The following is a 57,671-nucleotide window of genomic DNA, read 5'->3' on the forward strand; positions in this document are numbered from 1 at the left end:
AGTCAAAAAACAACAATTGATTTATGCACCTTTAGCCGAATTCATTAATGACAATCGTATCCACGCATTATCTATCAAAACCTATACACCAACTGAATGGCAGCGTGAACGCAAATTAATGGGATTATAAACTATTCCTTAACACAAAATACTTGACTTGCGTTTTTTTACCCGCACATAATGTTCACTCATTAGATAAAATCTTTGTAGAAAGGTATCGAAACATGACCAACCCATTATTAACCAATGCTCCATTACCGCTATTTTCTCAAATCAAGCCTGAGCATGTTCTACCTGCTGTAAAGCAAGCTTTAAACAATTGTCGCAACACAATTGAAACAGTGCTAAAACAAAATAGTGAATATACTTGGGACAACTTAATTCAACCTATTGATGAAATGGATGAAAAATTTGGGCGAGTTTGGTCACCGGTCAGCCACCTTAATTCTGTAAAAAATAGCCCTGAATTACGTAAAGCTTATGAAGCATGTTTACCATTATTATCAGAATACAGCACATGGGTTGGACAACATAAGCCTCTCTATCAAGCTTACAAACAACTTAAACAAAGCGACAATTACAATAAGCTTTGCAAAGCACAAAAAAAAGTAATTGATAACGCGTTACGTGATTTTGAATTGTCAGGAATAGGCTTGCCTGATGATAAACAAAAACGTTATGGTGAAATTGTTGCCAAATTATCAGAATTATCATCACAATATAGCAACAATGTATTGGATGCAACGATGGGCTGGACAAAACTGATAACAGATGAAAAACAGTTGTCAGGTATGCCTGAAAGTGCGCTTGCTGCAGCAAAAGAACAAGCCAAATCAAAAGGACAAGAAGGCTGGCTAATTACTTTAGATATTCCAAGTTACCAACCTGTTATGACTTATTGTGATAACCGTGAGTTACGTTTTGAGCTCTATCAAGCTTATAATACCCGGGCTTCGGATCAAGGTCCGAACGCGGGTAAATGGGATAATACACAAATCATCGAGCAGATTTTAACGTTAAGAGATGAACTCGCTAAATTACTTGGCTTTGATACTTATGCTGACAAATCTTTAGCCACTAAAATGGCGCAATCAGTCCATCAAGTTACTGAGTTCTTGACTGATTTAGCTAATAAAGCCAAACCACAAGGTGAAAAAGAATTAGCGGAGTTGAAACGCTATGCCTATGAATTTTTTGGTGCCAGCGATATCAAACCGTGGGATATTGCCTATTACAGTGAAAAACAAAAACAATACCTTTATACCATTAATAACGAAGAACTCCGACCTTATTTTCCTGAACAACGAGTGATAAATGGCTTATTTGAAGTTGTCCATCGTATTTTTGGTATTACCGCTAAAGAACGACAAGGTGTTGAAGTTTGGCACCCTGATGTCAAATTTTATGATTTATATAATACTAGTGGCGAGCTAAAAGGCAGTTTTTATCTTGATTTGTATGCTCGTGAACATAAACGTGGTGGTGCATGGATGGATGATTGTATCGGCCGCATGCGTTTTGCCGATGGTCACATACAAAAACCCGTTGCTTATTTAACTTGTAACTTTAATCGACCAATTGGTGATAAACCCGCGTTATTTACGCATGACGAAGTAACCACCCTATTCCATGAGTTTGGTCATGGCTTGCATCATATGTTAACCGAAATTGATGTATCATCAGTTGCAGGTATTAATGGCGTAGCTTGGGATGCGGTTGAATTACCGAGTCAATTTTTAGAAAACTGGTGCTGGCAACCTGAAGCATTAGCCTTCATTTCAGGACACTATCAAACCGGTGAGCCTTTACCACCAGAAATGCTAGAAAAAATGCTCGATGCGAAAAACTATCAAGCCGCTCTATTTATTTTACGTCAATTAGAGTTTGGCTTATTTGATTTTAAACTTCATAGCCAGAAAAACCCTGATATCTTAACCACTCTGGCAGAGGTTAGAAAACAAGTTGCTGTCGTACCAACAGTTGAATGGGGACGATTCCCTCACGCTTTTAGTCATATTTTTGCAGGCGGATATGCCGCTGGTTATTACAGTTATTTATGGGCCGAAGTGTTATCAGCCGATGCCTTTTCACGCTTCGAAGAAGAAGGCATTTTCAATGCTAAAACGGGTAATGCCTTTTTGGATAATATTTTGTCGCAAGGTGGCAGTGATGAACCCATGACATTATTTAAAAATTTCCGTGGACGTGAACCCCAACTTGAGGCTCTGCTTCGTCACTATGGTATCCACTAACGCCAACCTAGCTCAGCTAAAATTATTAGCTGAGCAGTGGTTAACCTTAAACCCAACTATTCCCTTTGCATTAGTAACAGATAACCATCAACTCGTATTACAAAAAACTGATGAGCCAAAACTTGGTGCGATAAAAGTCGATTTTGTATCAGGGGCAATGGCGCATCGCCGCCAATTTGGCGGTGGGCGTGGTGAAGCCATTGCCAAAGCAGTAGGTGTAAAAGGTGAGTATTTACCAACAGTTGTGGACGCAACAGCTGGACTCGGTCGTGATGCATTCGTATTAGCAGCAATCGGTTGTCATGTCACAATGTTTGAAAGGCATCCCGTTGTGGCTGCATTATTAGCTGATGGTTTACAGCGAGGTTACCAAGATCCAATAATAGGCAATTGGTTACCGCAACGGTTAAACATGTTTTATAATTCAAGCCAAACAGGTCTATTGTCATTGCACGAAAAACCCGATGTGGTGTATCTCGATCCAATGTTTCCACATCGACAAAAAAGTGCACTAGTCAAAAAAGAGATGCGCATTTTTCAACAGTTAGTGGGTAGTGACTTAGATTCAGATAACTTGCTTGAACCGGCACGACAATTAGCTAAAAAACGCGTAGTCGTTAAACGACCTGATTATGCGCCATTTTTAGCCGAGCAAAAACCAACAGCCGAAATTAAAACTAAAAATCACCGTTTTGATATTTATACACCTTTTTAAAACAGAGGAAGATTACTCAGATTATGCGATTAGATAAATTTCTAGCTCATCACTTAGGTATAAGCAGAACAATCGTGAATAAAGAACTTAGAGCACAAAAAGTGACTGTTGATGGCGAAATAATAAAATCAGGCGCCCACCAAATATCACCTGCACAAGTTGTTGAGTACGATGGCGTCGAAATTGTGCCAGTCACCGAACATCGTTATTTTATGCTTAATAAACCACAAGGTTATGTTTGCTCAACCGATGATCCCGATCATCCAACTATTCTATATTTTATCGACGAACCAATGGCTGAAAAGTTGCACGCAGCCGGCAGATTAGATCTTGATACAACAGGTTTAGTACTATTAACAGACGATGGTAAGTGGTCACATCGTATTACTTCACCTAAACATCATTGTGAAAAAGTCTATCAAGTCACAGTTGAACATCCCCTAAGCATCGAACTCATCGAGATATTTGCCAAAGGCATTCAACTAAAAAGTGAGAAGTCACTCACAAAGCCGGCTAAACTAAATATTATTGACCCATATCACGCAGAGCTAACCATAAGTGAAGGTCGATATCATCAAGTTAAACGTATGTTTGCCGCAGTCAACAATCATGTTGTTCAGTTACATCGAAAACAAATTGGCACCATTATGCTAGATATTCCTGAGGGCGAATACCGTCCACTTACTGAAGAAGAAATCAACTCTTTTAGTTAGCTTCAAATTTTATCGTAACAATAAAAGTGAATAAATGATTGTCTCTTAAAGTCAATAAATACCGTTAAGTCATAATTAACGGTATTATCGATTATGTTGCCACATCATCATGCACTTTTAGTTGAAGAACTTTATAGGAACCCAAACGTGCAAAACTCAAATACTCAAGTAGAATTTAAAATTTCTAAAAAAGCACTGATCTTTATCCTTGGATTGCTATCTATGTTAATGCCTTTATCCATTGATATGTATTTACCGAGTATGCCAACAATTGCTCACGACTTTAATGTAGCTGATGCAACCGTTCAACTTACAATTAGCTGTTATTTATTAGGGTTTTCCTTTGGCCAACTCTTATTTGGACCACTTACAGACAGTTATGGCCGGCGAAATATTCTTATTATTGGTCTGATTATTTTTGTTTTTGCCGCCTTTGGTTGTGCTATTGCTGGCAATATTAATCAATTGATAACTGCACGTTTTTTCCATGGGATTGCAGCTGCTGCAACCACAATAGTGATTAATGCTTTAATGAAAGATATTTATCGTGACCGTGATGAGTTTTCAAAAATGATGTCCTTTGTGATGTTAATCTCTAACGTAGCACCATTATTAGCGCCGATCATAGGTGGTTTTATTTTGTATTGGTTTAATTGGCAAGCAAACTTTTATACCATTTGCCTAATGGCAATCATTTGCTTTGGTTTGGTTTGGTGGTAAGTTATATTCCAGAAACACTTGCCAAAGCTAAACGTGATAAATTTAGTATCATTCGAATATTAAGTAATTTCATTACACTATTTCGACATCGCCAAGCCTTAACTTATATGCTAATAGGCGCATTTGCTGGTGCTGGATTATTTTCATTTTTAAGTTTAGGACCTTTTGTTTACATGAACTTACATGGCGTTGCATCCACCAATTTTGGTTACTATTTTGCACTTAATATTGTGGTAATGGTAATGATGAATACCTTAAATAGCCGCTTTGTTAAACTTGTTGGTTCTATCAAAATGATGCAATTAGGGCTGTTAATCCAATTTATCATGGCGATAGGACTTTTGATTGGAACATTATTTAATTTTGGATTTATCTATTTGGTCGTGTGTATTTCAGGTTACATTGGATGCATGTCAACAGTTGGTGGTAATAGTATGGCTGTGGTATTAGACTTCTATCCGCATATTGCCGGTACAGCATCGTCACTTGCTGGTACCATTCGATTCGCCATAGCAGGAGCAATTGGTATATCATTATCAATGCTAGTCTCGATTCATAAAACGGTAACACCAATTAATGATAATACCACAGAGTGGTTAATGGTTGGTTCTATGGTGTTGTGCAATTTTCTTGCGGTTGGCTTATTTTTGAGTGTCAAAAATATTAAAAGGAAATAACCATGATTTATCAATTAGATGATTTATGCCCACAAATTCACCCAGATTGTTTTATTGCCAAATCGGCTGATATTATTGGTAATGTGACGCTTGAGCAAGGGGTATCCATCTGGTTTAACGCGGTATTACGAGGTGATATTGCAAGTATTCATATTGGCAAAAACAGCAACATTCAAGATAATTGTACTGTGCATATCGAGACTAACATACCGTGTATTGTTGGTGAAAATGTTACAATTGGCCATAATGTGATTCTTCATAGCTGCACAATTGAAGATAATGTCTTAATCGGAATGGGAAGTACGATTTTAAATCATGCCAAAATTGCTAAAAACTGTCTGGTTGGTGCTAATTCTTTAGTTACTCATAGTTTACCTTATCAAGAAGGCTGCTTAATTATGGGATCACCAGCGAAAATAATTCGGCAACTTACCGAAGCCGAAATTGCAGCAAATATTAAAAATGCCCAAAATTATGTCAAAAATGGACAAAGGTTTAATAAAAATCTAATGGCAATTAATCGCTCACAGTCACAATAAATTACGTTTTATATTTTATTCACTCTGTGAGCAAAAGTAATTTATGATAAAATGCCACCAATTTTAATTGCAATCGTTTTTAGGTACGTACTTGAAAAAGCCAAAAACAACCAGAAGACAGATATTTAGCCAATTCATTTTATTAATAATAATAGCGTTATCTGCCTGCTTATTTTTATCACTATTTTCTTACAATGCATCAGATCCCGGCTGGTCACGTACTGCTTGGCATACCCCTATCAGCAATTATTGCGGCTATATTGGTGCATATGCATCGGATATACTATTCCAATTTTTAGGCTTTATTGCTTACAGTGTTCCTTTTTTTGCACTATTTTTTAGTTTGCAATTAGTGAGCTATTTTTATCGTCATGCTAATGCGCCTATTAACTATTTTAGTATATCATTCAGAATCATTGGTATTTTAGCGTTTATCTTTAGCAGTACTGGTTTTTTTACCTTAAATATTCGTGATGCAGAACAATTTCAAGCTGGGGGATACCTAGGTTCAATTGTTATCGAAAGCCTATTACCTATAATGAATGGCTTTACCGCATCGATTATATTACTCATTGTTAGCCTTGCCTGTATAACCCTATTAACGGGATTATCATGGTTACTACTGATGGAAAAACTTGGGGCGTTAGTCATGCTGCTTTTAACGCCGATTACCTGGTTATTTTCATCACATAAAACCAGTGCAAGCACTCACACTGTTACCAAACAGCGGGATAAAGACATTGCACTAACAACGCAAACAAAAGAGCAGCCTGTTGTTATTCCATTAGAGAGCAATAAAGTCAATTTAGATACAGAGCAACCTTTATCTATAACAGCCAATGAAGAAAAAGTGATTAATCATGTAGATGCCACTAATCAGCTTGAACAAAACAATCCTATAACACTCAATAAGGATGATGAAGCATTAATCCAAACCGCAGAGCAATTGTTACAGTCACTTGAGCAAACGACTAACAATCAACCTGATTTATCTAGCACACCAGTTAATGATGAGCCTAAAAAAGATCTGGATCCAAACGATATTTTAGCGCGTATGGAAGTGATTATAAAAAATATGAATGAACGAAAGTTAGCGCTCTCACAAGATCAAACTAATGCTACGTTGCCACAATCAAATTTAGCCAATGATCCACAAGCAACAGCAAATCAAACAACAAAAGACTCAGAAAAAGTGCAGCCTTTTGATGAAAATAAATACACCATTTCAGATGCGCCTAGCAAACCGTTATTTACGTTAAATAATAACGAATCTACCTTAGCGAACAATACAATCGATTCAAACCAATTTATATTGAACGAGCCAGAATCATCGACTCAAGACGTTGAGCAAGTAACACATCAAGAACCCGAAACTCAGATTGAACATCCTACACCCGAGATTGAAAGGCACATCCCCGAAGATGTCGATCTTGAATCGTTAAAAAATGAAAATCCTGTCATAGATGACATCTATCTAGACGATACAGAGGTTGAACAAAGTCACAATACCCCAATTACCATTGATGATGAAAACGATAGCTTAATTCACCCATTATTAAGACGTGATGATAAACCACTACCAAAACCAACAACGCCACTACCGTCATTGGATTTATTAACTGCACCGCCGACAACGCGAATTGAAGTCGATCATGCTGCATTAAATGCAATGTCTGAACTGATTGAAAAAAGTTTAGCCGACTATCGTGTTAAAGCCAAAGTTGTTGATTATATGCCAGGACCTGTGATCACCCGCTTTGAAATTGAACTAGCTCCCGGTATTAAAGCTGCGCGAATTTCAACACTCGATCGCGATCTTGCTCGTTCACTATCAATGCCTTCAGTGCGAGTTGTTGAAGTTATTCCGGGTAAACCTTATGTCGGTATCGAGTTACCTAATAAAAACCGGCAGACCGTCTACTTTAGAGAAGTATTAGACAGCCCACAATTTCGCAATGCACAATCACCATTGACTATCGTATTAGGAAAAGATATTTCAGGGCAATCGGTTGTTGCAGATTTAGCTAAGATGCCACATTTATTAGTCGCAGGCACCACAGGTTCTGGTAAATCTGTGGGGGTTAATGCGATGATTTTAAGCATCTTATACAAATCACAACCTGAAGATGTCAGGTTTATTATGATCGACCCTAAAATGCTTGAACTCTCTATCTATGAAGGTATACCGCACTTATTAACGCAAGTGGTTACCGACATGAAAGATGCGGCGAACGCACTTAATTGGTGTGTAAACGAAATGGAAAGACGTTACCGATTAATGTCAGCTTTAGGTGTCCGCAACATTGCCGGCTATAATGAAAAAATAAAACAAGCACAAGAGATGGGTAGACCTATTCCTGATCCACTGTGGAAACCTACCGATAGCATGGATCTTAACATGCCAACATTGGAAAAATTGCCTTACATTGTGGTTATGGTCGATGAATTTGCCGATTTAATTATGGCTGTTGGTAAAAAAGTTGAAGAATTAATTGCGCGCCTAGCTCAAAAAGCGAGAGCTGCGGGCATTCACCTTGTGTTAGCCACCCAGCGCCCATCGGTTGATGTTATCACAGGATTGATTAAAGCCAATATTCCAACCCGTATTGCTTTTACTGTATCAAGTAAAATTGATTCACGTACTATTTTAGATCAAATGGGCGCCGAATCACTACTTGGCATGGGGGACATGCTGTATTTAGCGCCGAATAGTTCGATTCCTATTCGTGTACATGGCGCTTTTGTACGTGATGAAGAAGTTCATGCAGTTGTGCAAGACTGGAAAGCTCGCGGCAAACCAAAATATATTGAAAATGTGACGGTATCAACCGATGATAATGATAGCAGTCATGCTGACAACATTGATGAAGATCTCGATCCGCTATTTGATCAAGTTGTAGAGTTTGTGGTTGAAACGCGTAGGGCTTCTATCTCTAGTGTACAACGAAAATTTAGAATTGGTTATAACCGAGCAGCGCGGATAGTTGAACAAATGGAGATTGAAGGTATTATTAGTGCACCAAGTCATAATGGTACTCGAGAAGTGATTGTGCCACATTCACATGGTGATTTTTAGTCGTGATAATAAATCCATCTAGTTGCTAAATAATTAGGTGGATGAAATAGGAGTGCAATCCGCCGATTTGAGTATAAATGGTTAACACCTATTACAGAGCTTTAGATAATAGACTTAAAATACATTAAACGAGATCAACTTAGCACACCCTAAGCATCTCGTTAATACAACCAAAATACAGTAACCGTATGATAGGTATTAGACAATAATGAGTAAATATTCACAGCAAGTGACATTATTAGAATCGCAACTCATCAACCCTAACAACTTTAGTTTACCTGCGCAACTAGCTATTAAGGCATTAATTAAGGAAATTTGCTTATCGCCTAAGCCTGGGCTAGTTGATATGAACAATAATGGCGCACACCGTGATATGGATTTTCAAACATTTATCCAAAGCATTTCAGCTATTTCAACTTGGTTTGAACAGTTTTATCAATATGGTAAACAATCGGCTCATCAAGACCCCACTGTTTTTTTAGACGGTATTAGACCCTTAGGCATGCAATGTGAACAAGCCATGTTTAATGCAACTAATCAAATCAATACCCATAAAGGTGGTATATTTGCTTTCGGTTTATTACTTGGCGCTATAGGCAAACTGGAACAACTCGGCTTAGCATGTCAAATGCAAACAATTTGCGAGCAAGTATCAATAATATGCCAAGGTATCGTCAATAAGGAATTAAAACAACATAATCGATCTCATTCAATTGGCGAAAAGCTGTATAAACTGCATAATCTTCCTGGGGCACGGGGTGAAGCGGAGTCAGGTTACGCAACAGTTAAAAACATTTCATTACCTATTTTAAAAAATATGCAGCAAAGTGGTTACGATGAGGAAACTTGCTTATTACAAACCTTATTATATCTGCTCGCCTTTAACCAAGATACCAATTTGGTTGCAAGAGGGGGACTTGATGGATTAGCCTTTGTCCAACAACAAGCTAAAAAACTGATTTTACACGGTGGTGTGATTCATACTCATGGCCAACAAAAATTAAATCAGCTTGATAATGAGTTGATAAAACGTAATTTAAGTCCCGGTGGCTCAGCTGATCTTATCGCCATTACTTGGTTCTTATCACAGTACTAATTCATCTGTACAACAATAATCAGATGGATTCATCACATCAATACCATTGATGGGCTTTGGTTAACTCAACCCTATGCAAGCAGGTGTTATATTACTTTAACTGATAACATTCACCTCTTTTGTTTAAATTCATATATATCAAGGCTGTAACAAAAAACATCAATCCTGTTTTTTATTTATTTTTAAATGATAAATCCCATACACAACAGCCCCCAAGATAGCCATAATCGCTAAAATTAAATAAGCGATACGCATTGAATATCGTAAACTCACGTATCCAACAATAACAGGAAACAATGTCATACCTAATGCGTAAATCGCTTGAAATAATCCCATCGCTGCCGATCGCGCATAAGCTGGAATAGTAGATGTTGCTTCAAACGTTAAAAAAGAAAATAATATTCCTGTACCCATCCCAGGAATAATTTGTAGTAATAAAATGGCATAAGGTGATGAAACCTGCGGTATCAAAATGCAATATAACGCCAGCAACATAAAAGACAGAATAATCCAAGTAGATATACTTAATTTATTAACCAAGTTACTTGCCCCCACTTTACCAAACAGGACTGATGCCAACATATAAATTATTGAAGATAAACCAATTAAGCTTGAACTTGCACCTAATCCACTTAATATCTGATTAGTAAATGACATGGTTGTCGACATTTGTATCCCCTGCTGAATCAAAGCCAACAAAGAAAAAAACAGTAATTTGCGATCAAAAAACACGTTAAGCAAATTATGATATTCAAAATTGTGATGAATTCTTTCAGGGTATTTCAGTCTGAAAGCTAAGATAAAAGCAATAAATCCGCTTAAACAACTAAGTAAACAGATAAATTGCATCCCGAAATATTCAAATAGCAAGGTACTTGATAAAAATGCTAAAAAAATACCAAGATTATTTACCATAATAATTAAACTAGTGGCATAACTTTTTTTCGATTTAGGATAAAACCCCATAAACAACACCATAAATGATATCCACATGGCGCTGGCAAATCCTGAAATAATATTACCAATCAAAAATCCCCAACCTGTAGGCTGTATAAGACGAATAATTGAAGCAAATCCAGCTAAAAATGATCCTAATACAATAAATATCTTATGCTTTTCTTTAACATTGGCTAATAACCCAACCGGTATGCGTAAAAATAACTGTGAAACACCATAGGCGCTAACCACCATACCAATAAAATTGGTCGTCATATGGATTGCAGCTAAATAAGGGGTTTGATAAGGAATATAAATATATTGTGCATACCAGAAAAAAAACACAATACACAACAACAAATACGATCTTTTTTTTGCCACTTTCATTTGAACAACATTTTATTTCTTATAATTACTTTATGTAAAAATATATCTAAATTAGATATTTAGCAACAAACAAATCCATCTTGTCTAAATTTTTAAACTATGTTAGCTTGAAGTAAGTCAAACAACGATAAAAATAATTTTACAAATTAGCAGAAAATATCTTCTATAAATTTTTATAACCGATATTCCCTATACCTTATTTGGCAGGTTTTAGTTTTTATCAGTGTGTAACCATTCGGTAATGTAATGGAGAAAATAATGGATTATCAAACAATTGCACAACAAATTTTACAATTAGTCGGCGGTAAAGCTAATGTTGTTAGCTTAACGCATTGCTTTACTCGTTTAAGATTTCAATTAGTTGATAGCAACAAAGCGAATCGTGAAAAATTATTACAAACAGAAGGCGTTATTTCGGTTGTAGAAAGCAGTGGACAATATCAAGTGGTACTAGGAAATAAAGTCACCAAAATTTATCAAGAAATCATACCATTACTCGGAAAATTAGAGACCAGCGAACAAACGCCACCTAAAGTATCAATTGGCGTAAAAATTCTTAACGCTTTTGCTGCTATTTTTACGCCCGTGATTCCGGCAATTGCCGCATCTGGTATGTTAAAAGGAATTTTAGCGATTGCTGTTATGATTGGTAATTATTACTATCAAACAGATATCAAAACTTACAACACCTATACGATTTTACATGCTGCATCAGATGCAGTTTTCTACTTCATGCCAATAATACTAGGCTATACCGCTGCAAAAGTATTTAAAGCCCACGAATTTATATCGATGATCATAGGGGCAACGCTGTGCTATCCATCAATTGTCACGTTAATGGCAAGTAAAACAGAAGTCACTCTGTTTACTATTGAATTAACCAAAGCAAGTTACACCTCTAGCGTTATTCCAATTATTTTAGCCATATTCATTTTAAGTTACGTACAAAGATTTTTAGAATTTATCATCCCTGAAGTATTGAAAATTATCATGGTACCAACCTTTTCATTACTGATTATGATACCAGCTACATTACTAATTTTCGGTCCTATTGGCATCTACATTGGCGAATTTATAAACTGGATCTATTACTACATTATGGGTGTTAGCCCTATTTTATTAGGGGCATTTATTGGTGGTATCTGGTGTATATTAGTCATCTTTGGTGCACATCGGGCAATTGTGCCAATCGGCATTAATGACGTAGCGCAAACTGGTCGCCAGAACTTACTTGCTTTCGCTGGAGCGGCAAACTTTTCACAAGCTGGCGCGGCATTAGGTGTATTTTTCAAAACCAAAAATAAAAATTTAAAAACAGTTGCGGCATCGGCAACCATTACCGCTTTATTTGGGATTACTGAACCCGCAATTTATGGTGCAAATTTAAGATTAAAAAAACCGATGATTTGTGCGGTTATTTGTGGCGCTATCGCTGGCGGGCTAATGGGCTGGGGAGGATCGTACGGTACTGCTTTTGCCAATCAAGGGGTATTAACCATTCCTGTTTACGCTGAAGCCGGTACAACTGCATTTTTATGCTATTTAATTGGCATATCTTTTGCTTTTTTCGGTTCATGCATTTTAACGATGATTGTTGGATTTCAAGATCTACCAAGCGAGGAAATGTCTACATCAAACCAAACGCATAGCCCAGATTTATTACTTTCCGATCAGACTATTACCTCGCCTATCAAAGGGCATGTTATTGCACTTAGTGAAGTTAAAGATGAAGTGTTTGCATCTGGCGCGATGGGTAAAGGTGTCGCTATATATCCAGAAATCGGTGAAGTCATTGCGCCAGCAGATTGCACAGTTACAGTACTTTATCCCACTTTACATGCCATAGGTTTAAAATTAGATAATGGATTAGAGTTACTAATCCATATTGGTATCGATACGGTAAACCTGCAAGGCAACTATTTTCAATCTTATGTTGAAGTGGGGCAACACATTAAACAAGGGACTAAAATTGTATCCTTTGACATCGATAAGATTAAACAACAACAATATGATTTAACAACATCAATAATTGTCGTTAATTCAGAACAATATAAAAATGTCGATTACACCAAAGATATCGACGTTAGTTATCAAGACCAATTATTATTTATTCAAGTTTAGAGGTAAAAATATGAAAACATTTGCTAAGGATTTTTGGTGGGGTGCATCCTCTTCTGCATTTCAAATTGAAGGTGGATGGGATGCCGATGGCAAGGGAATGACAGTTGCTGATTATAATTCATTTCAGCGCTCAGCAGTACAAGCCGATAGCAAAGTTGCCAGTGATTTTTATCACCATGTAGAGAGTGATATTGCGTTGTTTAAAGAGTTGGGCTTAAAAACTTATCGTTTTTCGATATCTTGGGCACGTATTATTCCTGATGGCGATGGTGAAATAAATCAAGCTGGGATCGATTTTTATAATCGAGTAATAAACGAATTAATCAAAAACGGTATCATTCCATTTATCACCCTTTATCATTTTGATTTACCTTTTGCATTAGTTGATAAATATAATGGTTGGCAAGACCGCCGTTGTGTCGATGCGTTTAGACGCTATGCTCAGGTCTGCTATAAAGCATTTGGCGATCGGGTAAAACATTGGCAAATCAATAATGAACAAAATTTGATGATTCGTGTTAATGAACGAATGAACATGTATAAAGTCGCACCAGCGGATGCTGAAAAAGTGAGAGCACAAATGGATTACCACATGTTTGTTGCGCATGCGATGGCAACTAATGATTGTCATGAGCTAATTGCGGGAAGCAAAGTGGGACCGGCGGTATCATCCACCATGACCTACCCTGCAAGTAACAAACCAATGGATGTTTGGGCAGCTAAAATGAATGATAATTTTAAAACTAATTATGCCCTAGAAATGTATTGTTTCGGTGATTACCCAGGTTATTACAAACACTATTTACAACGTTGTGGTATCTATCCACAAACCCAGCCGGAAGATGCCGACATTTTAAAACAAGCTAAACCGGATTTTATTGCGGTCAATTACTATCGAACATTAGTCGCAAGCTATTTGCCGGAAGATGCAAAGCATCCATTTGGCACTAAACATAATGATATCGATTTTGATCTGTATGGTTACTTTAAAATTGAAAAAAACCCGAATTTAACAGCAAGCACTTACGGTGCACAAATTGATCCAATGGGTTTACGTTTAGTCCTCAATGAATATTATCGACAATACCGCTTACCCCTAATCATTACTGAAAATGGCTTAGGTACACCGGACGAATTAACACCTGATAATAAAGTGCATGATGATTATCGCATTGATTATATTAAAGCTCATATTTCAGCTTGTCATGATGCAATTGAAGATGGTGTTGAGTTATTTGGTTATTGCCCATGGTCAGTCATTGATTTATTAAGTTCTCATCAAGGATTTAAAAAACGTTATGGCTTTGTTTATGTTGATCGAGATGATCATGACTTAAAAACACTAAATCGTATCAAAAAAGATAGCTTCTATTGGTATCAAAAAGTGATTAAAGATAATGGAGTTTAACCCTTTCATAGCTATCAATTGACAAATATGGGGCTAAATAAAGCCCCATTCTATTGCTGAAAATTGTGTTAATTACTGATTTATCACATAGCTAACCTGATGTGCTTCGGTCGGTAAGGGAACTTGCCATTTACTAAACATGCGCTGAATTTTTTTATTCGCTAAGCTTGTATCGCGTTTTAAATTACGCCGATATAACTCTTGTTCCGGTTGTTCTATATAAACGATTTCAACCTCGGCGTGATAAGCATAGAGTAAATCGAGTGCTTTTTGCCGCATATCCTGTGACAAATGGGTAGCATTCCAAATAAAAGGCTGCTTATCTCGTAACCATTGTTTCACCTTAGCTAATACAAATTGAATCACTAATCCTTCATTTTCGCCATGCTTTAATTTGAGTTCACTGCGCGCATCATCATAAGAAGCAACCGGCCATGTTGGATAATGCTTACTCACCCAACTATTTTTGCCCGAAGCCGGTAAACCAGACATCAATATCACTTTTGATCCTTGTTGTGGATATAGTGCATAATCAGGCAAGACATTACTGCCGCGAAAATAGTGTACTCGCGTATGATCATCAACAAATTGGCGAGGTTGATACAGACACTCTTCTTCTAGCGCGAGTTGTTTAAATAACTCCACTTCATCCAAAGTTCTAGCTTTATCAGCACATATACGCCCCAGCATATCCGCTTTCGCTTGCAGGCAAAGCATCCAAACCGGTAATTGCCATGACAGACGATGCACAAGGTATTGGGGTGAATAGCGCTGATGCGTATCACTTAACGCAAAAAACGGAACTTGATGAACAGCGATAATACGACATATCTGTTCACGTAGTTCAAAAGGGACGGCCATTTGCCACAACAATACTCTGCTACGAATTTCCCCCTTTTGGGAGTGTCTTGGTTGACTGATTTTACCCGTGACCTCATCAATCACGGTGGTTTCTGGTTTAGCAATATCATGTAACAACGCTGTCATAAATGATACAAATTGTTGCTCCTCGGTGGCTTTTGCAAACTCAGTTTGTTCAATTAATGCGCGCAATACCATTTGTGTATGTATCCAAACATTACCTTCACCATGATGCAACGGGTCTTGTGGTGTGGTAATAAGCGCAGTTAATGCTGGAATACACGTTAACCAGTCATCGAAATTATCTTTAGCAATACTATTAGCCACTTGCTGTTGTAATTGTAAATAGTCCATTATTTATCTCCCTACGCCAACTTGCTGATTCCAATTGACGGTTAACTGTGGTGCGTATAAATCGACATTATCAGCAAGTTGATTGGCAATAAACGGCTGCTCTAAATGGTGTTGACCAGCGTCTAAAATAGCTTGTACAAAATCTTGTCTCACCCATTTTAAACGATCGATTGTGTGATGTTCGCTTTCGATTTTTAAATACAGCCCTTCCATTAAATCCGAGCGGTCACACTGCTGCCACGCTTTGGCTAAATCAATCTTGTCACGTGTGACTATTTTTTCAAAACAAGCCTGCCAATGCTGAGTTTTGGCTAAAGACTGTTTAACTAACGCTAATAAGTCAGCTAATTTAGTCGGTGCTTGCCCAGCAAATAGCACCGGTACCGATAAAACCGGACCATTAGCTAATAGCTGATGCCGCTTTTGGGTCGATAAAAAACATTGTTGCTGTCTATCCCAAACATCAAATTCACAAAAATAGTGAGGTAATGCATCATAAAAGATAGTGTGTTTTTTATGTAACCATTCACCATACATGATATAACGATCTTCTAACCGCTCTAATAGCCAATGTTCATGTACACTAGCCCAGTGTTTTAATAGATTAAATTGACGCTCTCTTGAACCTCCCATTAAGTAATGGCCGCGCGATTGTAATAACAGTTCGCCACTTTGCGAAAAGCTTATAGCACAGTTAGCGCCATCGAGTTTTTCTTCAACGACAATATAGCAATTATGTAACTGGTTATAAGCACGCTGTCCGTCGGTGCTATCACCAAATTGTAAGCGTGAACCCTGTAAATGGGGTGTTCTTGGATATTTAATTAATTCTAAATTTTGAATATAAGATTCCATTGTCATGATGTTTTCTCCAAAAATATAAGGGAAAACCGACAAGGCAAAAATCTATAAATTGAAGTGCAACGAGAATGCTTTGAGAGGTAAAAGCAAAAATACAATATGATAGAAAATACCGTGCCGGCATTAAGATAAAGTGTTAACTACAGGCATTTTGCCACCTCGCTATAATAAAAAGTTTAGGTTAAAAAAACGGCGCCATTATCTGGTTGTGCCGCTAGCTTGTCAAGTCAATTTATAATATTTAATAATCAATGCTAGTAACAATGAAGAATTTCAGTATGATTATAAGTAGGATACGAAGATAACGTGACTGAGGTTATTATGGATGTTGAAATTGTGCGATTTCCCGCAACAAATTTAGCGGTTATCGAACATCATGGTTCGCCACTGTTAGAACATGAAACTGTCAATAAACTCATTAAATGGCGACAAGAGAACAACTTATTCGATAACGAAAAATACCGATGTTATGGTATCCATTACACCAATCCCGCTATCACACCGTTAGAACAGCATCACGTCGATTTTGCTATTTCAATAGACAAACCTATTGCTAAAAATGCCTATGGCATTGTCAGTAAAACTATTCCCGCGCTCCGTTGTGCCAAGGCTCGTGATATTGGTTCGCGAAATAATAACCAAGCTATTATCTATTTACTTGAACAGTGGTTACCACAAAGTAGAGAGAAAATAGGCAGTTATCCACCGATTTTTCATTACGTAAATGTAGGATTAACTATTCCAACATCAGAGATGATAACCGATGTGTATTTGCCATTAGCGTAACAAATAAACTCGGTTATCTAACAGAACAAAGCTTATTTAGGTGAGTAATCCGCACCAAAATAGTGTTGGCTGATTGCCGTTAGTTTGCCATTATTGATAATTTTTTGTATACCTTGGTTAATATCTTGAGTTAATCGCTCACCACTTGCGCCTTTACTAATTAACAAATAACTAAATGGAGAACCAATACGATCACCATCTTCTTGACTTAATTCTATCGTTTTGAGATTGAGTTTATGTTCATTGATATATTGCGATAGCATCACGTTATCTATTAATTGAAAGTCGTATTGACCACTCTCGACATGTTGCAACACAGGTAGTAAATCGGCTTCACTATAAACAATTTTAACAGGATTATTGGGATTTTGTTCATTGTAGGTTTCTAATGCTGTCGCATAATTAAGTCCTGGTGTGACTTCAGTTGATTTTCCTTGAAGATCAGAAAAGCGATTAATGTCATTGTTACTTTTAGCCACAGCAATAACATACTGGTTTTTAAAAATTGGATCGGAATAGAAATATTTTTCTTTGCGCTTTTCATTCATAGCATAATTATTGGCACCAACTTGATAACGCTGAGAGTCAAGTCCAGCTAAAACAGATGAGAATTCAGTCACTTCAAAACTAATTTCATATTGAGGTAACTCGCTAAATATGGCTTTCACCACATCAATATCATAACCAACCAATTCCCCTTTTTCATCGACCGTTGTAAAAGGGCTTGGCGATCCTGAAGTCCCAATAATAATTTTTTGTTTTGTTGTGGATTGTGAATCTTTATTTTGGTTATCGCAACCAGACAAAAACAACGCGGCTAAGATGACAAAACCATACCATTTTTTATAGTTCATACCGTAATTCTCCTTTCATTTTAAATGAGCATTATTGAGTTAACCTTAAATAAAACCCATATTTTTCATTTCAATTCGATGATCGGCCTGATATCGAGCCATACCTGTTTTCATTAAATCAAACCCTAAGTTTTTATAAAATTCTACTGTTTGTGGATGAGTATAAAGAATGATATTGCAATGCTGTACCTGCTCAACGAGCTTTTCAACAATTAAGCGTCCATATTGTTGCCCGTGCAAGTGTTTAGCTAATGCAATGTTATAAATTGCCGCCTGACAAATACCGTCCGATAATGTACGACCAACGCCCACAACGCGATCTTGTTCCAGCAAAAAAATCACACCATAACTGTTTTTAAACACTCGCTCTTGCGCTGTTGCATCGAGCGAACTAAGTCCATAAAAAGCCAATAAATCGGCAACATCTTGCCAATTAATATTTTCACAATGTTGTTGAATCTTTATACTCATTGATACCTCTTAAACTGATTAGATTTCATAATCCATTTGCATTGCACTAAAATATCTTGCTAAAAAAGATTTGGTTCGTGGTTGGGTCGGATTATTAAACACCTGCTTAGGTGAACCATCTTCAATAATTTGTCCTTTATCTAAAAACAGTACTCGACTAGCTACTTCATGCACAAAGCTCATTTCGTGCGAAACAAGGATCATCGTAATCCCTGATTGTGCGGCTAATTTGATGGTCGATAATACTTCGCCAACTAACTCAGGATCGAGCGCTGAAGTGGGTTCATCAAGCAGTAACACTTTAGGATCCATCGCTAATGCTCTGGCAATCGCTACTCGCTGTTGTTGCCCTCCAGATAGCTGTTTTGGATAATGGTACATTCGCCCCTCAAGTCCGACTTGAACAAGCTTTTCATGCGCAATTTTACGTGCTTTCTCCTTTGGTAATTTTTTTACAATAATCAAACCCTCCATCACATTTTCTAAAGCGTTTTTTTGATGAAAAAGATTAAATTGTTGAAATACCATAGCTGACTTTTGGCGAAACTGAACAATATCACGTTGTTTAATGCGGCTAACATCCAAGCCAAAATTATCAATTTGGATGTTACCTTGCTGGGGTTTTTCAAGTAAATTTAAACAGCGTAGTAAAGTGGATTTACCTGCTCCCGATGCGCCGATAATAGCAACGACTTCATGCGGTTTTATGGCGAAATTAAGATGATCTAAAATAAGATTATCCTGAAAAGATAACGTTAAGTTCTGTACCTTAATCATAATAATTTTCCTCGGCGATAACTGGGTGTATTCACACTGTCAGAAATCGTTAACCGGTTTTCCATATACTTAATGATTAATTCAATAATAATGGTTAAAGCCCAATAAATAAGTGCCAAAGAGATATAAACCTCAAAATAACGATAACTGTGTCCTGCTAAGGTTTTACCGCGACCTGTCATTTCAGTGACTGAACAGACAAAGGCTAACGAAGTCCCTTTAAGCAAGCCGATAAAAGCATTACCAAGATTTGGTAAGGCCACAATAAATGCTTCAGGAATAACAATACGTCGTAACAATTGGCTATAACTCATCCCTAACGATTGTGCCGCCTCAATTTGACCTTTACTGACCGATTGTAACGCGGCTCGTATAGTCTCGGAATTATAAGCAGCTTCATTAAAAGAAAAGGCAATGAGTACAAATAGCATTGGAGGCACACTATTAATATTAAAATCAGTATGATAAAAATAGTTGATATAACGCAGAACAATTGGGATCCCATAAAAGCTTAAATAAAGCTGAACAAGTAAAGGCGTTCCTCGAATAAATGAAACAAAAACCGATGCTAGTTGCGAAAGAACAGGAATTTTATTCATTTTAACAATGGCAATCACTAACCCAAACATTACGCCAAGCAGCATTGAAAAAAAGGTAATAAATAACGTGACTGGCAAATAAGCCAGTAACGTAGGTATTTGAGTAAATATCAATCCGAAATCTAATATATTTGGCATGCGTATTATCCCAATAATCAATTATTGATGAGTACGAAATTGTTTATCTCTGTTATGAGGAGTATGCCAATGACTAACATCAGGCCCTAAGGGCAAAATATCATAAGGATTATGGGCATTATTACCTAAAAAGTACCCTTTTTTAATTGACTCAAAATCGGTTGTTTCACCAAAAGCGGGGATTTGATAAAGATCTCGGGCATAAGCCCATAAATTAGGAAAATCAATAATTCGATTACGATTTGTGTTAAAAGCAGCATAATAAGCCACATCAAAACGCGCTAATGTAACGTATAAGCGAATATCCGAATCGGTAATGTGATCACCAAAAAGATATCGAGACTTACTTAGGCGTTTTTCTAATTCATCTAATCGATTAAAAACAAGATGATAAGCGTGTTCGTAAGCTTTTTGTGAGCGAGCAAATCCCGCTTTATAAACACCATTATTGACTTCATGAAAAATCACATCATTCAATTCATCAATTTCAGTACGTAAATGTTCCGGATAGAGATCAGGCGCACCCGCTTTATGGAAAGGTTTGAATGCAGTTTCCCAATAGTTGGTTAATTTAAAATAGTCGTTGTTGACAACTTTGCCGGTTTTTACATCGACAACGGTCGGGACTGTTGCTCGTCCATTATATTCAGGATCGGTTTTAGCGTAAATTTCTGGTAAATAACGGATGCCTAACACTGGGTCAACACCATTAGGATCAAGTGAAAACTCCCAACCATGCTCAGTGCGAATTGGCGCAACTTTGCCAACACTGATCACATTTTCCAAACCTAATAATTTGATAACAATCATCTGCCGATGTGCCCAAGGACAAATCGCCGCCCAAATTAAACGATAACGACCAGCCTCAACCGGTAACATACCCGGTTTATTTCCAAATGGGGTATCAAAACGATTTGTTTGACGAACAAAAGCACCGTCTTGGTTAATTTCATTATTTTCGGTAGTAACAACTTTTCCTATCGCAATGGCCATATGCTTACTCCTATTTTTTGATGCGTTAATTTCAAACAATCCAACCCTTGGATAAAATCAATCTAACATCAAAAAATTAATGGATAAAATAACAAATAAGCATATTTATATAATTATCAATTATATAGAAGATGGTGTCTGAGCAAATAATTGACCTAACAACAATAACTATTTACCTAGACGTTTGTACAATCTTTCAGGGCGGCCTATCTTTCCATGATTAAGTTCGACAGTTAATACTTTAGTTTGAACACAGTACTCTAAATAGCGTCTAGCTGTAGTTTTACTGATTTTTGCTTTTTCAACAATTTCATCAACGGTTTGAGGGGTATCGGTATGCATAAAAAGATCTTTAACCTTTTGCAAGGTAATTTCCTCTATCCCTTTTGAATGACGATTAATATCAACAAAATCTTTGGTTTGTAGGTTGAACAGTTCATCAATTCTTCGCTGATTGACATGTTTTTGTAAGCTTTGACGATATAAGAACAGTTCAAAACGTGCTAACGAGTGTTTTAAACGTTGATAAGACACCGGTTTAATTAAATAATCGAATGCTCCATATCTGATGGCTTTACTACAAGTATCCATATCGCTAGCTGCGGTAATAAAAATAACATAGCAATTTAAGTTGTTATTAATAATATATTCGAATAATTCAATCCCTTTACCATCGGGTAAATAGTTATCTAATAAAATTAAAGTGGGTTTTAACTTTTCTACCATCTTTTTTGCTTCCTCTAAATTGGAAGCAATACCAACGACTTTTACTTTTGTATCTCGCTGAATAAAATCAGCATTTAATTCAGCTAAAATAGGCTCATCTTCAACAATGAGAACTTTAATAGCATCTTCTTTATTTTCTTGCATACTTTAACCTCTATTTTTTTGGTATAAAAACGGAAAAAATTGTTCCGTAAGGCTGATTATCTCCAAATGTAATATAACCATTTGCCTTTTTTATGTAGGTTGACACAAGGTGTAAACCAATACCATGTTCTTTACTATCTTGTGAAGTAACGCCTGGTTCAAAGATAGAGTCTCGAAGCTCTTCTTCTACCCCACAACCTTGATCGCTTACTTCAATGACAATTTCGTCTGTAGCATCACTTATATATAAATAAATGGATTTATCACCATTATCGTTTTTTAAACACGCATTAAATGCATTATCAAGCAGATTACCCAATATAGACATAAATTCAGTTTCAGATATTGAAGCAGGTAATGCATTTAATTGACACGCCGGGTCAAATATTAAGTTCAAACCAATTTCATGTGATTTTGAATATTTACCAATTAATAATCCACAAATAGCGGCTATTTTAAAATGCTGGGTAATGAAATCTAAATTATTTTGATTATCAGCTGAATGTAAAGCGATAAATGACTGTGCCTCATCATAACGCTTCATATAAATTAAACCAGATAACGTTGCCATCCAGTTTAGGTGTTCATGCCTAATTGCCCTTAAATTATCAACATACTGGGTAACTTGGGTCAATTGCATACTTAATACGTTAATATCGTTGAAGTTACGAAATGTGATTACCCAACCTTGTATTTTATCATCAACAATAATTCTAATCCTATTAGCAATAACACTCGTTTCGTTAAAATAACAAATATAATCATGGATATCTTGATTTTGATTATCGCTACCATAAATAAAATCATTAGATTGAATAAAATCACGTAGATTATGATTAAGCAAATCATCATCATCATTATTAAAGTTTAACATACTTCTCGCCGATTGATTGATATTGATTATTTTGTAGTTAAGATCAATTGCGATAATGCCTTCAAAAATTGACTCCATAATCGATTTTTGACTTTTAACCAGTAATGCAATTTCGTTTGGTTCTAAATTAAACATCTGCTTTTTGATGGATTTAGAAAAGCAAAATGAAAAAATAAACAATGCCAAAAATAGGAGTGAACAAAAAATAATAATCGGAATAAATTGATTAACATGTAAGACATGAATGTCATCAATCATATAACCAACCGAAACAATACCAATGACTTTACCCTTATCAATAATTGGTGCTTTTCCGCGCAGGGCTAAACCTAGTGAGCCTTGGCTTATAGTAACACTACTATTACCACTTAACACTTCGTGATTATCACCACCAACCATAGGGGAATTTAATGCACTATTTGCGGTATGATATAAACGATAGGCCTGAGCATCGCCAATTACAATATAGCTTGCGTCGCTTTGTTCATAAATATCCGAAATCAATTGTGCTATTTTATCAGTATCTCTTTCTTCAACATACTTGATTAAACTCGGTATAACAGCCAGTTCCTTGGCTTGAATTTGTGCTTTTTCGCCTAAACTTCGATACAGCGAGGTTTCTGTCAAATTCCATATATAGCTTTGTAGTAAAGCTAGAATAATTAATGAAAAAATTAAAAGAGAGAAAAATAATTTTGTTGTAAATGATAGATGAATACGTTTTCGCATTTTTATACTTAATTGTCTATTTAATATCGCTAATGGTGAGTTTAACACATGATTAAAAAACATAGAGCCTTTAAAACCATAAAAACCACTGTCAATTTATGATTTATATCACAAAAATAGTATTAATATTTTGTCACTATATGCGCCATTCAAACAAAGCAAAAATATTTTGGAGATAAAAAAAATATGGTGGATTTCAATTCAGTTGAAAAAAAGCAGAATGAAACGGTTAAAGATAACATAGAAAGAGAATGGAACACGCAAAAGTTTTGGCCATACGGTTGGTGGAAACTTATGGATAATTATAAAATTGGTGTGATTCCTTTACCGCTATTTATTATAGCGGGTATCTTAATTTTCGCTGAAGTTTTAGTAACAGGCAAACTACCAAGTGAAATCGTAGTGATGGTCGTTACTTGTGCCTTTTTTGGTTTTTTATGTGGCGAAATTGGTAAACGTTTGCCAATCGTTGGTAAAATGGGTGCAGCTGCAATTTGTGCAACCTTTATTCCTTCTGCTTTAGTCTATTATGGCATTCTACCTAAACCGGTTGTTGAAGCGACAACGAAGTTCTATAAAGATACTCACATTCTTTATTTATACATTTGTTGTATCATCGTTGGTAGTATCATGAACATGGATAAGAAAACCCTTATTCAAGGTTTCTTAAAAATCTTTGGTCCAATGGTTTGCGGTGAGATTGTCGGAATGCTTGTCGGTGTAGGTGTAGGTTATCTACTTGGTTTAACACCATTTGAAACATTCTTCTTCTTAGTATTACCTATCATGGCGGGTGGCGTTGGTGAAGGTGCAATCCCACTTTCAATTGGCTATGCTGCAATTTTAGGTATGGAACAAGGTGAAGCACTTGGCCGAGTATTACCAATTGTTATGTTAGGTGGTTTAACAGGTATTATTTGTGGTGGTGTTCTTAACCGTATTGGTAAAGCGTATCCACATTTAACCGGTAATGGTCGTTTATTACCAGCGGATGAAAACGATATTGCTGGCAGTAAAACAACTAAAGCTGATTCAGTTATTGATGTAACAACTTTTGCTTCAGGTGTATTATTAGCCGCTATTCTTTATATGGTTGGTATGATTGGTCATAAAGTAACAGGTATTCCTGCACCAGTAGGTATGTTATTTGCTGCAGTTCTTGTAAAATTAGTATCAGGTGTTTCACCAAAAGTATTAAGTGGTTCACAAGTGGTTTACAAGTTCTTCCAAACCTCTGTTACCTACCCAATCTTATTTGCTGTAGGTGTTGCAATCACACCTTGGGATAAAATTGTATCAGCCTTTACGTTAGTAAACTTGACAGTTATTGTGTGTACTGTTGTTAGTTTAGTTACCACTGGATTCTTTGTAGCTAAAAAATTAGGTATGTATCCGGTTGATGCAGCAGTAATCTCATGTTGTCAAAGTGGTCAAGGTGGAACAGGTGACGTTGCTATCTTAACTGCCGCTGAACGTATGGAATTAATGCCATTTGCTCAAATTGCTACCCGTATCGGTGGTGCGATCAATGTATCAGTATCATTACTCATTCTCGGCAATTTCTTAGTATAGTTTTAACATATTTAAGAGCAACCTTGGTTTATACTAAGGTTGTTCATTTTTATTTTGTATTTACAATCAACATAAACAGCTTTTAAGGAGTTTTCATGAAGCTTGTCAGTTATCTTGTCTCTGATCGAGCAAGTTTTGGTCTTCTCACTGAAAATGGCATTATTGATTTAAGAAAAAAATTAGACAATAAATACGTCGACTTAAAATCATTACTTGCAGACAAAGAAGGATTATCTATTGCCAAAACCTTTCTTGACGCACCATGTGACATTGATGAACAAGACATTACGTATTTACCAGTCATTCCAAATCCTAACAAAATTCTATGTGTAGGAATGAATTATGCAGAAAAACGAGCAGAATTTAATGAAACCAGTTCTGCGCCGACATTATTTGTTCGTTTTCCTGATTCACAAACTGGTCATAAAACCAATATTATTAAACCTGCTATTACAAATGAGTTAGATTACGAAGGTGAATTAGCCATTGTTATTGGTAAATTTGGTTTTAGAATTAAGCAAGAAGATGCTTTATCACACGTAGCAGGTTACAGTTGTTACATGGATGGTTCTATTCGTGATTGGCAATATACTTGGTTTACAGCTGGTAAAAATTGGCCAAGTACTGGCGCATTTGGTCCAAATTTAACAACCACTGATGAAATTCCAGATCCGACTGTATTATCACTGACCACATATCTAAATGGTCAACAAATGCAGCATGACTCAATTTCTAATTTGGTTCATACTGTACCTGAATTAATTGCATATATCAGTACATTTACACATTTATCGCCGGGCGATGTTATCCTAACAGGATCACCAGGTGGGGTAGGTAAAAAACGTCATCCACCTGTGTTTATGCAAGATGGTGATAAAATAGAAGTAGAAATTACTAAAATCGGACGTCTAACTAACACTGTTGTTGCAGAAAAAAGGTAACATTATGTATGATTTAGCTGATTATGAAGTTATTGATATTTCGAAGTCAGAACAAGATTATCAAGCGATAAAACAGTTACTCGCGTTATCAGATCTTGACTTAGACTCTCAAGTGACCATTTTTACAGTAGCAAAAATTAACAGTAAAATTATTGCTTGTGCAGGTATGGACCGTGACATCATCAAATGTGTTGCTATTGATCCAGAATATCGAGGTAATCAGCTTAATTTAACCTTAATGGATCACACTATAAAATATGCCAACGAACAAGGCTATTTTCATCTATTTTTATATACAAAACCTGAAAATATTGATTTTTTTAAGGGATGCGGTTTTTATCCTATTGTTGAAATAACAAATCTTGTTGTGCTGATGGAAAACACCCCTGTTGGTATTCAACAGTACTGTAAACAACTTAGTAGCCTACAACAAGAAGGTAAAAAGATTGGTAGCATTGTGATGAATGCGAACCCTTTTACCAAAGGTCACCAATATCTTGTCGAATATGCGGCAAATCAATGTGACTGGTTGCATGTTTTTGTTGTCAATGAAAATGCCTCATTATTTTCATTTGAAACTCGAATAAAGTTAGTACAAGAAGGTACCAAACAGTTCAAGAATGTGACAGTCCATGCAAGTTCACCTTATATTATTTCAAGAGCAACATTCCCTACTTATTTTTTAAAAGATAAAGCGAAGATCAATTACGCTTATATGGGAATCGACCTGCTTATTTTTCGAAATTATATCGCCCCAGCGCTAAATATCAGCTACCGCTTCGTTGGAACTGAACCGAATGATGAAGTGACTAAAGCCTATAATGAAGCTATGCGCTATTGGCTTATGGATAATACGGTTAGCCATTCATCACCAATTACTGTTGTTGAAATTGAGCGAAAAACCGAAGGCGATACGATTATATCGGCATCATTAGTTAGAAAATTATTAGCATCGGGGCAATATGAACAAATAAAACAGTTAGTTCCAACAACAACTTGGGACTATCTTTCAGCTAATTTGGATAAATTTAAAATTTAATACATTTTAAAAGGTAAAAAAATGAAAATACAAAAAGAAGCCATGGCTGGGACTCTCGAATCGAGTGATTTGTTAGTCAAAGTTATGCCAAATACAGGGATAGAAATTGTTATTAATAGTGATGTTAATAAACAATTCGGCGATCAAATTCGTGCAGTTGTCGATCAAACATTACGTGATCTGAATGTAACCGATGGCATGATAATTATCGATGATAAAGGTGCGCTAGATTGCGCGATTAAAGCAAGAATTCAATGTGCAGTATTACGCGGCGCTGAAGAAGAAAACTTAGATTGGAGTAAATTACTATGAAAAAATTACGTCGCAGTATGTTATTTCTTCCGGGCGCAAATGCAGCAATGTTATCAACATCTTTCGTATATAAACCAGATTCAATCATGTTTGACCTTGAAGATGCGGTTTCAATTAAAGAAAAAGATTCGGCTCGCTTATTAGTTGCACAAACATTATTACTACCTGTTTATAAAGAACACGGTATCGAAACGGTTGTAAGAATTAATGCGTTAGATACCCCATTTGGTTTAAAAGACCTTGAAGCTGTGGTACGTGCCGGTGTTGAAGTGGTTCGTTTACCAATGACAAACTCAGCAGAAGATATTCATGAACTTGAAGCACACGTTGAACGAATCGAAAAAGAGTGTGGTCGTGAAGTGGGTAGTACTAAGTTAATGGCAGCAATCGAATCTGCACAAGGTGTGGTTAATGCTGTTTCTATTGCTAAATCTTCTCCTCGTTTAATTGGTATTGCGCTAGCTGCATTTGACTATTTAGTTGACATGCAAACTGAGCGTGGTGATGGTACCGAACTGTTTTATGCTCGCTGTGCAGTTTTACATGCAGCACGTGTAGCAAAAATTGATGCCTTTGATGTGGTTTATTCCAATGTTAATGACGATGAAGGTTTCTTAAAAGAAGTTAGCCTAATTAAAAAACTAGGTTATAACGGTAAATCACTGATTAATCCAAGACAAATCGAATTACTACATAATGCATATGCGCCAACAGCTGCTGATGTTGAAAATGCTAAAAAAGTGGTTGAAGCAGCAGAAGAAGGAGAAAGAAAAGGCCTAGGCGTTATTTCTCTAAATGGCAAAATGATTGATGCACCGATTATTGAACGCGCTAGAAAAGTTATTGAGTTAGCAAAATATTCCGGTGTACGTAAAGAACTTTGATAGGATGACAAAATGACTACTTCTATAAACAAAAAAATTGATGATTTGCTTAAACAGCATCCCGATCTCAAGAATATTACGCCATTTATTGACGCGAATACAACCACTCCCTATTTAAAAGATGAGTCTAAATATACACGAAAATTATGTGATTCTATTGAACAAGCAATACACAAATGTGAATTACGTGACGGTATGACCATCTCTTTCCATCACGCATTTCGTGAAGGTGATAAGGTTATTAACAAAGTTGTCGAGACGATTAGTAAGTTAGGTATCAAAAACTTAACTTTAGCTTCAAGCTCATTGTTAAGCTGTAACTCAGCACTAATTCCACATATCGAGTCAGGCGTAATCACAAAAATTTATACGTCTGGTTTACGTGGTAAATTAGCTGATGCAATTTCACATGGTTTAATGCAAAACCCTGTCCATATTCATTCACATGGTGGACGAGTAAAACTTATCCAAAGTGGTGAAATTAATATTGATATCGCATTTTTAGCTGTTTCAACTGCTGATGAGCAAGGCAATGCGAATGGTGTATCAGGTAAATCACAATGTGGTGCGCTAGGTTATGCCATGGTTGATGCCCAATTTGCTAAAAAAGTGGTATTACTTACTGAAGACATTGTTGGTTATCCTAACCATCCTGCATCTATTCGCCAAGATCAAGTTGACTATATTGTGAAAGTTGATGAGGTTGGTGACCCAACTAAAATTAGCGTAGGGGCTGCACGTATTACCAGCAATCCACGTGAACTTATGATTGCACGTTACGCAGCTGATGTAATTGAGTATTCAGGTTATTTTAAAGATGGATTTTCTATCCAAACCGGTTCTGGTGCTTCTTCAACCGCGGCAACGCGCTTTTTAGAAAATCGTATGCGTGCTAAAAATATCACTGCATCATTTGCATTAGGTGGTATCACAGCAAGTATTGTTGATTTGCATGAAAAAGGATTAGTAAAACGTTTATTAGATACACAAAGCTTTGATGGCGCAGCCGGTCAATCTTTAGGTAGAAATAAAGATCATATTGAAGTATCAACAAATGTCTATGCTAACCCTGCATCTAAAGGTGCAAGTGTTGATGAATTAGATATTGTTATCCTGAGTGCACTAGAAATTGACCTTGATTACAACGTTAATGTGTTAACGGGTTCTGATGGCGTGATGCGTGGCGCATCAGGTGGGCACTGTGATACAGCAGCCGGTGCAAACTTAACCATTATTGTTGCACCATTAATTCGTAGCCGTATTCCTACAGTCATTAAAAAAGTCACCACGATTGTAACGCCAGGTGAAAGTGTTGATGTACTTGTAACCGATCATGGTATTGCGGTTAATCCTGCTCGTCCTGAAATAGCAGAACGTTTAAAAGCAGCAAATTTACCGGTCATGACCATTGAAGAGCTATATCAACGTGCTGTTTCATTAACAGGTGAACCAAAACCAATTGAATTTGAAGATAAAATTGTGGGTATTGTTCACTTCCGTGATGGTTCAGTCATTGATGTTGTTCGTCAAGTTAAAGATTAATTTATCACTTTATAGCATGACATCTAACGATGTCATGCTTTTCAATTATGACTAATATATTATTGAAATTCGATGATGGTACGCCAGTTAACCTTGAACAGATGTTATTGGCCAAAGAAAAACGAGTCGAGCATCAGCGTAACGCAATTAAGTGTTACCCTTTTCCACTTATTTCGCTTAGTTTAGTCATTCCTGGTCCAATAAAAAAGAGTACTGGCACTAAGGTATTGTTTAAAGAAGCGATAACCGCTATTCACCATTTATTAGCAAAAAATATGCTTCAAATTATACATGAAGAGCAATTCTGTGCGTTAACAGGTTATGAAGCAATAATTTCAGTCGAATGCTCAAGTGATCAATTAAAACAGCTTTGTATCGAAATTGAAAACAATCATCCATTAGGTCGATTATGGGATATCGATGTTATTGATGCGAAAACTGAGCAAAGTGTTTCACGTACGCAATTAGGGCATCAATCCAGACAATGTTTGGTGTGTCAAGATATGGCTAAGGTATGTGGTCGAAGCAGAAAACATACTGTTGATGACATGCTTGCTGCTATCGAAAAAATGACGAATGACTATTTTAATTTAGCGAGTTAAGTCACCAAACTTAGCGCTATTAATCGCAATGGGAATAATGAAAATAATAATTTGTCATCATCCCCATATCATCTAAAAAATAGTTTAAATAACCGATAATGCTTGCTGTAAATCAGCTAATAAATCATCTACCTCTTCTAACCCTACTGAAATACGCAATAACTGGTCTGAAATACCAGCAGTTTTACGCGCTTCTGCACTTATTCCAGAATGCGTCATCGTTGCAGGGTGGCAAATTAAGCTTTCGACACCGCCTAATGATTGCGCTAAGGTAAAAATATTGAGTGCCTTTAAAAATTTTGGCATAACCTCTGCTTGACCTGCAAGTTCAAAACTTAGCAATGAACCGAAGCCTTTTTGTTGTTTTTTAGCTATTTCATGTCCAAGATTTGAAGGTAATGATGGATGATAAACTTTTGCAACTTTAGGATGATTAACTAAGAATTCCACTACTTTTTGCGCATTATCTTGTTGTAATTTCACTCGCGCAGCTAAAGTACGTAAACCACGCAATAACAGGTAACTATCAAATGATGAAGTCAAGGTACCAATATTGTTTGCCCACCATAACACATCTGTTGCAAGTTGTTGATCCTTAAACACCAAAATTCCTGCCAATAAATCAGAATGGCCATTTAAAAATTTAGTACAAGAATGGGTGACGATGTCGGCACCAAGTTCTAAAGGTTTTTGCAAAATAGGCGTCATAAAAGTATTATCAACCAAAACAATAGCACCGGCTTGATGCGCTTGACGAGTAATGTCTTGAATATCCACCACGCGTAATAATGGATTACTTGGTGATTCAATTAAAACTAATTTAGGCCCTAAACTCAATGCTTGTTTTAATGCAATAGGATCGGATTGATCGACAAATTTAGTTTTAAAATAACCTCGCTCACTCAAACTATTAAAAAGACGATAACTGCCACCGTAACAATCGTGAGGTGCCACAACTAAATCATTGGGGGTTAATAATGCAACACTAACCAAATGAATAGCTGACATACCACAATTAGTCAAAATTGCATCTGCCCCACCCTCTAACTTAGCAACAGTTTGTTCTACTAATCGCCGACTTGGATTAGATTTACGCGCGTAATCAAATTGTCTTGGTGTAGCGAACTCTTGATAGCGGTAACAAGTTGAAGGTGTAATCACTGGAACAACACTTCCATATTGATCATCAGTATTTAATCCACCACGAACAGCAATTGTTCCTTGGCTTAAATTTCTTGATTGGCTAGCCATAATATCATCCTAAAACGTTTATTTATTATTAGATACCTTTTGTATAAGAATAGCACAATAAATAAAGCCGTCAACATGTCTAGACGTCTAACTGTCTCGATGTGTAGATTGCAGTTATTAAAAAAAAACGATAAAATTATCCACATTAATTGTAATGTAATACTGGTGAACAATGATGGAATGGAATGGCGAATATATAAGCCCTTATGCAGAGCATGGTAAGAAAAGTGAGCAAGTAAAAAAAATTACAGTGTCAATTCCGTTAAAAGTCCTAAAAATATTAACTGATGAACGTACTCGCCGACAGGTAAATAATTTACGCCATGCCACAAATAGTGAATTATTATGTGAAGCCTTTTTGCATGCCTACACTGGTCAACCTTTACCTTGTGATGAGGATTTACAAAAAGATCGTGAAGATGTTATTCCAATGCAAGCTCAAAAAATAATGCGTAATTTAGGCATTGATCCCAGCTTAATCGATGAATAAAATGAAATTCCAAAGCATAGTAAAAACAAAAAGGCGCATTAAGCGCCTTTTTTGATAATTATTCATTACAATCTTATTTTTTGCCGCCAACCATAGCAAAACGTTGTTTGAATTTATCTACACGTCCACCAGTTGCAACATCACGTTGTTTACCAGTGTAGAATGGATGGCATTCACCACATACGTCAAGATGAATATCGTGACCAATAGTTGAATGTGTTTTGATCACATTACCGCATGAACAAGTTGCTGTAATGGCTGTATATTGAGGATGGATACCTTCTTTCATAATAAACCTCTTAAGTTTGTTCGTATCGCTATATAGATGGCTAAAAGCAAAATCTAAACACCATACGAGTGTTAAAAAAACATGATAAGGGCGCAAATTATACGCCCTATAGTGGCTATAATCAAGTAACAAAATAGTTAAACGGGTAATTGACCTATTGTCACTTGAAGTTCAACTCTTTCTCCATTACGTAATACAATAATGGGGATTGTTGTGCCCGGTTTCAACTCTGCAATTCTATCCATTGTTTCAACAATGGATTTGACCGGTTTATTATCGACCATAATCAAAATATCATTAGCTTGAACACCTGCTTGTAATGACGGCCCTTCCGCATTAGTCACCAAAATGCCTAATACAACCGGTGGATCACTCGGATTTTGAGTCGGGGCAAACTCTAACCCATCAATACCGATATAGCCCCGAATCACTTTACCGTCTTGAATTAATTTATTCATAATTTTAACAGCTAAAGCGGTAGGAATAGCAAAACCGATACCTTCAGGCACTTCATTACCTAGATTTTTAGCAAAGGTTAAGGTATTAATACCGACTAATTCACCTTTACTATTAACTAAGGCCCCCCCTGAATTACCATGGTTAATTGATGCATCGGTTTGAATAAAGTTTTGTCTTCGATAAGGACTTAATCCATCACGACCTGTCGCACTAATAATACCTTGGGTGATCGTTTGCCCAATATTATAAGGATTACCAATGGCGAGAACCACATCACCTATTTTAGGCTCGCGATTAGGATTAATAGGTATAGTTGGAATATTACTTGCGTCAATCTTTAATACCGCAATATCAACAAGTTTATCAGTGCCAACCGATAAAGCTTCAAATATTCGACCATCTTGTAAAGCGACAATAATTTGTTCTGCACCATCCACCACATGATAATTGGTAATAATATAGCCATGGTCGCTCATAATAACACCCGAACCCAATGGCGTAATTGCACTATCTTGAGGTTGTTTGGGCAGAGAATTAATAGAGCGACTATAAATATTAACTACCGCTGGTGCAGCAACTTTTACCGCATCGGAATAACTCATGGGATCATTATTAAAAATCGATCTTGGAAAATTTGACTGAGTTCCATTGCGCAAGGATGGAAAGATAATTAATAATACAATCGCTAAAACCGCACCAATCAACATTGGCCATAAAAATTTTTTAAGCATTATCAGAGGTATCTAGATAAGAATGAATAGTGATGATTTTATCATATCTAATGGCAGGTTAGAATTTTAGTTTTCGCCGATAATGCTATCGGCGACATATAGCTAACGCATTAATTAGCGTAAAATAAGATAAAGCTGGCTATCACCACGCACAATATTTAAAGCAATAGCAGATGGTTTACTATCAATAATTTTACGTAAATCAGCAATATTATTGATTCTTTCTTTATTTACGCCAGTAATGAGGTCGCCCTCTTGTAAACTTAATCGTGATGCTGGCGAATTTTTAGCAATACTTTCGATTAATACACCTTTTTTACCTTTAATATCACCATTGCTTAATGTTGCACCTTCAAGAGCAGGATGCAATGATTTCGCTTCAGTTGAAGATTCATCACTATTTTTTAGTGTAACATCCACTGTCATCTCTTTACCATCACGAATCAAACCTAATTTTACGGTTCGACCAGCGCCAGTAGTGGCAATTTTAGCGCGTAATTCGGCAAAACTATCAACTGGTTTGCCATCCATTGATATAATAACATCACCCGATTTTATACCCGCATCTTTAGCGGCGGAATCATCAATCACTTCACTTACAAAGGCACCTTTTTGCACGTCAAGATCGAAAGCTTTGGCGATATCCGAGGTTAACTCATTACCTTTAATACCAAGTACACCACGCTTAACTTCACCGTATTCAATAAGTTGAGACGTCAAGTTTTTTACCATATTACTTGGAATTGCAAAACCAATACCCACATTGCCACCACTAGGCGCAATAATTGCAGTATTAATGCCAACTAATTCACCGTTTAAATTCACTAATGCACCGCCTGAATTACCACGATTAATTGAAGCATCGGTTTGTATGAAGTTTTCAAAACCATTCATATTCAGCCCACTACGCGCTAAGGCTGAAATAATTCCTGAAGTAACAGTCTGACCAATTCCAAATGGGTTACCAATGGCGACCACAAAATCACCTACGCGCATTTTATCTGAATCGGCTAATTTAATGGCAGTTAATTTTTTAGCATCTTCAACCTTTAGTAGCGCGATATCACTTTGCGGATCTTTACCTATTAATTTTGCTTTATATTCATGACCATCATTCAATACCACTGTAATGGTATCGGCATTATCAATCACATGATTATTGGTGACAATATAGCCTTTATCAGCATCAATAATCACACCCGATCCTTGACCGGTAAAGGATCTTGATTGGCTATCTGGATAACCAAAAAATCGTCTAAATTCTTCCGGAATATTAGTTTGCATTTGTGCTGTACCTTCTACCTTAATACTAACGACAGAAGGTAATACCGTTTCTAACATAGGCGCTAAACTAGGTTGTGATGCGTTATCTCCTGTTGAAATGGCAGGGAGAGTAGCATAGGCATTGGGTAACCCTGATAAGACCATACCTAACGTTAATGCAATTGCACTAAATAATTTTTTTGGTTTTGGTAAAGAATTATTAATCATAAAACACTCTCGTTTTTAACAATTGATTTTTTTTACATTAATGTTCCGCCAGATAACACTGGCGAAAAGAGTTAGAGCTAGTTAAGATTTATTTTCGTCTGTTTTAAATAAACCAGAAGGGTTATCAGAATAGTCTTTAGGTTGCTTTTCAAGTGTGATTTCTGTTTTGATATCCGCATCTTTATTCATATCTAAAGCGATAGCTGTGATATCGTCATCAGACGAGAATTTACCTGAATTTTCAGCCATATGTTGATAAAGGCGACGGAACTCTTTAGCCATATTATCTAATATTTCTGCACTGTGTGAGAAGTGTTTAACAATAGTCTGTTTTTGTGTTTTAAGCTCTTCTTGTGTCTGTTCAAGTTCACGTTTTACTTTTGCAAACTCACGACCTTTTTTACTAAACATATTAGTTAAAATAAACCCGATAATAAAACCAATTACTACACCAATCGCCAGATAAATCATCATCTGTTTATCCATATTTCACTCCTTGTATTTATTTTGTTCTAGTATATACATTATCGTTCAATTGTTTTACTTATTTTGCATGGTTAGCAAGTTTAATCAATTGTTTTTTTAATTTATCGGGTGCACTTTCCGCTAAACTATACAAGTATGTCGCACTCTGTGTACTTAATATGCGGCTTGCATTGGCACTTTTCAATGCATTGTCACGCATTATTGAGGAACCAACTAACAGGTCGGGATTAATTTTAAATTGAATAGAAGATAAAGACGGTAAAACTTTTTTACGTATACCCGATAGCAAATGATTTTGCTCATATTTTAATCGAGTCAACCAACTAGCTGAACTCACCTCTAAAATTAGCACACCTTGGCGATAATTCGCAATTCTATAATGCTGTTGTAATGGAGAAGGCAATAACTCATTAATCACATCCGCTAATTTAGCTAATGCAACTGTTCTTTCTTTTATCTCAGATAACCAAGATTGTTGTGACAAAATCGACGGTAATATTTGTGGCTGGTTATAACGCATCTATTATGTTTATCCTTGCTTCTTAATGTCACGTTAACATTGTATATAAAATACAACAGTAAATAATTTACCTTATTTCATAAAAAATGTCCTGCTATAAAAATACATTTACAGTTTTTTAAATCTTCATTAAGACATAATAGAAAATAAATTTCAAAATAAGGTGACTTTCATTAAGATTAAAATTTATGTTCTGAATTTTTTATATTCCAGAATCATAATACGCTTGCATCAGTTAAATTAACTCGTTGATACAACAGAGTAAAATCAAATGTTATTAATCCTAATAAAAGCCCCAATAAATTGAAAATTTATGTTTTAATTCACATTTAAATGTTAATTATTTATACACTCTAAAAGTGTTGTTATAAAGCATAGTGTAAGTAAGTGCATTAGCTTATTGCACTTAAATTAACCTTATTTATTGGCTCATCGTTAATATAAAGTGTACGCAATTCTCCTTTTGGTAAGGTAATGACCAGCTCTTGCCAAGCTGGAATATAACTTCCATTTGCTTTTAAACGAAGATCAATTCGATCATTAGTCGACACTAACTGCCAATTGATCCATAATCCAACACCATTTTGATAAGCATAGCTTTCACCATCATCTTCAAAAAAACAACCTTTAGAGGTATGATGAGCTAGAGTTATTATTGAAAAGTGGGACTTATAAGTTAGGTGATAGACTACCACCTGAACGAGATATTGCCGAAGCATTTGGTGTGAGTAGAACGGTAGTACGTGAAGCACTAATTATGTTAGAACTGGAAAATTTAGTGACAGTTAAAAAAGGATCGGGAGTTTATGTAATTGGTTTACCTGATGAAATCTCATCCGAAAAAGATAAAAAAATTGAAGAGGAAGATTTTGGACCATTTGAATTATTGCAAACAAGACAATTAATTGAAAGTAATATTGCCGCTTTTGCCGCGTCACAAATAGTTAAATCCGATATCATTGAGTTAAGATCAATCTTGGAACGAGAACGACAAATTTTAGAGCAAGGGTTAATTGATGATTACAGTACCGATGAATTGTTTCATATCACGATCGCCAAAGCGGCTAAAAACTCAGTACTTGAAGGTTTATTACAGGATTTATGGCAAAGACGATCAGCAAGTAAAATGTGGAATCAATTGTACAGTCGCATCACTGATCACTGTTATCGAAAAAAATGGCTTGATGACCATGAAAAAATTTTACAAGCTTTGCAAATAAAAGATGCGATGGCTGCATAAGGGCTTTGTGTTAAACTTGCAAACACCATGGATAACATGAAAAAAGCAGCGCCAAGATAAGTTACACAAGCTGCATTAACACGAGACAAATTAAAACGCTTATTGAGCATACGCGAAAAATAACCGGAGGATAAACCACCAAAATCGGCAGCAAGGAAAGGAATCCAAACAAACATTGCCATCTCTTTTAATTGCATACCGCGTTCAGTTAATAAATAGTAAGGAACCCAAAAATTAACTGCCGCCCAAGCTGGTTCAGCTAAAAAAGCTGGAATAGCAATACCATAGAATTTTTTTTGCAAAATCACTTTTTTAATTGCTTGCCAGATGTTTTTGTTTTGTTGGCTCTCTGTGTCATCTTGATCGGATAAGATATATTTTCTTTCTGCCTCACTAATAGACCGACTTTTTGACGGCTCGCTGAAAAAGTAGAGCCATATTCCTGCCCAAATTAACCCAACAGAACCTGGAATTAAGAAAGCTAACTGCCAACCACCAAATTGGTGTATCGCATAAATAAGAGGAGGAGCAATCATGGCACCTAATGAAAAACCAACCATACTCCAACCATTAGCAATAGCGCGTTCCTTTTTAGGAAACCATAAACTAATAACTTTAGCATTGGCTGGTGCAACAACAGATTCAGCACCGCCCATAAAAAAACGTAAAATCGCTAATTGAAACCAAGTGCCTGCACCAGCATGAAGTATACACATAATAGACCAAATGATGACCATTATCGCAAAACCAACTCGTAAACCAATTACATCAATAAACCAGCCTACAATAGGTTGAAAAAGGGTATAAGCTAGTTGAAAAGCACGAATAATATACGAGTACTCTTTAGATTTTATCTTCAAATCATGTACAATTTCTTAAGCCATAATACTTAGTGCATTATGATTGACATAATTAAGAATTTTCTCCGTTGCAAATAAAATGATCATTACCCAACGTAACGTATTCTCCTGATTTAAAAATGGAACTCATAATATACCTCTAGCTGTAATTTAAATTTCTAACATAAAAAATTTATGTCACACTACATATTGGTAAACCAAATATTACAACTAATTTATTACAACACATGCCAAATTTGTTTGAAATTTGGATACCGATCACATTTTATATGGGATTGGTATAATAAATAATCCTAAAAATCTCTTTATATCATTTACCTTAAAACTAACTTATACAAGTTATTCAATAGATTAACTCATCAAAGTTTGAATAAAGATCGCTTTAAAAAATAGATATAGAGACTAAAATTGGTAGCCTAATTTTGAAAGATAAAAGCAGCAAATATTTATCTTTTTGACAGCGTTACTTTCAAACAGGTATACTGAAAAGGATATTATCTACATCTATATCGTTAAGCAGTTTTTTTAAAGCAGTTTAAACATAGGAGGATGTAATATGGGTATCTTAAATAATATTTTTTCTAAAATATTTCCAAGCGCACAAGCAGCAGCAACAAATGTTAACAATACGGTCAAAGACAAAGTTAATAGTATGACAGATGCTGCTAAAAACGCCGCCTCTGGCATTCAAACGGAAACACAACAGAATTCAGACCAAGCCAAACAAGTATCTCAGACTGATGTTATGTCAATTTTAGAGAATTTAGCGAACAAATATCCTGAAAAACTTAATTGGAAAACATCAATTGTTGATTTATTGAAGTTATTAGGTATCGATAATAGTTTAGAAGCACGAAAAAATTTGGCAAAAGAACTTAACTACCCAGGCAGTACCGATGATACCGCATCGATGAATATGTGGTTAATCAAAGAAGTAATGAAAAAAATCGCCGAAAAAGGGGGAGATGTTACCCATCTATTTTCTTAAGATTGTTTGATTCAACACAATCCACCTGATGCTAGGTGGATTATCATCCAATAAGACTTACCACTATAATAAGCTTAATAACCTTTCTTTCAGCCTTTAAAAGCATGTAAGTGGTTCATTGCACTTTCAATACCATCTGATAATAAAATCTCAACCGATCGTACCGATTCTTCTATCGCCTTATCAATAAGTTCTTGTTCGGGTTTAGAGGGTTTATTTAACACATAACCAACAACTTTATTTTTGTCACCCGGATGACCAATACCAATTCTGAGACGATAAAAATTTAAATTATTACCTAATTTGCTGGCAATATCTTTTAAACCATTATGACCGCCATGACTACCACCAAATTTAAATTTAGCAATACCTGGGTTAAGATCCAGTTCATCATGAGCGACTAAAATTTCTTCTGGTTTAATTTGATAAAAAGTTGCTAGTGCCTGTACCGCTTTACCACTTAAATTCATAAATGTAGTAGGGACTAATAATCTCACGTCATGACCACCAATGTTTATTCTAGCTGTATAGCCAAAAAATTTAGCTTCATTTTTTAAAGATTGATGATATCGTTCAGCTAAAAGATCAACAAACCATGCACCTGCATTATGGCGAGTTGCGGCATATTCATTTCCAGGATTGGCAAGTCCTACAATAAGTTTTATCGTTGTCATAATATTGGGATTATTTACTGATTTTTTTTAGAAAAAAGCCCCAATATAAAGGGGCTTGTCGTTCAATAATAAAATAAATTATTGATGGAACATCGCTGAAATTGACTCTTCGTTACTAATACGACGAATAGCTTCAGCAAGCATTCCAGATAGTGTTAATTGACGTACATTTTTTAATGCTTTTACTTCAGCAGTTAACGGAATGGTGTCACAAACAACTATTTCATCAATGGCAGAATTTTTAATATTGGTGACGGCTTTACCTGAAAAGATTGGATGCGTTGCATAAGCATAAACGCTTTTAGCACCACGCGCTTTTAATGCATCCGCCGCTTTACAAAGTGTACCGGCTGTATCAATCATATCATCAACTAAAATACAATCTCTATCAGCAACATCACCGATGATATTCATCACTTCCGCTTCATTAGCACGTTGACGACGCTTGTCGATAATAGCCATATCAGTATCATTTAAAAGTTTTGCAATCGCACGAGCACGTACCACACCACCAATATCAGGCGATACGACAATCGGACGTTCAAACTCGCGTTGTAACATATCTTCTAAAATAACCGGGCTACCAAATACGTTATCTACAGGTACATCAAAAAAACCTTGAATTTGCTCTGCATGAAGATCAACGGTTAATACCCTATCAACACCAACTGTTGATAAAAAGTCAGCAACAACTTTAGCTGTAATAGGCACTCGCGCTGAACGTACACGACGATCTTGCCTTGCATAACCAAAATAAGGAATAACCGCCGTGATACGACCAGCAGATGCACGACGCATTGCATCGATCATGACTAATAATTCCATTAGGTTATCATTGGTAGGCGCACAAGTTGATTGAATAATAAAAACATCTTCACCACGGACGTTTTCGTTAATTTGTACATTTACTTCTCCATCGCTAAAACGACTAACAACAATATCACCAAGAGAAGTATAAAGACGATTAGCTATACGTTTTGCCAGCTCCGGTGTAGCATTACCAGCAAAAAGCTTCATATCAGGCACGAGAAATCCTCAAGCATGTTATAATGATTACTTATACGTAATCGGTTAAATCGGGGTAATAATTATATAATCATTTACAGAGTATGCTCAACCACATTATAAAAATTTATTCAAAAATTTTTATATGTATCACAATAATAAATAGAAAAACATATCAATAATATGTTTTCTTGAAGTGAATCAAAAATCAGTTAAACTACTTTCTAATTATAAACCTTAATGAGTAAACAAATTTGGCAAACCGCAACACAAAAATAGACAACGTGATGAATGAACAATCCATGATAAATAACAATGAAAATATTAAATCAAAACGAACTATTCGAAGTTTTGTATTACGACAAGGTCGTTTAACTAAAGGCCAGCAACAAGCATTAGAGAATTTATGGCCTGTATTTGGTATTGACTATAATCCAAACGTTACTATAGGTTCAAATAATAACAAACCCTTTGTGTTAGAAATTGGTTTTGGTATGGGGGCATCATTGGTTGAAATGGCCAAAAATGCGCCGACTAAAGATTTTCTGGGGATTGAAGTGCACAAACCTGGAGTGGGTGCTTGTTTGATGGCGATTGAAGAAAACCAATTATCTAACCTAAAAGTCATGTGTCATGATGCCGTTGAAGTCTTGAATAATATGATAGCAGATCACTCGCTTGATAAGGTGCAAATTTATTTTCCCGACCCTTGGCATAAAGCAAGACATAATAAACGTAGAATTATTCAACCTGAATTTGTGCAATTAATACAAAGAAAATTAAAGGTTGGCGGTATGTTACATCTTGCTACCGATTGGCAACATTATGCCGAACATATGCTTGAAGTATTAACTCAAGCAGAAGGTTTTAAGAATTTATCATCAACGGGTGATTATATTCCCAGACCAGAAGATAGGCCAATTACTAAGTTTGAAAAAAGAGGTCAAAATTTAGGGCACGGGGTTTGGGACTTACAATTCATAAAAAAATAGTTATATAAAGGAGCCATTATGCAAAACCAAACAATTGATTTAATTTGTCAGCACCGTTCAATTCGTGCTTATAAATCCACCCCCTTAACTCAAGCGCAAATTGATACAATTGTTACAGCTGCACAATCGGCTTCAAGTTCTAATTTTTTACAATGCGCTACGATAATTCGTATTACTGATAGTGACAAACGTGAAAAACTTGCTCACTACACAGGCGATCAGTGCTATGTTAAACAAGCACCCGAATTTTGGGTATTTTGCGCTGATTTCAATCGACACTTTCAAATTGATCCAACAATCCCCCTTGAAAGAGCAGAACAACTTTTAGTTGGCTGCATTGAAACTGCGATCATGGCACAAAATGCAGTGATTGCAGCTGAATCTTTAGGCTTAGGCATAGTTTATATTGGTGGCTTACGTAATAATATTGATAACGTTACAGAATTATTAGCCATCCCTAAATATGTTTTGCCTCTTTTTGGGTTATGCATTGGCTATCCAGACCAGCACCCTGAAATAAAGCCAAGACTTCCTAAGCCTTTGGTATTTTTTGAAAATCAATATCAATCAATAGATAAAACTCTATTGGCACAATACGATACACAAATGAATGATTATTACAATCACCGTAGTACCCATCAAAAAACAGGTGGTTGGAGTGATAAAATTGCCGAAACGATTATAAATGGGCAACGAAGTTTTATTTTAGATTATCTACACAAGCAAGGTTGGATCACAAAATGAGTAACTCGCATTACCAATTGGAGAAAGTTGTTATACTAAGTCGTCATGGTATTCGTACAGCTTTACAAAATACCCTAGAATTTATTGATCAAGCTACCCCCTATCAATGGCCCAAATGGGACCATCCTTATGGTTATCTAACAACCAGAGGAGGAGCATTAGAAGTCTATTTTGGTCACTACCTGTCACAATGGTTAGAAAAACACAACATCAAAATAACCAATAATAGTCATGACTTGTTTGTCTATGCCAATAGCTTACAAAGAACCGTTGCGACAGCACAGTTCATTGTAGCCGGCGCCTACGCTGGTTGTGATATAACTATCAATCATAAATACCCTATTGAAAGAATGGATCCAATTTTCGATCCAAGTTTAGAAGAAGATTCAGCACAATTTAAGCAAGCCGTTTTACGTGATATCGAGCAAGCAGATAAGGCTCAATCAATTTTTAAAAACTTAGCGCCGGCTTATCAAATTTTGTCTGATATACTCGATTACAAACAATCTGAGCTATACAAACAATATCAGTGTGAATTAGCCGATATCCCATTAGAACTCTATTTTAAAAAGAATGAAGAGCCAGCGTTATTGGGTGCCTTAGCTGTTGGCATTAGTGTCGTTGATTCTTTTTTATTGCAATATTATTCAGCGTTCCCTAAAAATCAAATTGCATGGGGTAAAATTGATAGCTTAGAGCAGTGGCAACAAATTGTGCAGATTCGTAATCAGTACATTAACTTAATTTGCCACACCAAAACACTCGCTACACGCGCAGCAGCCAAATTGATCAATATGATTGATGATCTTATGCAGCAACAATATACGGTCAATTTATTAGTCGGCCATGATAGTACAATCGCATCACTATTAGGCGCTTTAGATTTTGAAGATTATCAACTACCTCATCAATATGAAACCACCCCTATTGGCGGTAAAGTAATTTTTCAACGCTTCAAACACTCGCTAACAGGCAAGCATTATTTTAAAGCTGAATATGTTTATCAAAGTTTTGAACAACTTTATACAGGACAAGCGCTCGATATCAATAATCCACCTGAACATTTTCAGCTAAAACTCAAAAATGCATCACTCAACTCTGATGGTTTTTATGATTGGAGCGATTTTGAAAAACGTATCCATGTTTAATGCTAAAAAGTATAAATAACCTTAATGCCCATTCCGCCAACAAAATTGGCGGAATAGTTTTATCAAGCCATAGCTAACTTTAACGTTTATAGTTATGTTAATTGCTCTATTGATAAACTTTATAAAATCACACAGTAAAATACATACACAAACATAACTAATTAAAAATTACATATTATGTTAGCTAACTCAACGGATTATTTATAATTTCCATCAAAAATTTTTTATCAATCGTCTAAAATGGCATACCTAAAAACTAACAACAAATAATCTATTTTTGATTTAGTTACGGTTCATATTTCTTAAAATCACTCAATTTTTGACTTGATAAAGATCTTTACCTTAATTAACCTGTTTTAAAAATGTAACCGATATCATAAAAGCACAATTTTAAGTCATAACTAATTTTATTATAGTTGAAAAAATTCAGTTTAATGAAAATAGCCACTATTTTTCTATAAATAACAGCATGTATAAACTCAGATTTAGCATTAATACAACATTCAAAAAAACTTAATGATGCAATAAAACTAATTTATAAAATAATGTAATCGATTTCACAAAATGTTATCTAGATCACTTTTTTTGAAAAAGTAAGATGATATTATCCTTAAAAACAGATGGCTTTTTGTACTTACTTTTAATGTAAACGATATGCAAATAACGTGTTCATTGAAAGATTAGCAAAGGAAGTTGATTATGAATCAAAAAATAACCTCATCCCTTTATAATAAAAATTACTGGGTATTTACGCTTTACTTTTTCCTTTATTTTTTCATTATGGGGGCCTATTCGCCATTTTTTCCTGTGTGGTTAAAAATGAATGGGTTAGATCAAGCCGAAACAGGATATGTGTTCTCATTTATTTCATTATTTGCGCTTCTTTTTCAACCTTTCTTTGGGTTAATCTCGGATAAACTCGGATTAAAAAAACATCTATTGTGGATTATCACATTACTATTAGTTCTATTTGGCCCCTTTTTTATTTTTGTATTGGGACCACTACTTCAATTTAACGTTACTTTAGGTGCTATAGTTGGGGGACTTTATCTGAGTGTGGCATTTAATTGCGGTTCACCATCAATAGAAGCCTTGGTTGAAAAAATCAGTCGACGAAGTGGATTTGAGTTTGGTCGATGCCGTATGTTTGGTTGTTTTGGTTGGGCAATTTGTGCTTCATTTGTTGGTATTATGATTTCAAAAGATATCAATGCCGTTTTCTGGTTATGTTCAGGTTTTGCAATTATCTTATTGTTTTTAGTTAAAATAGCCGATCCAGCCAAAACAACAACAACCGATGTTGTTGAACAAATGGGACTTAATAAACCAGAACCGTTCAATTTAAAACTTGCGTTTAACTTACTTAGCATGAGTAAAACATGGTATTTTATGCTTTATATTATCGGTGTTGCCTGTACTTATGATGTGTTTGATCAGCAATTTGCTAACTTTTTCACTTCATTTTTCAAAAGCGAACAAGTGGGCCGTGAAGCGTTTGGTTATGTCACAACGCTTGGGGAATTTTTAAATGCGACTGTTATGTTTTTTGCACCAATTATTGTCATGAAGATCGGTAGCAAAAATACTTTATTAATAGCTGGAGCGATTATGTCGATTCGTATAACCGGTTCAGCATTTGCAACTAACGCAATTGAAGTTGTTATTTTAAAAACATTACATATGTTCGAAGCGCCATTATTATTGGTTGGTGCATTTAAATATATTACTAAACACTTTCCTATTCGATTATCAGCAACGGTTTATTTAATTGCATTTTGTTTTGCAAAACAACTCTCTATTATGTTTATGTCCACCTTTGCTGGTCTAATGTATGTTAAAATTGGCTACGAAGGCACGTATTTAGTCCTTGGCGCAATCGCATTAAGTTTTACATTGATTTCGTCATTCACTTTATCTGGACGCGGTCCTTGGGATATCTTTAAAAGACTAAACAGTGAACAAAATAAAGATCAACAAGAACTCAACAAAAATATAACATTAGATTAAGGTTTTAACATGAAAATATTAGTAACAGGTGGTTGCGGGTATATTGGAAGTCATACATGTGTACAATTAATTCAATCAGGATACACACCGATTGTCATTGATAACCTATTCAACAGCAAAGCTTCGGTATTAGATAGAATTAAACAAATTACTGGGCATAGTGTCAGTTTTTATCATGGTGATATCTGTGACCAACAATTATTAGAAAAAATATTTGCTGAGCATGATATTCAAGCAGTTATCCATTTTGCTGGACTAAAAGCCGTGGGGGAATCGGTATACAAACCGCTTGAATATTATGAAAACAATGTCTATGGCAGTATTGTGTTAATGAAAGCAATGCGAGCTGCGGGTGTAAAACAGTTAATATTTAGTTCGTCAGCAACCGTATACGGTGAACTCGCACCAGTTCCCTATGTCGAGACATTACCACAAGGTTTACCAAGTAGCCCGTATGGAAAAAGTAAATTAATGGTTGAACAATGTATGATGGATTTAGCTGTTGCTGAACCAGACTGGTCATTAACTTTATTACGTTACTTTAATCCTGTTGGCGCACATCCAAGCGGATTAATGGGTGAAGATCCACTCGGTATTCCCAATAACCTAATGCCTTATATCACCCAAGTTGCTGTAGGAAAACGTGAGTCACTTGCTGTTTTTGGTAATAATTACCCGACAAAAGATGGCACTTGTGTTCGTGACTTTATTCACGTAGTCGATTTAGCTGATGGACATATCGCTGCACTTAAAGCTGACCAACATAAAGCAGGTATACATATTTATAATTTAGGTTCAGGTATTGGCTATAGTGTCTTAGAAGTTATTAAAGCTTTTGAAAAAGCCTCTGGTAAACCACTCAATTGGCACTTTGCTCCTAAACGTGCAGGTGATTTACCCGCATTTTGGGCTGACGCAAAAAAAGCAGAACAAATTTTAGGTTGGAAAACCAAATTAACACTTGATGATATGGTAAAAGACTCGTGGAATTGGCAATCACATAATCCACAAGGCTATCCAGATTAAACCATATAGCATCAATCATAAGAAGAAAGATAAAAGAGGCAAAAATGGCTATTTTTAATCCTGTTGATCACCCTCATCGTCGTTATAACCCATTGACTAATCAATGGGTACTTGTCTCGCCACATCGAGCCAAACGACCTTGGCAAGGCCAGCAAGAAACATTAAATCAAGAACAAAAACCCTGTTACGATCCAAACTGCTTTTTATGCCCTGGGAATAAGCGAGTGACGGGTGATATTAATCCTAACTATACTGGAACCTATGTTTTTACTAATGATTTTGCCGCATTAATGGTAGATACGCCAGAATCACCGCAAAGCCAAGATCCGTTATTCCAGATCAAAAGTGCTAAAGGTACTAGCCGCGTTATCTGTTTTTCGCCCGATCACAGTAAAACACTTCCCGAACTCAATTTACCCGCTATTGAAGGCGTGATTAAAACTTGGATAAGTCAATTACAAGAACTGAGCCAACATTATCCTTGGGTACAAATATTTGAAAACAAGGGTGCGGCAATGGGTTGCTCTAACCCACATCCACATGGACAAATTTGGGCCAATAGCTTTATCCCCAATGAAGTTGCGCGTGAAGACCTAAATATGCGCCATTATTTTGAAAAATATCACCAAAATTTATTAGTCGATTATGTGCAAAAAGAGTTAACGTTGGGTGAACGAATTGTGGTAGAAACAGAACATTGGCTTGCCGTTGTCCCTTTTTGGGCCGTGTGGCCATTTGAAACACTATTATTACCCAAAACGCATATTGCGCAATTAACTCAGTTAAATAATGACCAGCAAATAGATTTAGCTATTGCGCTCAAAAAACTAACAAGTCGCTACGATAATTTATTTCATTGTTCTTTTCCTTATTCAATGGGTTGGCACGGCGCACCATTTGTGGGGGATAACAATGATTATTGGCAACTACATGCACATTTTTATCCACCTTTGTTGCGTTCAGCGACGGTAAAAAAATTCATGGTTGGTTACGAAATGTTTGCCGAAGTGCAACGAGATTTAACCCCCGAACAAGCTGCCGAAAAACTGCGCAACGTAAGTGATGTACATTATAAAGAGCAAAAGGATAAGTAAATGAAAGCATTAATTGATAGCACTACACAAGTATTTGAAAGCCAATTCGGTTATCAACCCGATACCTTTATACAAGCGCCAGGGCGCGTAAACTTAATTGGTGAACACACCGATTACAATGATGGTTTTGTTCTACCCTGCGCAATTAATTATCAAACAGTGATAAGTTGTCACAAACGTTCAGATAATATTATACGTGTTATTGCTGTCGATTATGATAATCAACAAGACCAATTTTCTCTTGATTCGTCCATTGAAAAACATCCTGATTACCAATGGGCTAACTATGTGCGAGGTGTAATAAAACATCTTAAAAACTATACAAATGCTATCCATGGCGTCGATTTTGTTATTAGTGGCAATGTCCCCCAAGGTGCAGGTTTAAGCTCGTCAGCATCACTTGAGGTTGCCGTCGGTAAAATGTTACAAGTCCTTTATCAGTTACCTTTTGATGGCACAAAATTAGCCTTAATTGGTCAAGAAGCTGAAAACCAATTTGTCGGTTGTAATTGCGGCATTATGGATCAATTAATTTCGGCACTAGGACAAGCTCAACATGCACTATTAATTGATTGTCGTTCACTGACAACTAAAGCGGTCAAAATGCCCAACGATTTTGCTGTTGTCATTATTAATTCTAATATTAAACGGGGATTAGTTGATAGTGAATATAATACTCGTCGTAAACAATGCGAAGCGGCTGCAAAAGCACTAGGTGTTAAGGCATTACGTGATGCATCGTTAGCTGATCTTGAAAAAATTAAAACCACCTTAGATCCAACAGTATTTAAACGTGCACGCCATGTCATTACCGAAAATGAACGCACTGTTCAAGCGTCAAAAGCACTCGAAACCAAAGATTATAAATTATTATCTACATTAATGGCAGCAAGTCATCATTCAATGCGTGATGATTTTGAAATTACGGTTCCTGCTATCGATTATCTTGTCGAAATTATTCATGATGTAATTGGCGAACAAGGTGGCGTTCGCATGACTGGCGGTGGCTTTGGCGGCTGTGTGGTCGCACTGGTGGCAAAAGATAAAGTAAACAGTGTTAAAACAATCGTTAATGACAATTATTCTAAAAAGTTTGGTATTAAAGAAACAATTTATGTTTGTGAACCTAGTGAAGGAGCCCACGTTTTATGCCAATAAAACAAATTATTACATTAACAAACCAACAAGGAATGACCATTAAGGTCTCTAATTGGGGGGCAACTTGGTTATCATGCTTAATACCTGTAGCAAGCAAGCATCGCGAAATACTGCTGGGCTGTCAATCACTAAACCAATATCAACACCAAGATGCTTATCTTGGTGCGACTATTGGACGTTATGCAAATCGCATTGCTAATGCAACTATCGATGTCAATGGTCAACACTATTTACTCACCGCCAACCAAGGGGTAAACCTACTTCATGGTGGACAATGTGGGTTTGATAAAAAAATTTGGAACATTGAATATCAATCAGCTCAAAAAGTAATATTTAACTTGATATCGGCTGATGGTGATCAAGGCTTTCCCGGTGAGCTGAAAGTGATTGTGACCTATTATTTAACTAATGAAAATGAAGTCATTATCGATTTTCAGGCAACAACTAACAAAACAACACCAGTAAACTTAACTAATCATGCTTATTTTAATCTTGATGGTGATTTGAGTAACAGTGTCCTTGCACATACATTAAAAGTTAATGCAAATTTCTATTTACCGGTTAATAGCGCGGGGATTCCTTATCATAACTTAGCTGATGTTGGTCAATATGACATGGATTTACGGCAAGCAAAACAATTGTCTGATAGACTGCTCGAAAGTCCCGAACGGCAAGTGACAGGCGGTTATGATCATGCTTATTTACTAGATAAAAGCAAAGCTATTGCTGCACAGCTGATATCATCAGATAAAAAAGTTTTAATGAATATCAAAACCACTAAACCAGCATTACAAGTCTACACTGGCAATTTTCTACAAAATACGCCTAATCGTCATAATGATGTATATAGCAACTTTGCGGGTATTGCATTAGAAGCACAATTTTTACCCGATAGCCCGCATCACCCACAATGGCCACAACCAAGCTGTTATTTGCAACCCAATGAAGTGTATCATCACCATATAACCTATCAATTTATCACAACGTAAAAACGACTTATTTGATTAAAGTACATGACAGTAATACTTAATTTTTACCCATAACCCTCCAATTAAAGAAAAAGCAACTTTACTCTTTTCACCAATTTTGGTATACCATTAAATATAAGAAATTAAGGTGCACCATATACACCAAAATAAAAACAGTAAGTTTTTACCAGCTTAAACTAACAATCTGGCATAAAATTAGGTATGATATTTTTAATATGTCCTAATGGATAACCTGAACATGAAAAGTAAAACTTTAACCGCTATTTTTCCTGGTACTTTTGATCCGATCACCAATGGTCATATTGATCTTATTACCCGAGCGTCGCAATTATTTCCACGTTTAATTATTGCTGTTGCACAAAATCCTAATAAAAAAACGCTTTTTACACTAGATGAACGCGTCAATTTAGCGTCTAGCGCCATTGAGCATTTACTTAATGTTGAAGTCATTGGCTTTGATAATTTAATGGCAGATTTTGCCCAAAAACATAATGCGACCGTGGTTGTCCGTGGTGTAAGAACCACGCATGACTTTGAATACGAAAGGCAACTGGCCGAAATGAACCGCGCACTAAAACCCGATTTAGATACGATATTTTTAATGCCATCTATCGCAATGGGATTTATTTCATCAACTATCGTAAAAGATGTTGCTTTTCATGGTGGTGATATTTCAAACTTAGTGCCTTTACACGTTAAAACGGAACTTTTAAAGCGCTTGACATAATTTAAGTAAGTTAATATGGTTAATTTTTATACTCCACCTAAAAAGAAATTTATTCCGCAAAAATTGACTGTAACAGTCTCAACGTTAGATGCCTTCGGTCAAGGGGTAGCCAATCATAATGGCAAAACAATTTTCGTTAAATCTGCGCTACCTAATGAAACAGTTGATATTCAACTTACGGAAGATAAAAAAAATTATGCCAAAGCAACCGTCATTAAATATCATAACCAAAGCCAAGATCGCCTTAAACCGCCATGCCAATATTATCAAAAATGTGGTGGCTGTGACTTACAGCACATATCACCACGCGTGCAACAACAAGCTAAATATCAAGCATTAATTAATTTGTTAAAAAAAGAGAGTGGCGCAACATTAGATAATGTGCTTAACGATGCCCCTATTATTATTGCCGATCAACCTTACGCTTATCGCAGAAGAGCCAGATTATCTATCAACCTGATCAAAGGTGTACTTTTTGTTGGTTTTAGACAAGCAGAATCAAATCAAATAATTAATATTAAACATTGTCCTGTTTTAGTTGATAAGTTAAATAACTTACTGATTCCATTACAACACTGCTTAACTAATATTAAACAAAAAAAATCACTAGGTCATATTGAATTAATCTCGGTAGATAGTGGGGTAATTGTTGTATTAAGACATATTAGCCCGATGGATGAGCAAGATACCAAATTATTACGACAATTTGCTCAAGAACATAACATTTCACTCTATTTGCATGGCGATAAACTTGTTCATATTACCGGTGATAACCAGCATTATTATCAAATCAATAAGTTAAAATTAACCTTTAGCCCTCTAGATTTTATTCAAGTAAACAGTAAAATTAATCAAAAGATGATTAACCAAGCACTTGAGTGGCTAACATTAGAGCCGACGGACAACGTTTTAGATCTATTTTGTGGAATGGGTAATTTTTCATTGCCGATGGCAACATTAAGTAAATCGGTCACAGGCATCGAAGGTGTTAAAGCACTGGTTGAAAAAGCACAATTCAATGCCAAATTAAATCGCAGTGAAATACGTGCAGATACCCAATTTTTAACCAGTAATTTAGAGGATGAGCAGCAATTTTCAACATGGAATCATTTACAATTTGAGAAAGTTCTATTGGATCCCGCTAGAGCAGGTGCTTTTAATACTACCGCCCAAATTGTAAAAATATCACCTAAAAAGATCGTTTATATTTCGTGCAATCCGGCTACATTAGCCAGAGATTGTAAACAATTTATTGCTAAAGGATACAAGATTGCTCAAGTCGCAATTTTAGATATGTTTCCACAAACCAAGCACATTGAATCAATGTTGCTGTTAACGAAGTAGGATCATAATTATGGTATCTATTAGAGGAGCCCACCAACAGAGCGAAGAACACTATTCTCTTGCTCAGTTTGATGTCGAACAATGGGCCAAACAAGAACTGTTACTAACTAACCCGCAATCTTATGAAAAATTTAAAGATGTCTGGGATTTCTGTTTTGAAAATAGTGCAGGCGCACCTGAGCAGCTGTATTGTTTCAAAAGTGCCATTGAAATGGTTGAAATTTTATCAACCTTAAGTATGGATGTTAACAGTTTAAGTGCTGCGTTATTGCTACCTTTCTTAGAATCTAAGATTATCCGTCGTGAAGATATTCCAGAAGATTTTGACCGCGAAATTACCCATATTATTTCAAGCATCATCCGAATGAAAGACTTGCGACAACTACGTGCAATTCGTAACGGTAATGCGACAACAGAACAAATCGATAGTATCAGGCGTATGTTACTGGCGATGGTAAATGATTTTCGTAGCGTTGTAATCAAAATCGCTGAGCGTATCACTTACTTACGCAATTTAATGAATGCCCCTAAAGAAGAGCAAGTCCTTGCCGCTAAAGAGTGCTTTAATATTTATGCCCCACTGGCCAACCGATTAGGTATTGGGCAATTAAAATGGGAATTAGAGGATTTTTGCTTCCGGTATTTATATCCTGACCAATACCGCATGATCGCAATCAAACTACAAGAAAAGCGATTAGACCGAGAATTATATATCAATAAATTTGTTAAAACTTTACAGGATTTAATGAATCAAGATCATATTCATGCCGAAGTTTATGGTCGTCCAAAACATATTTATAGCATTTGGCGAAAAATGGAGCGTAAGCATTTACAGTTTGAAGAGCTGTATGATATTCGAGCGGTACGAATTATTTGCGATCGCGTTGAAGATTGTTATAACGCACTGGGTATTGTACATAGTCATTACAAACACATTGCTAAAGAATTTGACGATTACGTAGCCAATCCCAAACCCAATGGCTATCAATCTATTCATACGGTTGTTTATGGCCCACAAGACAAAACTATCGAAATTCAGATTCGTACCGAACAAATGCATAACGATGCTGAACTCGGTATTGCTGCACATTGGAAGTATAAAGAAGGCACTACTGACAAGATGACGGCTTATGATCAGCGCATCTCTTGGTTACGACAACTATTAACTTGGCAAAAAGAGATGTCAGAAAGTGGTGAAATCCAAGAAGCAGTAAGAAGCCAAATTTTTGATGATAGGGTTTATGTATTTACACCTAAAGGTGATGTGGTTGATTTGCCAGCGGGTTCAACACCACTTGATTTTGCTTATCATATTCATAGCGATGTCGGCCACAGATGTATTGGTGCCAAAGTAAATGGGCGCATTGTCCCCTTTACTTATATGTTAAAAATTGGCGATCAAGTTGAAGTCATTACGCAAAAACAACCTAATCCAAGTCGTGATTGGTTAAATCCTAATACAGGTTTTGTCAATAGTAGCCGTGCACGTGCCAAAATTCAAGCTTGGTTCAAAAAACAAGATCGTGATAAGAATATTGCGGCTGGTCAACAGATACTCGAAAACGAATTAGAACCGCTGAATATTAGTATCAAAAGCGTTGAAAAAATTCTTATCGCAAAATATAACGCCCATTCATTTGATGAAGTTTTAGCGGGTATTGGCAGTGGTGACATCAGAATTAACCAACTAGTTAACTTTATTAACGCGCAATTTAATAAGCCAACAGCGGAAGAAGAAGACGAAGCGGTATTAAAGCAAATTTCGCAAAAATCGACCGCTCAAACCAAAAATACAACAAAAAGTGGTGAAATCATCATTGAAGGCGTAGGTAACTTAATGTATACCATTGCTAACTGTTGTCGCCCTATTCCAGGTGATCCTATTGTTGGTTTTGTCACCCAAGGTCGAGGCATTTCAATACATCGAGCTGATTGTGAACAATTGCAAGAGTTAAAAAATCATGCTCCGGAACGCATAACAAGTGCAGCGTGGAGTGAAAACACCCAATCAAGCTATACCATGATTGTTAGAATTATAGCTAATGATAGAAGTGGCTTATTACGCGATATTACCACTATTGTTGCTAACGAAAAAGTCAACGTATTAGGTGTATCAAGTCGCAGTGATACTAAACAGCAATTAGCGACAATTGACATGGATTTACAAATTTTCGATCACGACTCACTTAATCGTGTACTAAATAAAATTAAGCAATTACCCGATGTTGTTGAAGCAAAACGCTTTCAAGGATAACCCTTGATTTAATTGCCACATCAATTAATGCTGTGGCAATTTAGCGATAGTTAAACTTTTTCTAAAATCTCAAATTGATAATGATGAGGATTTTTTTCATCAGCAAAGCAATTTTGGCAATAAACTTGTTGCCATTGCCGAACCAAATAATCGGGGAAATAGGTATCACCCTTTAAATAGGCATCAATATGTGTTAAATATAACCGATCGATAAAAGGTAAAACTTGCTGATAAATATTACCGCCACCAATAATAAAGACTTCATCGGCAAGCTGATCTTTAGCTATAGATAATGCTTCGTCAATTGATTTTACCCAACTTACATTATCAGAATTATGTTCTAACTGAGCTTGTCGACTGATAATAATATTATGTCTATTGGGTAAAGGACAACCAATAGACTCATAAGTCTTGCGTCCCATAATAACCGGTTTATGTAGTGTGTTTTTCTTAAACCAAGCCAAATCTGCCGGTAAATGCCACGGCATTTGATTGTTAAGACCAATGACACGATCTTTCGCCATAGCAACAATAATGCTTAAAATCATTTTTATACCTTTACTTACACATATCCTAAGGATTTTATCTTCTGATTGACATTTTCAGGAAATATCGTTTGACTCCAAAGCCGTTCACTTAACGAAAGTAATGGCTCTTTTTGCCCTGAAACGATCCAATTAGCAAGTTCAGTTGCGACATCTGGATAGATGATTGGTTTAGGAGAAGGCAAACTAAGCCAATATTTAAGTTTGATATTATTCAAACTTTCCATCACTGTTGCCATATCTAACGCTTGTAAACATTGAGCATTATAGATCTGTTCAAATTGCCCCGATACCGGTTTAGTTAAAATCTTTTTACCCAAAACTAACGCTTCTGAAATTAAAGCAAAGCCAGTATTTGCAATGATTCCGGAACAACTGACTAAAGCGTGCGTAAAACTATCTCGACCGAGTGGTTGAAAAAGAATATTACCGTGCTGTTCAACGTGTTTAATATCCGGATGGAAACAGATAAATTGATAATTTGGAAACTGCTGCAATAACACAGTAATTTCATCTAATGCTTCAAATGGTAAGTAAACAACGATATTGCCATTTTCACTTGAGGCAACCTCAAATGAATCAATCATTGGCGGTATCAATTTGTGTCCAAAATGAAACCAATGTAACCCAATGGGTTTAGTCACTGGTGCATAATACTTCATAATCACATTGGCTATCAATCCATATTCTTTAGGTTTAAGATATTGACACACCGCCTGATTACTAATCCCTAAACAATCACGATGTTGATAATGCGCAGCCCAAGCACTAACTGGCTCAAAATCACTGATAACACAATCATATGTCGATAAATCGAGTTCACGCACATCTTTAATTAAACGAAAAGCGCGAATCCGTTGTACGGTTTTGCGAAAATTAATCTTACCATTTAACGTCGCAAACGAAACACCGCGATAGGTTTTATAATTACCAAAAACTTGCATATCAAAATAGTCTTTAGGATCACGTCCACTGAAAATATAATCAACATCAGCCCCTGCTTTTTTAAGTGCATTGGCTAATGTTCTACAACGACTGACGTGGCCATTTCCTGTTCCTTGAACACCAAAGAGAATTTTCATATCGTGTGATTTGTCGATTTAAAGTTAGGTAAATATAATAGCAGAACACTCAGTTATTCGCTTCATAATTTTATATAAATGTCCTCGATCTTTACAACAAACATTTATGATGTTTCAATTTTGATTTCAACTAATCAAAATCACGTTAAATAATTTATTTATAAATTAATGCATAGTTGAACATTTAAAAGGTTAATATGGTGATTCAATTTCACTATCAGCGAAATTTATTTTAATAACTTTTTCTTCTGTCTTTTGTCTCTAACTTTCAATAAAAAAGCACTTTTGTAAAATGATAATAAAAATATAAAGTTATTTAATAATCTTATTGATTTCAGTAAATAAATAAAGATTGCATTATCTAAAAAATAGACGTATTTTATTTTGTGTATATTGATTAACATTATTAGGAATTCTATGGAATCGATTGTTAACGGTATTTCATCATTGATAAATAATTTAGCTCTTAATAACTATTCCCTTTCCATAGATGGTTTAAGAAACGAGTTATTTTCTCTTTCAATTGAATCCATTAAAGGCAATGAAGCGTTAAATATACCCTGGCATTACAACATTATCTTCACTTGTTCAAATAAGCATATTGAGATTGATTCAGTACTTAGCCAACATGCTTCTTTAACCTTTCAGCCTCACAACTTAGCCAATGTCTTAACGCGTCTAGCTTCTTATAACTTAGATCAAAAGCCGAAAACGTTTTATGGCATTATTACTCAATTCAGCTTGTTATCTATTAGTAAAGATGAAGCTCGCTATCAGGTGACACTTGAACCACGCTTAGCATTGCTGGCAAATAGCTATCACTGCGCAATTTATCAAAATCAAAGTGTTGTTGCTGTGGTAGAAGAAGTCCTACGTAATCATAATTTTATTGGTATTGATTACCGATTTGAACTTAAAGAAACTTATCCAGAAAGAGAGTTTATTACTCAATGGCAAGAAAGTGATCTCACTTTTATACAACGATTACTTGCAGATGTTGGGATCTGGTTCCGTTTTGAAACGCATCCTGAGCATCATTGCGATGTGATGGTAATAAGTGATGATCAACAAGGATTTGCAGACGGTGGCACCATTTCACTCAAAACACCAAGTGGAATGCATGATGATCATCAAAACAGTGTCTGGGATTTACAATTCACCAGTCACACCAAGCCCCAAAATGTCATTGTTAACGACTATAACTATCTAACTGCTGACAGTGATCTTCATACTCAAATCAACACCCAACCTAAAGATATCACCGCCCGTGGTGATGACTATCATTATGAAGAGCATTACAAATTACGGGGAGACGAACGCACCATTGAAAGTGGTCAATGGTATGCACAAATTCGCCATCAGCAGTATATCAGTGGCA

52 protein-coding genes and 4 pseudogenes (2 of these 56 cut by a window edge) are annotated in these 57,671 nt (G+C 36.0%); 34 read left to right on the top strand and 22 right to left on the bottom strand.

The genetic code is table 11. The features are described 5' to 3' along the window. From J3U63_RS02905 to citG, 8 genes and pseudogenes are all read left to right on the top strand, one after another. A protein-coding gene (locus J3U63_RS02905) for a BolA family protein (protein ID WP_065634759.1) crosses the window boundary here: on the top strand, positions 1–130 show its 3' portion. Its footprint begins 128 nt before the window's first position; only the last 130 of its 258 coding nucleotides appear in the window; the start codon falls outside the window, past its left edge; its stop codon occupies positions 128–130. A 94-nt stretch (positions 131–224) separates the two neighbouring features. Further along, a complete protein-coding gene (prlC, locus tag J3U63_RS02910; protein WP_267348320.1) occupies positions 225–2,252 on the top strand; it encodes an oligopeptidase A in 2,028 nt (675 codons plus the stop codon). Beyond that, positions 2,218–2,967: a class I SAM-dependent methyltransferase gene (locus J3U63_RS02915; protein WP_416379586.1), complete on the top strand. Its 750-nt coding sequence runs from the start codon at positions 2,218–2,220 to the stop codon at positions 2,965–2,967. The genes prlC and J3U63_RS02915 overlap by 35 nt, the downstream gene beginning before the upstream one ends. A 23-nt stretch (positions 2,968–2,990) precedes the next feature. After that, complete coding sequence (gene rsuA, locus J3U63_RS02920; protein WP_267333699.1) at positions 2,991–3,680, top strand: 16S rRNA pseudouridine(516) synthase RsuA; 690 nt, start codon at positions 2,991–2,993, stop codon at positions 3,678–3,680. 222 nt (positions 3,681–3,902) lie between these two features. Continuing rightward, positions 3,903–5,077, top strand: a pseudogene (locus J3U63_RS13290) (Bcr/CflA family multidrug efflux MFS transporter). Between the two features lie 2 nt (positions 5,078–5,079). After that, positions 5,080–5,616: a gamma carbonic anhydrase family protein gene (locus J3U63_RS02935; protein WP_267333701.1), complete on the top strand. Its 537-nt coding sequence runs from the start codon at positions 5,080–5,082 to the stop codon at positions 5,614–5,616. 136 nt (positions 5,617–5,752) lie between these two features. Continuing rightward, positions 5,753–8,692 (top strand): annotated as a pseudogene (locus tag J3U63_RS13295) (DNA translocase FtsK 4TM domain-containing protein); the annotation flags it as partial. A gap of 208 nt (positions 8,693–8,900) precedes the next feature. Then, complete coding sequence (gene citG, locus J3U63_RS02950; RefSeq protein WP_267366345.1) at positions 8,901–9,788, top strand: triphosphoribosyl-dephospho-CoA synthase CitG; 888 nt, start codon at positions 8,901–8,903, stop codon at positions 9,786–9,788. A gap of 159 nt (positions 9,789–9,947) precedes the next feature. On the opposite strand, the gene J3U63_RS02955 is transcribed toward citG, so the two are convergent. Then, positions 9,948–11,111, bottom strand: a complete 1,164-nt coding sequence (locus J3U63_RS02955; RefSeq protein WP_267370394.1) for an MFS transporter — start codon at positions 11,109–11,111, stop codon at positions 9,948–9,950. Between the two features lie 258 nt (positions 11,112–11,369). Between J3U63_RS02955 and J3U63_RS02960 the strand changes: the two genes are divergently transcribed. Together J3U63_RS02960 and J3U63_RS02965 are read left to right on the top strand one after the other, a co-directional pair. Continuing rightward, positions 11,370–13,232, top strand: coding sequence for a beta-glucoside-specific PTS transporter subunit IIABC (locus tag J3U63_RS02960; RefSeq protein WP_267370396.1), 1,863 nt, complete (start codon positions 11,370–11,372; stop codon positions 13,230–13,232). Positions 13,233–13,242: 10 nt separating this feature from the next. After that, a complete protein-coding gene (locus tag J3U63_RS02965) occupies positions 13,243–14,640 on the top strand; it encodes a glycoside hydrolase family 1 protein (protein WP_267370397.1) in 1,398 nt (465 codons plus the stop codon). A 72-nt stretch (positions 14,641–14,712) separates the two neighbouring features. Here J3U63_RS02965 and J3U63_RS02970 read toward each other — a convergent pair whose 3' ends face one another. Then, a complete protein-coding gene (locus J3U63_RS02970; RefSeq protein WP_267333706.1) occupies positions 14,713–15,855 on the bottom strand; it encodes an AAA family ATPase in 1,143 nt (380 codons plus the stop codon). A gap of 3 nt (positions 15,856–15,858) precedes the next feature. Then, positions 15,859–16,716 carry an RNA ligase family protein gene (locus J3U63_RS02975; RefSeq protein WP_267366339.1) on the bottom strand — a complete coding sequence of 286 codons (858 nt, stop codon included), beginning with the start codon at positions 16,714–16,716 and terminating at the stop codon, positions 15,859–15,861. Between the two features lie 306 nt (positions 16,717–17,022). Between J3U63_RS02975 and J3U63_RS02980 the strand changes: the two genes are divergently transcribed. Then, entirely contained in the window at positions 17,023–17,502 is a 480-nt protein-coding gene (locus J3U63_RS02980; protein WP_267370399.1) for an AraC family transcriptional regulator, read from the top strand. 32 nt (positions 17,503–17,534) lie between these two features. Here the strand turns inward: J3U63_RS02980 and J3U63_RS02985 are convergent, their stop codons facing one another. The 7 genes from J3U63_RS02985 to J3U63_RS03015 all read right to left on the bottom strand — a co-directional run bounded on the left by J3U63_RS02985 (position 17,535) and on the right by J3U63_RS03015 (position 23,807). Further along, positions 17,535–18,356 carry a transporter substrate-binding domain-containing protein gene (locus J3U63_RS02985; RefSeq protein WP_267370400.1) on the bottom strand — a complete coding sequence of 274 codons (822 nt, stop codon included), beginning with the start codon at positions 18,354–18,356 and terminating at the stop codon, positions 17,535–17,537. 45 nt (positions 18,357–18,401) lie between these two features. Then, on the bottom strand, positions 18,402–18,827 hold the full coding sequence (locus tag J3U63_RS02990) for a GNAT family N-acetyltransferase (RefSeq protein WP_267343629.1): 426 nt from the start codon (positions 18,825–18,827) through the stop codon (positions 18,402–18,404). Between the two features lie 18 nt (positions 18,828–18,845). Beyond that, complete coding sequence (locus J3U63_RS02995) at positions 18,846–19,604, bottom strand: amino acid ABC transporter ATP-binding protein (RefSeq protein ID WP_267333711.1); 759 nt, start codon at positions 19,602–19,604, stop codon at positions 18,846–18,848. Further along, positions 19,601–20,341: an amino acid ABC transporter permease gene (locus J3U63_RS03000; RefSeq protein ID WP_267333712.1), complete on the bottom strand. Its 741-nt coding sequence runs from the start codon at positions 20,339–20,341 to the stop codon at positions 19,601–19,603. Before J3U63_RS03000 ends, J3U63_RS02995 begins: the two co-directional genes overlap by 4 nt. Before the next feature lie 21 nt (positions 20,342–20,362). Continuing rightward, positions 20,363–21,334: a glutathione S-transferase family protein gene (locus tag J3U63_RS03005; protein ID WP_065634743.1), complete on the bottom strand. Its 972-nt coding sequence runs from the start codon at positions 21,332–21,334 to the stop codon at positions 20,363–20,365. Between the two features lie 168 nt (positions 21,335–21,502). After that, positions 21,503–22,204 (bottom strand): response regulator, encoded by a 702-nt coding sequence (locus J3U63_RS03010; RefSeq protein WP_065634742.1) that lies wholly within the window; start codon positions 22,202–22,204, stop codon positions 21,503–21,505. Positions 22,205–22,214: 10 nt separating this feature from the next. Beyond that, positions 22,215–23,807 (bottom strand): ATP-binding protein, encoded by a 1,593-nt coding sequence (locus J3U63_RS03015; RefSeq protein ID WP_267333713.1) that lies wholly within the window; start codon positions 23,805–23,807, stop codon positions 22,215–22,217. A 282-nt stretch (positions 23,808–24,089) separates the two neighbouring features. On the opposite strand from J3U63_RS03015, the pseudogene J3U63_RS03020 reads away from it, so the two are divergent. The 7 genes and pseudogenes from J3U63_RS03020 to citX all read left to right on the top strand — a co-directional run. Next, positions 24,090–25,379: pseudogene (locus J3U63_RS03020) on the top strand (2-hydroxycarboxylate transporter family protein); the annotation flags it as partial. 95 nt (positions 25,380–25,474) lie between these two features. Next, positions 25,475–26,320 carry a fumarylacetoacetate hydrolase family protein gene (locus J3U63_RS03025; protein WP_267333714.1) on the top strand — a complete coding sequence of 282 codons (846 nt, stop codon included), beginning with the start codon at positions 25,475–25,477 and terminating at the stop codon, positions 26,318–26,320. A gap of 4 nt (positions 26,321–26,324) precedes the next feature. After that, positions 26,325–27,359, top strand: coding sequence for a [citrate (pro-3S)-lyase] ligase (gene citC / locus J3U63_RS03030; protein ID WP_267333715.1), 1,035 nt, complete (start codon positions 26,325–26,327; stop codon positions 27,357–27,359). A gap of 21 nt (positions 27,360–27,380) precedes the next feature. After that, entirely contained in the window at positions 27,381–27,671 is a 291-nt protein-coding gene (citD, locus tag J3U63_RS03035; protein ID WP_065634739.1) for a citrate lyase acyl carrier protein, read from the top strand. After that, a complete protein-coding gene (citE, locus tag J3U63_RS03040; RefSeq protein ID WP_267343632.1) occupies positions 27,668–28,555 on the top strand; it encodes a citrate (pro-3S)-lyase subunit beta in 888 nt (295 codons plus the stop codon). Before citD ends, citE begins: the two co-directional genes overlap by 4 nt. A gap of 12 nt (positions 28,556–28,567) precedes the next feature. After that, complete coding sequence (gene citF, locus J3U63_RS03045) at positions 28,568–30,097, top strand: citrate lyase subunit alpha (RefSeq protein ID WP_267348336.1); 1,530 nt, start codon at positions 28,568–28,570, stop codon at positions 30,095–30,097. 47 nt (positions 30,098–30,144) lie between these two features. After that, complete coding sequence (citX, locus tag J3U63_RS03050) at positions 30,145–30,699, top strand: citrate lyase holo-[acyl-carrier protein] synthase (RefSeq protein ID WP_267370401.1); 555 nt, start codon at positions 30,145–30,147, stop codon at positions 30,697–30,699. Positions 30,700–30,783: 84 nt separating this feature from the next. Here the strand turns inward: citX and metB are convergent, their stop codons facing one another. Next, positions 30,784–31,950 carry a cystathionine gamma-synthase gene (metB, locus tag J3U63_RS03055; protein WP_267333719.1) on the bottom strand — a complete coding sequence of 389 codons (1,167 nt, stop codon included), beginning with the start codon at positions 31,948–31,950 and terminating at the stop codon, positions 30,784–30,786. A gap of 172 nt (positions 31,951–32,122) precedes the next feature. Here metB and metJ point away from each other — a divergent pair, with 172 nt between their 5' ends. Beyond that, on the top strand, positions 32,123–32,440 hold the full coding sequence (metJ, locus tag J3U63_RS03060) for a met regulon transcriptional regulator MetJ (RefSeq protein ID WP_267333720.1): 318 nt from the start codon (positions 32,123–32,125) through the stop codon (positions 32,438–32,440). A 73-nt stretch (positions 32,441–32,513) separates the two neighbouring features. Here metJ and rpmE read toward each other — a convergent pair whose 3' ends face one another. From rpmE to J3U63_RS03090, 6 genes are all read right to left on the bottom strand, one after another. After that, positions 32,514–32,729: a 50S ribosomal protein L31 gene (gene rpmE, locus J3U63_RS03065; RefSeq protein ID WP_065634733.1), complete on the bottom strand. Its 216-nt coding sequence runs from the start codon at positions 32,727–32,729 to the stop codon at positions 32,514–32,516. Positions 32,730–32,866: 137 nt separating this feature from the next. Continuing rightward, entirely contained in the window at positions 32,867–33,919 is a 1,053-nt protein-coding gene (gene degS / locus J3U63_RS03070) for an outer membrane-stress sensor serine endopeptidase DegS (protein ID WP_267333721.1), read from the bottom strand. A 114-nt stretch (positions 33,920–34,033) separates the two neighbouring features. Beyond that, positions 34,034–35,410 carry a Do family serine endopeptidase gene (locus J3U63_RS03075; RefSeq protein WP_323849430.1) on the bottom strand — a complete coding sequence of 459 codons (1,377 nt, stop codon included), beginning with the start codon at positions 35,408–35,410 and terminating at the stop codon, positions 34,034–34,036. 81 nt (positions 35,411–35,491) lie between these two features. Then, positions 35,492–35,896, bottom strand: coding sequence for a YhcB family protein (locus tag J3U63_RS03080; protein ID WP_267333722.1), 405 nt, complete (start codon positions 35,894–35,896; stop codon positions 35,492–35,494). A 58-nt stretch (positions 35,897–35,954) separates the two neighbouring features. After that, complete coding sequence (locus J3U63_RS03085) at positions 35,955–36,416, bottom strand: DUF721 domain-containing protein (RefSeq protein WP_267343635.1); 462 nt, start codon at positions 36,414–36,416, stop codon at positions 35,955–35,957. Positions 36,417–36,808: 392 nt separating this feature from the next. Next, a complete protein-coding gene (locus J3U63_RS03090) occupies positions 36,809–37,135 on the bottom strand; it encodes a DUF5110 domain-containing protein (RefSeq protein ID WP_267370403.1) in 327 nt (108 codons plus the stop codon). Between J3U63_RS03090 and J3U63_RS03095 the strand changes: the two are divergent. Further along, a pseudogene (locus tag J3U63_RS03095) lies at positions 37,063–37,215 on the top strand (FadR/GntR family transcriptional regulator); the annotation flags it as partial. The gene J3U63_RS03090 and the pseudogene J3U63_RS03095 overlap by 73 nt on opposite strands. Beyond that, complete coding sequence (locus J3U63_RS03100; protein ID WP_267370455.1) at positions 37,195–37,656, top strand: FCD domain-containing protein; 462 nt, start codon at positions 37,195–37,197, stop codon at positions 37,654–37,656. The pseudogene J3U63_RS03095 and the gene J3U63_RS03100, both read left to right, overlap by 21 nt. On the opposite strand, the gene J3U63_RS03105 is transcribed toward J3U63_RS03100, so the two are convergent. After that, positions 37,581–38,516: an MFS transporter gene (locus tag J3U63_RS03105; RefSeq protein ID WP_267370405.1), complete on the bottom strand. Its 936-nt coding sequence runs from the start codon at positions 38,514–38,516 to the stop codon at positions 37,581–37,583. The two genes, J3U63_RS03100 and J3U63_RS03105, sit on opposite strands and share 76 nt — an antisense overlap. Positions 38,517–39,072: 556 nt before the next feature. Here J3U63_RS03105 and J3U63_RS03110 point away from each other — a divergent pair. Next, complete coding sequence (locus J3U63_RS03110) at positions 39,073–39,504, top strand: DUF3597 domain-containing protein (protein WP_267333730.1); 432 nt, start codon at positions 39,073–39,075, stop codon at positions 39,502–39,504. A gap of 89 nt (positions 39,505–39,593) precedes the next feature. On the opposite strand, the gene pth is transcribed toward J3U63_RS03110, so the two are convergent. Together pth and J3U63_RS03120 are read right to left on the bottom strand one after the other, a co-directional pair. Continuing rightward, complete coding sequence (gene pth, locus J3U63_RS03115) at positions 39,594–40,178, bottom strand: aminoacyl-tRNA hydrolase (RefSeq protein WP_065634721.1); 585 nt, start codon at positions 40,176–40,178, stop codon at positions 39,594–39,596. 78 nt (positions 40,179–40,256) lie between these two features. Further along, positions 40,257–41,204: a ribose-phosphate pyrophosphokinase gene (locus J3U63_RS03120; protein ID WP_065634720.1), complete on the bottom strand. Its 948-nt coding sequence runs from the start codon at positions 41,202–41,204 to the stop codon at positions 40,257–40,259. A gap of 266 nt (positions 41,205–41,470) precedes the next feature. Between J3U63_RS03120 and trmB the strand changes: the two genes are divergently transcribed. The 11 genes from trmB (at position 41,471) to relA (ending at position 54,666) form a co-directional block, all read left to right on the top strand. Then, a complete protein-coding gene (trmB, locus tag J3U63_RS03125) occupies positions 41,471–42,175 on the top strand; it encodes a tRNA (guanosine(46)-N7)-methyltransferase TrmB (RefSeq protein ID WP_267346715.1) in 705 nt (234 codons plus the stop codon). 18 nt (positions 42,176–42,193) lie between these two features. Next, positions 42,194–42,919, top strand: a complete 726-nt coding sequence (gene nfsA, locus J3U63_RS03130) for an oxygen-insensitive NADPH nitroreductase (RefSeq protein WP_267343638.1) — start codon at positions 42,194–42,196, stop codon at positions 42,917–42,919. Further along, positions 42,916–44,067 (top strand): histidine-type phosphatase, encoded by a 1,152-nt coding sequence (locus J3U63_RS03135; protein WP_267366326.1) that lies wholly within the window; start codon positions 42,916–42,918, stop codon positions 44,065–44,067. The genes nfsA and J3U63_RS03135 overlap by 4 nt, the downstream gene beginning before the upstream one ends. A 699-nt stretch (positions 44,068–44,766) precedes the next feature. Further along, positions 44,767–46,074 carry an MFS transporter gene (locus tag J3U63_RS03140; protein WP_267343640.1) on the top strand — a complete coding sequence of 436 codons (1,308 nt, stop codon included), beginning with the start codon at positions 44,767–44,769 and terminating at the stop codon, positions 46,072–46,074. Positions 46,075–46,083: 9 nt separating this feature from the next. Then, positions 46,084–47,100, top strand: a complete 1,017-nt coding sequence (gene galE, locus J3U63_RS03145) for a UDP-glucose 4-epimerase GalE (protein WP_267370406.1) — start codon at positions 46,084–46,086, stop codon at positions 47,098–47,100. 44 nt (positions 47,101–47,144) lie between these two features. Next, positions 47,145–48,194: a galactose-1-phosphate uridylyltransferase gene (galT, locus tag J3U63_RS03150; protein ID WP_267370407.1), complete on the top strand. Its 1,050-nt coding sequence runs from the start codon at positions 47,145–47,147 to the stop codon at positions 48,192–48,194. Further along, positions 48,195–49,352 carry a galactokinase gene (galK, locus tag J3U63_RS03155; protein ID WP_267370408.1) on the top strand — a complete coding sequence of 386 codons (1,158 nt, stop codon included), beginning with the start codon at positions 48,195–48,197 and terminating at the stop codon, positions 49,350–49,352. Then, positions 49,343–50,341, top strand: a complete 999-nt coding sequence (gene galM / locus J3U63_RS03160; protein WP_267333738.1) for a galactose-1-epimerase — start codon at positions 49,343–49,345, stop codon at positions 50,339–50,341. The genes galK and galM overlap by 10 nt, the downstream gene beginning before the upstream one ends. Before the next feature lie 238 nt (positions 50,342–50,579). Then, positions 50,580–51,068 (top strand): pantetheine-phosphate adenylyltransferase, encoded by a 489-nt coding sequence (coaD, locus tag J3U63_RS03165; RefSeq protein ID WP_267333739.1) that lies wholly within the window; start codon positions 50,580–50,582, stop codon positions 51,066–51,068. A 15-nt stretch (positions 51,069–51,083) separates the two neighbouring features. Continuing rightward, complete coding sequence (gene rlmD / locus J3U63_RS03170) at positions 51,084–52,412, top strand: 23S rRNA (uracil(1939)-C(5))-methyltransferase RlmD (RefSeq protein WP_267333740.1); 1,329 nt, start codon at positions 51,084–51,086, stop codon at positions 52,410–52,412. A gap of 10 nt (positions 52,413–52,422) precedes the next feature. Beyond that, the gene (relA, locus tag J3U63_RS03175; RefSeq protein ID WP_267333741.1) at positions 52,423–54,666 is read left to right on the top strand and encodes a GTP diphosphokinase; all 2,244 of its coding nucleotides are present in this window, start codon (positions 52,423–52,425) and stop codon (positions 54,664–54,666) included. 50 nt (positions 54,667–54,716) lie between these two features. Here relA and folA read toward each other — a convergent pair whose 3' ends face one another. Together folA and J3U63_RS03185 are read right to left on the bottom strand one after the other, a co-directional pair. Continuing rightward, positions 54,717–55,214, bottom strand: a complete 498-nt coding sequence (gene folA / locus J3U63_RS03180) for a type 3 dihydrofolate reductase (protein ID WP_416381279.1) — start codon at positions 55,212–55,214, stop codon at positions 54,717–54,719. 14 nt (positions 55,215–55,228) lie between these two features. Next, positions 55,229–56,293: an MJ1255/VC2487 family glycosyltransferase gene (locus tag J3U63_RS03185; protein ID WP_267370410.1), complete on the bottom strand. Its 1,065-nt coding sequence runs from the start codon at positions 56,291–56,293 to the stop codon at positions 55,229–55,231. Positions 56,294–56,710: 417 nt separating this feature from the next. Here J3U63_RS03185 and J3U63_RS03190 point away from each other — a divergent pair, with 417 nt between their 5' ends. Next, on the top strand, positions 56,711–57,671 hold the 5' portion of the coding sequence (locus tag J3U63_RS03190) for a type VI secretion system Vgr family protein (protein WP_267370412.1). The gene runs 701 nt beyond the window's last position; only the first 961 of its 1,662 coding nucleotides appear in the window; it begins with the start codon at positions 56,711–56,713; its stop codon lies off the right edge, out of view.

Source organism: Gilliamella sp. B2838, assembly GCF_026536185.1.
Lineage (GTDB): Bacteria > Pseudomonadota > Gammaproteobacteria > Enterobacterales > Orbaceae > Gilliamella.

Bases quoted from the DNA above. Each gene is read 5' to 3' on its own strand.
- degS (WP_267333721.1), bottom strand. From the start codon at position 33,919: ATGCTTAAAAAATTTTTATGGCCAATGTTGATTGGTGCGGTTTTAGCG.
- J3U63_RS03085 (WP_267343635.1), bottom strand. From the start codon at position 36,416: ATGCGTTATAACCAGCCACAAATATTACCGTCGATTTTGTCACAACAA.
- citD (WP_065634739.1), top strand. From the start codon at position 27,381: ATGAAAATACAAAAAGAAGCCATGGCTGGGACTCTCGAATCGAGTGAT.
- J3U63_RS03075 (WP_323849430.1), bottom strand. From the start codon at position 35,410: ATGATTAATAATTCTTTACCAAAACCAAAAAAATTATTTAGTGCAATT.
- prlC (WP_267348320.1), top strand. From the start codon at position 225: ATGACCAACCCATTATTAACCAATGCTCCATTACCGCTATTTTCTCAA.
- J3U63_RS03140 (WP_267343640.1), top strand. From the start codon at position 44,767: ATGAATCAAAAAATAACCTCATCCCTTTATAATAAAAATTACTGGGTA.
- folA (WP_416381279.1), bottom strand. From the start codon at position 55,214: ATGATTTTAAGCATTATTGTTGCTATGGCGAAAGATCGTGTCATTGGT.
- citG (WP_267366345.1), top strand. From the start codon at position 8,901: ATGAGTAAATATTCACAGCAAGTGACATTATTAGAATCGCAACTCATC.
- J3U63_RS02960 (WP_267370396.1), top strand. From the start codon at position 11,370: ATGGATTATCAAACAATTGCACAACAAATTTTACAATTAGTCGGCGGT.
- J3U63_RS03000 (WP_267333712.1), bottom strand. From the start codon at position 20,341: ATGCCAAATATATTAGATTTCGGATTGATATTTACTCAAATACCTACG.
- J3U63_RS03135 (WP_267366326.1), top strand. From the start codon at position 42,916: ATGAGTAACTCGCATTACCAATTGGAGAAAGTTGTTATACTAAGTCGT.
- metB (WP_267333719.1), bottom strand. From the start codon at position 31,950: ATGGCTAGCCAATCAAGAAATTTAAGCCAAGGAACAATTGCTGTTCGT.
- J3U63_RS02955 (WP_267370394.1), bottom strand. From the start codon at position 11,111: ATGAAAGTGGCAAAAAAAAGATCGTATTTGTTGTTGTGTATTGTGTTT.
- galK (WP_267370408.1), top strand. From the start codon at position 48,195: ATGAAAGCATTAATTGATAGCACTACACAAGTATTTGAAAGCCAATTC.
- J3U63_RS02990 (WP_267343629.1), bottom strand. From the start codon at position 18,827: ATGAGTATAAAGATTCAACAACATTGTGAAAATATTAATTGGCAAGAT.
- J3U63_RS02985 (WP_267370400.1), bottom strand. From the start codon at position 18,356: ATGAACTATAAAAAATGGTATGGTTTTGTCATCTTAGCCGCGTTGTTT.
- J3U63_RS02995 (WP_267333711.1), bottom strand. From the start codon at position 19,604: ATGATTAAGGTACAGAACTTAACGTTATCTTTTCAGGATAATCTTATT.
- galT (WP_267370407.1), top strand. From the start codon at position 47,145: ATGGCTATTTTTAATCCTGTTGATCACCCTCATCGTCGTTATAACCCA.
- J3U63_RS03005 (WP_065634743.1), bottom strand. From the start codon at position 21,334: ATGGCCATTGCGATAGGAAAAGTTGTTACTACCGAAAATAATGAAATT.
- citX (WP_267370401.1), top strand. From the start codon at position 30,145: ATGACTAATATATTATTGAAATTCGATGATGGTACGCCAGTTAACCTT.
- galE (WP_267370406.1), top strand. From the start codon at position 46,084: ATGAAAATATTAGTAACAGGTGGTTGCGGGTATATTGGAAGTCATACA.
- J3U63_RS03080 (WP_267333722.1), bottom strand. From the start codon at position 35,896: ATGGATAAACAGATGATGATTTATCTGGCGATTGGTGTAGTAATTGGT.
- citF (WP_267348336.1), top strand. From the start codon at position 28,568: ATGACTACTTCTATAAACAAAAAAATTGATGATTTGCTTAAACAGCAT.
- J3U63_RS02935 (WP_267333701.1), top strand. From the start codon at position 5,080: ATGATTTATCAATTAGATGATTTATGCCCACAAATTCACCCAGATTGT.
- J3U63_RS02970 (WP_267333706.1), bottom strand. From the start codon at position 15,855: ATGGACTATTTACAATTACAACAGCAAGTGGCTAATAGTATTGCTAAA.
- pth (WP_065634721.1), bottom strand. From the start codon at position 40,178: ATGACAACGATAAAACTTATTGTAGGACTTGCCAATCCTGGAAATGAA.
- rlmD (WP_267333740.1), top strand. From the start codon at position 51,084: ATGGTTAATTTTTATACTCCACCTAAAAAGAAATTTATTCCGCAAAAA.
- J3U63_RS03090 (WP_267370403.1), bottom strand. From the start codon at position 37,135: ATGCTTCGGCAATATCTCGTTCAGGTGGTAGTCTATCACCTAACTTAT.
- nfsA (WP_267343638.1), top strand. From the start codon at position 42,194: ATGCAAAACCAAACAATTGATTTAATTTGTCAGCACCGTTCAATTCGT.
- metJ (WP_267333720.1), top strand. From the start codon at position 32,123: ATGATGGAATGGAATGGCGAATATATAAGCCCTTATGCAGAGCATGGT.
- rpmE (WP_065634733.1), bottom strand. From the start codon at position 32,729: ATGAAAGAAGGTATCCATCCTCAATATACAGCCATTACAGCAACTTGT.
- J3U63_RS03025 (WP_267333714.1), top strand. From the start codon at position 25,475: ATGAAGCTTGTCAGTTATCTTGTCTCTGATCGAGCAAGTTTTGGTCTT.
- coaD (WP_267333739.1), top strand. From the start codon at position 50,580: ATGAAAAGTAAAACTTTAACCGCTATTTTTCCTGGTACTTTTGATCCG.
- galM (WP_267333738.1), top strand. From the start codon at position 49,343: ATGCCAATAAAACAAATTATTACATTAACAAACCAACAAGGAATGACC.
- J3U63_RS03185 (WP_267370410.1), bottom strand. From the start codon at position 56,293: ATGAAAATTCTCTTTGGTGTTCAAGGAACAGGAAATGGCCACGTCAGT.
- rsuA (WP_267333699.1), top strand. From the start codon at position 2,991: ATGCGATTAGATAAATTTCTAGCTCATCACTTAGGTATAAGCAGAACA.
- citC (WP_267333715.1), top strand. From the start codon at position 26,325: ATGTATGATTTAGCTGATTATGAAGTTATTGATATTTCGAAGTCAGAA.
- J3U63_RS03110 (WP_267333730.1), top strand. From the start codon at position 39,073: ATGGGTATCTTAAATAATATTTTTTCTAAAATATTTCCAAGCGCACAA.
- J3U63_RS02975 (WP_267366339.1), bottom strand. From the start codon at position 16,716: ATGACAATGGAATCTTATATTCAAAATTTAGAATTAATTAAATATCCA.
- J3U63_RS03015 (WP_267333713.1), bottom strand. From the start codon at position 23,807: ATGCGAAAACGTATTCATCTATCATTTACAACAAAATTATTTTTCTCT.
- J3U63_RS03010 (WP_065634742.1), bottom strand. From the start codon at position 22,204: ATGCAAGAAAATAAAGAAGATGCTATTAAAGTTCTCATTGTTGAAGAT.
- relA (WP_267333741.1), top strand. From the start codon at position 52,423: ATGGTATCTATTAGAGGAGCCCACCAACAGAGCGAAGAACACTATTCT.
- trmB (WP_267346715.1), top strand. From the start codon at position 41,471: ATGAATGAACAATCCATGATAAATAACAATGAAAATATTAAATCAAAA.
- citE (WP_267343632.1), top strand. From the start codon at position 27,668: ATGAAAAAATTACGTCGCAGTATGTTATTTCTTCCGGGCGCAAATGCA.
- J3U63_RS02965 (WP_267370397.1), top strand. From the start codon at position 13,243: ATGAAAACATTTGCTAAGGATTTTTGGTGGGGTGCATCCTCTTCTGCA.